Genomic DNA, 45,844 nt, shown 5'->3' on the forward strand with positions numbered 1-45,844 from the left:
TCCGACCACATCCTGTTCTCGGCGGACTGGCCCTTCGAGAACATCGACCACGCCGCGAACTGGTTCGACAGCTGCACCATCGCCGAGCTCGACCGGAAAAAGATCGGGCGCACCAATGCCTGGACGCTCTTCGGGCTGGACCGCCCGGCGGGCGCGCGGGCGGCGCGATAGACCGCTTCCGCCAGGGAACGGGCAAGTTGGGCGCCAAGCCCACGGCAAACAGGAAGGAAACGAAAACGATGCGTTCCATCACCTCCGTGACCGAGGGCGCCCTGCCCCGCCGAGCCGTGGTCGCGGCAGCGGCGGCGATCGCCGGGCTGGCGGCCCCGGCCCTGCGGGCGCAGGGCCTGGCGGGCGCGCGGCCGATCACGGTCATCGTCCCCTACACGCCCGGCGCCCCGCCCGACGTGATCGCGCGCGCGGTGGGCGAGGGCATGTCGCGCCGGCTCGGCCGGCCGGTGGTGATCGACAACCGGCCGGGCGCGTCGGGCAACATCGGCACGGAAACCGCCGCCCGCGCCGCGCCGGACGGCAACACGCTGCTGGTGCAGGCCACCACCATCGCCATGAACGTCAGCCTGTTCCGCAACATCCCCTACGATCCCGTCGCGAGCTTCGCACCCGTCGCGACGCTGATGGAAACGGAGGGCACCCTGGCGCTCAACGCCGCGGCCGGCGGCAGCAACCTGGCAGAGTTCCTGGCGCGCGCGCGGGCCCGGCCGGGGGCGCTGAACTACGCCTCGCCGGGCGTGGGCACGCCGCACCACCTGGCGATGGAGATGTTCAAGCGGCGCGCCGGGGTGGAGCTGACGCACGTGCCCTATCGCGGCCTGTCGGGCGCGGTGACGGACCTGCTGGCCGGCAACGTCGCCGCGATGTTCATCCACACGCCGCCGGCGGTGGAGCTGGGGCGCGACGAGCGCGTGCGGGTGGTGGCGGTGACCGCCGGGGCCCGCCTGCCCTACCTGCCGGATGTGCCGACCCTGGCGGAGGGCGGGGTGTCGGGCGTGATCATGCGCGACTGGTACGGGCTCTTCGCCCCCGCCGGGACGCCGCCCGAAACGGTGGCGCGGTTAAACGAGGCGGCGAACGCGGTGCTGTCGGGCCCCGATGCGTTCCGCAACCTCGTGGCCCAGGGCTACGAGCTGGTCGGGGGCACGCCCGAGGCGCTGAAGGAGCGCGTGGCGGTGGCGATCCCGCGCTGGGCGGCCGTGGTGCGCGAGGCCGGGATCACGGCGGAATAAGCGCCGGCCGGCGCCCCTGCCCCGGAGGCGGTTGCCCCCAATGCGGTTGCCGCGGGGGCCATGTCCGGCGCGGCAGGGGGCCAGGCGGCATCCAGGGCAGCAGGGGGGCCGGGGCGGGTGGCCCGCCTCAGCCCCGTTGCCGCCGCGGCGCGTCCGAGGCGGCCAGCGGCTCCGGCGCGCCGGGGCGCCTGACCATCGGCACCGCGGGCGGCTCCGGCGGCGGCGGCGCTTCCGCGTTGCGCTCGAACAGCAGGTAGCCGTCGATCTCGCCGGCCGGGTAGTAGCCGCGCCAGGTTTCGGCGAAGCGCGGGTGGCGGGAAAAGTAGGCCAGCATGTCGAAGGGCTGGTTGGCGCACCAGGGAATCCCGGCATCGCGCGACACCAGCACGGCGGCGGGCCGCGCCGCGGCGAAGTCCTGCGCCACCGCGTCGAACAGGAAGCGCTCGGCCGGCCCCATGTCGGCAGGCGCGCGGAAACGGCCGCCATCGGCGGGGCAGGTGCCGTACACGGCCTGCAGCAGCCAGGTGCTCATGAAGCGCAGCACCGGGCGGTTCTCGGCGTAGTTCAGCGCGGGATAGGCCGGGTAGATGTCGGGCGACAGCACCAGCAGCCGGCCGTCGGGGGCTTCCCGCTCCAGCCATTCCGCCAGGCGGCCGACGGGGGCGGTGCGGTAGTTGAACTCGCGCCAGGGCGCCTCGCCGCCGCGCATCACCAGCAGCGCCAGGGCGACGCAGGCGCCGGCGGCCAGCATCGGCGCCGCGCGGGCGGCGGCGCGGGCCGGCATCAGCGCGTCCGCGGCGCGCGCCAGGGCGAGGCCGCACAGCAGCCCGCCCCAGATCCACACGGGCAGCACGTGGTAGCTCCAGCCCTTGTGCTGCACCAGCGCCGCGGCGAGGCCGCCCAGCATCGCCGCCGCGGCCAGGCGCGGCAGCCAGCCGATCGCGCCGGTGCCGCCGCAGGCCGCGAAGAGCACGGCGGCAACGGTGGTCAGGGCGGCGGTGAACAGTTGCGGCGTCAGCGCCACCCGCCACCAGGACGCGCCGCCGAGGCCGACGTAGTGGTCCCAGACCAGCGGCACCACGCGCCCGAAATAGTCGGGAAAGCCGAACACGATCAGCGCCGCGTAGGCCACCCACAGCGCCAGCAGGCCCCAGGGCACCGGGTCGCGCAGGGCGGGGCCGAGGCGGCCGCGGCGCAGGGCGGCGGCCAGCACCACCGCTTCCACCAGCGCCGGCACCGCCAGGAAATGCGGCTTCAGCGCGAAGCCGACCGCCGCGAGGGTCGTGGCGGTTGCGACCAGCAGCCCGCCGGTGCGCGTGCCCTGCGCCCGCCGCTCCGCCAGGAACAGGTAGGGCAGCGCCGCGGCGGCCATGATCTGCTCGCGCTGGCCGAAGTCGAAGCCGGCCAGCACCAGCAGTAGCGGCGGCAGCGCGATCAGCATCGCCCGCTCGGCGGGGCCGCCGGGCGGGCGCAGCCGCAGGCAGAGCGCGAACACCAGCGCGCAGAAGCACAGCAGCAGCAGCAGCAGCGCCCAGACGCCGTCCAGCGGCGTGTGCGCCGCCAGCAGCGCCGCCGGCAGGTTGAGCAGGAAGATCAGCGGCGGGTTGACGTCGATCAGCTGCGAATAGAGCGGCTCCCCCGCCACCATGCGCTGCGCGAAGCTGAGCACGGCGGCGACGTCCTGGTTCAGCGGCGGCGACAGCACCAGCCCCAGGAAGAACAGCGCCGGCAGCAGGGCCGGCAGGGTGGCGAGCAGCGGCCTGAGCCGGGCCCGGGCTGGGGGAAGGGGTTCGGGGGCGGGATGGTCGGTCATCGGGGCGGCCCGACCCTGGCGCAGGGTCGTGGCAGCCTCGGGGCGACAAAGTGCCCGCACTGGACAGCGGGAGGCCACCCCGCCGGTCCGGCACCGTCAGAATGCGGCCGCGGTGTGGCGCGGCGCGGGGTGCGAAGCCCCGACCGGGGGATCGCCGGCCGGGTGGCCGGGCTAGGCCGGGTGCCGGCCCCGCGATGTCAGCGGCCGGCGGGCGCGCCCCGGCGACCTGCCCCAGGCCCGGTGGCGGTACCCCCCGGGGCGCGCCCGCGCTTCACCCGCGCAGCGTGTTCCACAGCTCCTGGTCGCGTTCGGCGGTCCAGATCGTGGGGTGCTCGGTGCCGCCGAGTTCCTCGTGCATGCGGGCCACGTCGAAGGGCAGGACGTGGCCGAAGAGGGGCCAGTCGCCGAACTCCGGGCGCATCGCCTCCTCGGCGGCCCGGAAGCAGCCGGCGAGGTCCAGCCCCTCGTCCCGCCCCGCGGCCACGGCGCGGCGCAGGGTGGACAGGAAGCCGGAGGTGCCGGCGATGGCGCCGGCGATCTCCGCACCCCGCACCACGGCGCCGCGGCCGGACACCATGGCTTCGGCGGGCAGCGGGGCGAGGCGGGTCAGGGTCTCGATCCAGTCGGTGATGTAGGCGTCGCCGGCGTAGACGCCGCAGCGGTTCTCCACGAGGTCGCCGGCGTAGAGCACGCTGCTGGACGCGACCCAGCAGGCGGCGTCGCCCTGGGTGTGGGCGCGGCCGAAGCCCATGAACTCCACCTCCAGCCCGCCGAGGTCCAGCGACAGCCGGCCCTCGAAGGCCACGTGCGGGTGGGTCAGGCCGGGGATCTCCTCGACCCCGGCGAAGAGGCGCGGGAAGCGCTCGCGCTCCGACTTGAAGTCGGCCTCGCCGCGGGTGCGGATCCAATCGCGGGTGCCGAGGGTGGAGAGCACCGTGGCACCGTCGAAGACGCTGGCGCCCAGGGCGCGCACGGCGTGGTAGTGCGTCAGGAAAACGTAGCGCACGGGCCGGTCGGTGACGGAGCGCACCGCCGTCAGCAGCTCGCGCCCCAGCTTGGGCGTGGCGCGGGTGTCCACCACCAGCACGGCGTCGCGGCCCACCACGAAGCCGCAATTCGGGTCGTGCGCGCTGATGAAGCCGTAGCAGCCGGGGCCGAGCTCCTCGACCTGCGGGATCTGCTCGCGCGTGTCGGTGGCGGAGGCGAAATGCGCGGTCACTGCGCGGCCCCCCGGCGCGGGCGGGCGGCGTGCACGGCGTCCAGCAGCACCGCCTGGTCGCCGATCTGGTTGGCCAGCAGCAGCGACAGGCGCAGCGCGAAGGCCAGGCCTTCGGCGTCCGACAGGTCCTCGCTGGCGGCCAGGATGGCGGCGTAGAAGCCGTCGGGGTCGGGGATGTTGGGGTCGGTGTTCATGCGGGGGCTCCCAGGGCGCGGCGCAGGGCGGCGGCGAGGTCTTCGGGGGTCGGCGCGCGCAGCCGCGCGGCGAGGTGTCCGTCCGGGCGGATCAGCAGGGCTTCCTCCGGCGCCAGCAGGGCGCCGAGGTCGGGGCCGAGCAGCACCGGCAGCTGGCCCGAGGCGCCGCCCGCGGCAAAGGCGGTGACGACTGGCACGGATGACGTCGCGACGACCGGCGCGGATGAAGCCGCCGCGTTTGGTACGGGTGAGGCTGCGGCGCACGATGACGGCGCCCCCACGGCGACCGATGCAGGGGCAGCCGTGACGCCGGAAGCGGCGCCGGCCAGGAGGAGGAAGCGCGCCCCTTCCCCGCGCAGCAGCGCGGCCAGGGAGGTTTCCGCGCCGTCGGCGAAGCGCAGCCGCAGGTTGGGCACCGCCTCGCCGCCATTCGTGGTCAGCGGCGAATCCGCGTAGCGGAAGGGGTCGGACATGCGGCCCATGTTCACCACGTGCCGGGCAAAGGCGTGCTCGCGCGCGAGGTCGAGCACGGCGTCGCGCAGGGCGCGCTCGAAGCGCGAGCGCGGGGCGAGGAAGCGGGCGCTGCGCTCGGTGGTGCGGATGTTGTGCTGCGCGGCGGGGCGGCGCTCGGCGCTGTAGGTGTCGAGCAGCGCCTCGCCGGCCTCGCCGCGGATCACGGCGGCCAGCTTCCAGGCGATGTTCTCGGCGTCCTGGATGCCGCTGTTGCCGCCGCGGGCGCCGAAGGGGCTGAAGACATGGGCGGCGTCGCCGGCAAAGAAGACGCGGCCGTTGCGGAAATCATCCAGCAAGTGGGTGCGGTAGCCCCAGGGGCCGACCCAGACCGTTTCGAATTCGGTGTCGGCGCCCAGATGCGCGGCCAGACGCTTCTGCACCACCTCCGGCAGGCTGGCCTCCGCCGGGTCGCTGTTGGGGTCGAGCTGGTAGTCGATGCGCCACACGCCGTCGGCCATCTGGTGCTGCCACACTGCGCGGCCCTCGTTGAAGGCGGCCTGCACCCAGGTCCAGCGTTCCGGCGGCAGCGGCTTGGAAAAACGCACGTCGGAGATGCACCAGCGGTCCACCCCCGGCGAGGAGCGCGCCTGCGCGCCCAGCGCGCCGCGCAGCGGGCTGGCCAGGCCGGAAGCATCGATCACCCAGGCGGCTTCCAGGGGGTAGGCGCCTTCGGGCGTTTCCACCTGCAGCAGGACGTGGTCGTCGAACTGCTCCGCGCCGACCACGCGGTTCTTCCAGCGGAGGTCGGCGAGCGGCAGCTCCGCCAAGCGGTCCACCAGGAACCATTCCACGTAGAACTGCTGCAGGTTGACGAAGGGCGGCTGGCGCGAGGCGGAGCCCAGGGCGAGGTCGAAGTTGTAGAGTTCCTCGTCCTCCAGCATCACGCGGCCCACGGACCAGGTGACGCCCTTGTCGCGCACGCGGTCGTAGAGGCCGAGGCGCTCGAAGATTTCCAGAGAGCGCTGGGCGTAGCAGATGCCGCGGGAGGACGCGCCGCGCACGCCCACCGTGTCGTCCTCGTCCAGCAGCACCACGGGGATGCCGCGCACCGCCAGGTCGCAGGCGGCGGTCAGGCCGGACAGGCCGCCGCCCACCACGGCCACGGGGCGGCGCGGCCGCGCGCCGTCCTGTTCGGGGGCGCGGCGATAGGGAAAGGTCGGCAGCGCGTAGGCCGGGGGCGGGATGGCGTTCATGCGGTTTCCTCCCTGCGGCCGGGCGGGCAAAGAACCGGCCCGGATGGGCGCGGGCCGTCACCGCCCTTGTTAGCCGCGGCGGCCGGGGGCGCTGTCCTCAGCGCGGGGGACGCCGGGGGGCGCGTTTGCGGGCGGCGCGGGACACCGCGGCCGAAGCGCGCGGGTGGCGCCTGCCGCTAGGCTCGGGGCCGACCAACCGGAGGCGCGAGCCCATGGCCACCCGCTGCGGCCGCCCTGCCCCGGCGCCCCGCCCGGGCCTGGCGCGAACGGCCCGGGCATTGCGCGACCCGGTCTCAGGAACGGCGGGCGGGTCGGCGGCGTGCTGCGCGACGACGGCCTGCAGGAGCGGGCCGAGGCGGCGGGCCCTGACTGGCCGCACCACCCGCTGGGTTTCCCCCATGCCCTGGACCGCGACCGCCGGCCGGACCCGGCCTTGCCGCTGGTGCACCGGGTGGCGAGCGGGTAATCGCCGGCCGCGGGAAGCGCGGGCGGGGATGCCGCGCCGGGGGCCCCGCATAGGCCGGAACGGGAGGGGCGTGCGATGGCCGGGCGATCTCCGGCGCGGGCAAGGGCCGTGCCGCCGAGCGAGGATCTGGAGGACGCGGCGCTGCGCCTCGCCGCCGCGGACGGGCGCAACGGCTGGGGGCTGCGGGCCTTCGCCTGGTTCGCCTGGGCCTATAACCGCTCGGTGCTGCACGAGGTGTGGAGCCTCGTGGACCTGCTGACGCTGACGCCCACCGTGTCGGGCGGGCCGCTGATGTCGCTGTGGCGGCGCCTGGCCTACCGTTTCCTGCCGACCGAGCGGAGCAACGCCTACCTGAATGCCGCCACGGGGGTGCCGGAACGCTATTCGGGACTGTCCGGCATCCTGCTGGTGCTGGTGATCTGGGTCGCGGTGCTGCTCGGCTTCTGCTGGCTGGTGGTGGCCTTCTTTCCGGCCTGAGGCAGCCCGGGCCTGGGCCAGGAGCAGCACCTGGCGGTGGCGTTCTGGCGCCGCGGTAGCGGCGCGGCTGCGGGGCATGGTCAAGGTGTGACCCCGTTGCGGCCGCGGCTCGCCGGGCCCGCAACGGGGCCGGGGGCACCCTCGCCGGATCGTGCTCGCGCCTGCCCTGTGCGGCCCGGCGGCCCCGGCCCAGAGTGCGCTTTCGCAAACCGGAGGACCCGCGTGATCCGCATCCTTGCCGCCACGGCAACCCTGGCGCTCGTCGCGCTGCCGGCGCTTGCCCAGCCCGCCAACATGCGGCCGACCCGCGACGTTTCCGTCACCTACCGCATGAGCGGCATGGCGGGCGTGCCGCCCCAGGACATGCGGATGGACTTCTCGGCCTCCACCGGCCGGCAGCGCGTCGATCCGCCGGGGGGCGTGGGCTGGATGCTGATCGACCGGCAGGCGAATTCCGCCGTGATGGTGATGGATGCCCAGCGCGCCACCATGGCCATGCCGCCCGCCACCGTGGCCGCCATGACGCAGGAAGTGCCGGCCGGCGCTACCTTTGCCCGCAAGGGCACCGCGACGGTGGCCGGAACTTCCTGCACGGAATGGGACATGACCGCCGGCGGCGGCAAGGGCACCTCCTGCATCACCGAGGACGGCGTGCTGTTGCGCACCGTCACCACGGCCCCCAACGGCGTCACCGTGACCATGGAGGCCACCCAGGTGAACTACGGCCCCATCGATCCCGCCCGGATGACCCTGCCCAGCGGCTATACCGCCATGCAGGCGCCGCCCATGCCGGGAGCCGCACCGGCCCGCTGAGGCCGGGCGGCGGGTGCGGGAATGGGGCTCGCCCCTGCCCGTCCCGCCTCCCCTTCCGGGCCCGCCCGCGCGGGTGGCGGGGTGCGCCGTGCCGTTCCAACCGAGCGCCGGCGACGCGTGGCGGCGGCAACCCGGATGGGTGGCGGGTCGGCCGCATGCCGCCCGGATGACGGGCCAGGCCGGACCGGCTAGGCTGCCGGCCATGCCCCGCCTGCGAACAGGCCTGACGCGCCTTCTCGCCTGCCTGCTGCTGTTGCAGTGGGCGGCGGCGCTGCTGCCGCATGCCAGGGCCGTGGCGCAACTCGCCTCGGCCCAGGCGGTGGAAATCTGCACCCATGACGGCCGGCGCATCGCCCTGCTGGGCGACGACGGCAGCCCGGTGCAGCCGGCCCAGGCCATGGATTGCTGCAGCCTGTGCCACAGCCCGCTGGGCATCGCCCCGCCCGAACCACCGCAGGTCGCGCAGCCCGTCGCCTACAACGCCGTGGCCGCGCCGTTCCGGGCCGCCGGCCTGCCGGTGCATCCGCCGCGCGCCCCGCCGCAGCAGCCCAGGGCGCCACCCCGCACCTGATCCGGCGATCGCGCCGCCGCCCGGGCCGAGCCCCCGGCGGCTCCTCGTGCTTTTCGCGCCCGGCCGGAGCTTGCCCTCCCCGAAACTACGCTTGTTCCGGCCTTCGCGGGGGAGGCGCCGTCGCCACCGCCGGGGTCCGCCCTTCGATGCCGGCCCGGCCGTGACCCAGGCGGTGCTGACCGCCCGCGCGCCCGTGCTGGCCGCCGCGCGGGAGGCTGCCGAGGCCGCCCGGCTGCACCCGCGACCTTACCCTTCCTGAGAAAGGACCTTTGCCATGACCACCTCCCGCCGGGCCCTGCTGGCCGCAGCCGCGCTGTGCCTTCCCGCCCTGGCCGCGCTGGCCCAGCAACCCCCTGCCGGCATCGCCGTGGAGCAGCCCTGGATGCGGGCGGCGGTGCAGGGCGGTACCGGCGGCGCCTTCGTGACGCTGCGCAGCACGGGCGCCCAGGCCGACCGCCTCGTGTCGGCCAGCAGCCCGGCGGCGCGTGCGGTGGAGCTGCACAACACGGTGCGCGATGGTGACGTGATGCGGATGCAGCCCGTGCCGTCCATCGAGATCCCGGCCGGCGGCAGCGTTACCCTCCAGCCGGGCGGGCTGCACATCATGCTGGTGGGCCTCGCCCAGGCGGCACGGCCCGGCAGCACCGTGCCGCTGACCCTGAACTTCGAGCGCAGCGGCGCGGTGACGGTGCAGCTGGCGGTGCAGGCCCCGGGCGCGCGCGGCGCCGCGGCGCCCATGCATCACTGATCGCGCGGCCGCTGGGCTGGGCAAGGCCGGGGGAGTGAACTCCCCCGGGCCCCCTCCTTTTTTCGGGAGTCCTAGGCGCGGCATCGGCCGGGGGCGCGCCCGAAAACTCCCGAAAATAGAAGGGGGTCCGGGGGGATACCTCCCCCCGGCTTGGGACCAACGCTCTGGGCGCGGGACACTGGCTAGTCGAGCGTGATGCCGAGCTCGCGGATCAACGGCAGCCAGATGGCGGCCTCGCGCTCCACGAGCTGCCGGAACTCCTCGGGCGTGCTGGCCATCGGCTCGGCGCCCAGCTCGCGCACGCGCTGGCTCACCAGGTCGGTGCGGACGGCGGCCGCGATCAGGTCGCGGAAGCGGCTGAGCACGGGGGCCGGGGTGCCGGCCGGCATCACCGCGCCGTGGTAGGAATACACCTCGCAATCCGGGAAGCCCTGCTCGGCCAGGGTGGGCACGTCCAGCAGCGGCGGGATGCGGCTGCCGGCGGCGGCGGCCACGGCGCGCAGGCGCCCGCCCTCCAGGGCCGCGGCGGAGGAAGCGTAGTCCAGGAAGCCCGCCTCCACCGTGCCCGCGGCCATGTCGTTCACGATGGCGGGGCCGCCGCGATAGGGCACATGCGTGACCTCGAAGCCCGCGCGCCGCTTGAAGCGCTCGATGCCCAGGTGGTGCGGCGAGCCGACGCCGACGGAGGTCATGGTGAAGGCCCCGTTGCGCGACTTCGCGTAGGCCACCAGCTCCGCGGCCGTGCGCACCGGCAGCTGCGGCGCCACCACCAGGAAGAAGGGGAAGCGCGCGTAGACGGAAACGGGCGCCAGGTCGCGCGCGGGATCGTAGGGCAGGCGCCGGTAGAGCGCCCGGTTGTACACCATCGTGGCCATGTCCACGGTCAGCGCCGTGCCGCCGTCGGGCTGCGACTTGGCCGCGGCCTCGGCCGCGATGATGCCGGCCGAGCCGGGCCGGTTCTCCACCACGATCGGATGGCCGAATTGCGGCCCCATGGCGTTGGCCAGCAGCCGCGCCACGATGTCGGTGGCGCCGCCGGGCGGATAGCCCACCAGCCAGCGCAGCGGCTTGCTGGGCCAGGTCTGCGCCCGGGCGGGCAGGGCGGCGGCGAGGGCGCCCAGCGCGCCCAGGCCCAGCACGCCCTTTCCCAGGGCGCGCCGCGTCGTGGCCGGAAGCAACATGATCTGCGATCCTCCCTCGTGGCGCCGGCTGCTTGCCCCGGGCACCCTGTTCTCAACCGGCCGTGGCCGGTCACGCGGCGGGCTCGTTCTCCTCCACCTCGTAGTGCAGCAGGGTCAGGCCGCCGGTGGCGTAGTTCGCCGTGTCGGCGGATACCTGCCGGCCGATGTCGGACTGCATCGCCAGCCCCATCGCCTCGGCATCGGCGAAGTCGCCTTCCCAGATGCAGAAATACGGCGACGGGCCGCCGACGCCTTCCACCGCGAAGGAGAAGCGGCTGCCCAGCAGGCCCGGCAGCCGGGCCGCCAGCGGCAGGTGGGTTTCACGGTAATGGCGCCGGAAATGCTCGGGGTCCGCCGGCGGGGCGTAGAGCACGACGACCTTGTGCATGCGGCGAGGCCTTTCTCAGCGTTCGAGCTGGATGTTGGCGGTGCGGGCGACCTCCGCCCAGCGCCCGATGTCGCGGTCGATCTCCTCGCGCACTGCGTCCGGCCCGGCCGGGGCGGCGCGGATGGACAGGGCGGGAAAGCGCGCCTGCAGGTCGGGTGCGGCGGTGACCTGCAGGGCCGCTTCCGTGAGGCGGTCCAGGACCGGCTGCGGCGTGCCGCGCGGCGCGAACAGCGCGCACCACATCTCCACTGTGATGGCGGGAAAGCCCAGCTCCGTCATGGTGGGCACGTCCGGCAGGCTGGGCAGCCGGGCGGGCGAGGTGATGGCCAGGGCGCGCAGCCTGCCGCCCTCAAGCCCCGCGATCAGCGGCGCGGCTTCCGACAGGGTGGCGGTGACTTCGTTGTTGGCCACCGCGTTGCCGGATTCCGCCGTGCTGCGGTAGGCGACATAGGTGAAGCGCGTGCCCGCCTGCTGGTTGAACATCTCCATCGCGAACTGGAAAGGCGCGGCGGAGACGCCGTAGGTCATGGCGTCGGGGTGCGCCTTGGCGCCCTCGATCAGCGCGGCCAGGGAACGGTAGGGGCTGTTGCCCGACACGGTCAGCAGCAGCGGCACGCCGATCAGCTTGGCAATCGGCAGCAGGTCGCGGCGCGGATCGTAGGGCAGGCGGCTGTAGGTCACGGCGTTGAAGATCAGCGGCCCCGGCGCGCCCATCAGCAGCGTGTAGCCGTCCGGGGCGGCGCGGGCGACGGCTTCCGTGCCGACGATGCCCTGGGCGCCACCGCGGTTCTCCACCACCACGGGCTGGCCCAGCACCTCCGTCAGCTTGGCGGCGTAGAGCCGGGCCACGATGTCGTTGGTGCCGCCGGGGGTATAGGGCACCACCACGCGGATCGGGCGGTCGGGATAGCGCCCCTGCGCCCGCGCGCCGCCGGATGCCACGATGCCTGCCGCGGCGCCCAGGGCGCCCGCGACGTGTCGCCGGGTGATCATGCCGTGCCTCCCTTCCGTCACAGCCGGAACAGCCGCTGGGCGTTGCGGCCGCGCACGGCGTGGCGCAGCTCGCCGCCCAGATTGTCCACGCGCGCCAGGCAGCCGGTCATGTCGCTGATGTTGTGCGGGAAGTCGGAGCCGTAGAGCACGTTGTCGGGGCCCACCACCTCCACGCACATGTCCAGCGCGCTTTGCCGGTACACCACGGAATCCACGTAGATCCGGCGCAGGGTGTTGGTGGGCCGTTCCGGCGCGCGGGCGGCGCAGGCGGGGATGCGCTCGTGGCAGATGTCCAGCCGGCCGGCGAGGTAGGGCAGCGCGCCGCCGCCATGGGGCGCGATGATGCTCAGGCGCGTGTAGCGGTCGAAGAAGCCGTCATAGATCATGCGCGACACCGCCAGGGTGGTGTCGAAGATGAAGCCCACCGGTGCCGCGAGGCTGTGCTTCGCCATGTCCAGCTCGCTCGCGCCCGGCGGCACGGAAGGGTGGACGAAGACGGGCATCGCCGCGTCGTCGATGGCCTGCCAGACTTCGGCGAAGCAGGGATCGGTCAGCGACTTGCCGGCGATGTTGGCCAGCGTCATGACGCCCACCGCGCCCAGGCTGCGGGCGCGCTCCAATTCGCCCCTGGCGGCTTCGGGGAACTGCCAGGGCAGGGTGGCCAGCCAGCGGATGCGGTCGGGATAGGCGGTCTGCGCCGCGGCGAAATCGTCGTTCATGGTGCGCGCCGCCTGCAGGCTGACGGCTTCGTCGCCGAAAAAGGCGCTGGGGGAGGTCAGCGACACCACCGACACGTCGATGCGCGCCTTGTCCATGGCACGGATGCGCGCGGCGAAGTCGAACATCTCCGGCATCAGGGTGAAGAAGGGGGCGCCGTACATGTCGATCACCTCGCCGCCCTCGGGCAGGCGGCGGAAGGTGTACTTGCCGCCGCCATTGGCCCGCAGCAGGTCGAGGTAGCGGTCGCTCAGCATGTGCGTGTGGACGTCGATCACCGGACTGCTCATGCGCGCTGCTGCTTTCCCCTGGGCCGGACTTTGCCGTGCGGCGATGGCCTTATCAGCGCCGCAACGGTTTCCCTGTCCCCCGGGCGGGGGACGCTTCCGCCGCACCCTGCCGCCCGGGAGCCGGCGATGCCGGCCGCGCGGTGTCGGCGAGGGCGGCAGGGGGATGCACGCGCGCCGCCCTTGCCCTCGCGGGCGCAACCGGACACCGTGCCGCGGGGAGAACCGAATGGCCGACCAAGAACCGACGCGACGCATCCTGGGGCTGGGCGCGCTGGCAGCGCTGGCCGCACCCGCCCTGCCCGCCCGGGCGCAGACCTGGCCCAGCAAGCCGCTGCGCTGGCTGGTGGGCTATCCGCCCGGCGGCGCCACCGACGTGGTGGTGCGGCTGCTGGCCAACGCCATGGGGCCGCAGTTCGGCCAGCCCATCGTGGTGGACAACCGGCCGGGTGCGGCCGGCATCATCGCGGCCGAGGCCGCGGCCAAGTCGCCCCCGGACGGCACCACCGTGCTCAGCGTCGACATGGCGACCATGGTGTATAACCGCGCCCTGTATAAGCGGCTGCCCTATGATCCCGTGCGCGACCTCGCGCCCGTCACGCTGTACACGCGCTTTCCCTTCTATCTCGCCGTCAGCGACAAGATGCCGGTGCGCACGGCACGGGAATTCGTGGACTACGCCCGCGCGAATCCCGGGCAGGTCACCATGGCCTCCGTCGGCATCGGCTCGCCGCACCACCTGGGCATCGAGCGCTTCAAGCGCCGCACCGGCACCGACCTGACGCATGTGCCCTATCGCGGCGGCGCGGCGGTGCTGAACGACATGATGGCCGGCACGGTGATGGCGGGCTTCGTGGACTATGCCTCGGGGGCGGCCGGCTACCAGTCCGGGGCGATCCGCCCGATCGCCGCGGCCACGCCCACGCGGGTGGAGCCCTTCCCCGAGGTGCCGACCCTGGCGGAAGCGGGCTTCCCAGATTGCGAGGTGTATTCCTGGCACGGCGCGGTGGTGCCGGCGGGCACCCCCGCCCCGGTGATCGCGCGGCTGCAGGAGCTGATCAGCGCCGCCCTGACCGCCCCCGACGTGCAGCGCCGGCTGCGCGACCTGGGCGCGGAAGCCACCACCGTCACGCCCGACGCCTTTCGCACGGTGGTGGAGCGCGAAGCCGCCACTTGGCTGCCGCTGATCCAGGAGCTCGGCATCTCGCTGGACAGCTGAACCGGGCGGGACCGCGCTGCAGCCACCGCCGCGGCGGCGCCGATGTCCGGTGGCGCGCTGCCGCCTCCGGTTCACCTGCCGGCAGTTGGCCGCGCCGGTTCCGGCCGGCGATTTCCTGCCCGGACCGGGCCGTGCCCGCGCAAACGGCCGCGCGTGCTGCGGCGTTGTTCAGATGCGGCCCGGACGGGGCCGCTGCTGGAACCTCGCCATGTTCTTCCGCGTCGCTGTTGATCGCGCCGCCACGGCGGCCCTGGCCGTTTCCGGCATCCCGGCATGAGGTCCGGAACCGCACGCGACGGCGCGGCCCGTGGCCGGCTGCGGGCCCGCCCCGGGGCCGCGCCGGAGGAGCCGGCCCCCGCGCCGGGGCTGCACCCGATCGGCTCCGGCCAGCGCCGGGACGGGCTGCTGCGGGTGCCGGACGGGGCGGGCGACGCGGCGGTGCCGCTGGTGGTGATGCTGCACGGTGCCGGCGGCGACGCGGCCGGGGCGTTGCGCCTGATCGAGGCCGCCGTGCCGCCGGGCGCGCTGCTGCTGGTGCCGGAAAGCCGCGGCCCGACCTGGGACGTCATCATGGGCTCCTATGGGCCGGATGTGGGGTTTCTCGACGCCGCGCTGGGTGCGGTGTTCCGGCGGCATCGCGTGGATGCGCGGCGCGTCGCGCTGGCGGGGTTTTCCGACGGCGCGTCCTATGCGCTGTCCCTGGCGCTGGGCAATGGCGACCTGTTCACCCACGCCTTCGGCTTCTCGCCGGGCTTCATCGCGCCGGCCGAGCAGGTGGGGAAGCCCGATTTCTTCGTGTCGCACGGCGTGGCCGACGAGGTGCTGCCGATCGACGCCTGCAGCCGCCGCCTGGTGCCGCGGCTGCGCGAGGCGGGATACGCGGTGCGCTACTGCGAATTCCCGGGCGGCCACTCCGTGCCGGGCGAGCTGGCCGCCGAGGCCATGGAGATGCTGGCGGAGGGCTGAGGAACCGCGCAGCACGGCCGCTGCGTCCTTCGGTCGGAAGGGGGCGCTGCCGTCCCGAACCGGTTCCCGCCGCGTCGCCCGCGACGGGGCTACGCGGCGGGGCTGTTCCACGGGCGCCTTGCCCTCCGTGGGCAGCGCGCCCCATGCCGGGCCGCGGCCTCAGGACCGGCGGCTGCGCCCGAAGCGGCTGGCCCCGGCGAGAACCAGCCCCGCCAGCACGGCCGCGGTCACGCCCGGATGGAGCCGGGCGCGCGTGTAGAGGCTGGGCCGGATCAGGCTGCCCCCGTGGTCGCCGCGCACCTTGGCCTCGGCCTGGCCGTGGAACAGGTTGTCGCCCGGGCTGGGCGGCCGGGGGCCGAGCTGCGCCTTGTAGAGCAGCGTTTCGCCGAACCAGTCCATCAGCCGCGGCGCCACCCGGCCGAACAGGCTGATGCTGCGGGACGAGGAGCCCACGTAAAGGTCGCGCACCGGGTGTTCCGCGGCATGCAGGATGGCGGCCGCCACCTCCTCCGGCGCGTAGACGGGGGGCGGGAACTTCGCCTCGTTGGGCGTGTAGTTCTTGATGTGCTGCGGCATCGGCGTGCCGATGGAACCGGGCTTGATCAGCGTGACGGAGATCGGTGCGCCGCGCGATTCCAGCTCCATCCGCAGCGCGTCGGTGAAGCCGCGCACGGCGTGCTTGCTGGCGGAATACACGCCCTGCAGGGGCACGGCTTGGTCCGAGGCCATGCTGCCGATGTTGATCAGCGCGCCCCCCTGTTCTTCCAGGTAGGGGATCGCGGCCAGGGCGCCGTGCACCTGGCCCCAGAAGTTGGTTTCGAAGAGCTGGCGCATATCCGCGTCGCTGATCTCCTCGACCCGGCCCCAGATGCCGACGCCGGCATTGTTGACCCAAGTGTCGATGCGGCCGAAGCGGCGGAAGGCACCCTCAGCCACGGCCCGCACCTCGTCCCGCTGGCCGACGTCGCAATGCACCGCCAGGGCCTCGCCGCCGGCCGCGGAAATCTCCGCCGCAACCGCTTCCAGCACCGCGTCGCTGCGCGCGGCGAGCACGAGCTTGGCGCCCCGCTTCGCGGCCGCCCTGGCGGTGGCTAGGCCGATCCCGCTGGAGGCGCCAGTGATCACCATCACCTGCTCGGACAGGGGCTTCAGTTGCACCGTCATGACACACTCTCCCGGCCGGCCCCGCAGGCGGCATCTGCAACAGAAGCCCCGCCTGCACCAAGCGGTTCCGGGCCTCGCACGATCTTGCAGGATCGCGGGACGCCGGTCGGGGTTCTGGGCGTGTTAGGTCGGTTGCTCTGCGGTGTTCGGGCCTGGGGTGTCCAGAGGGGCGCTGCCCCTCTGGACACCCCAGGGCGAAGGCGAAGCCTTTGCCCTGGGGTCCAGGGGCAGCGCCCCTGGCCAACGCTCAGGCCACCCAGAACACCCCAGCCCGGAAGACCCGGCAACCCGGCCGAGGACCGACCGGACCGGCGTCAGGCCGCGAGGTGCAGGCGGCCGCCGGGCATGGGGTGGGGGACGCCGGTGGTGCTGGGCAGGCTGAGGGGCAGGCCGCGGCGGGCGCGCACGGCGAGGTAGGCGAAGCACTGGGCTTCCAGGGCGTCGCCGTCCCAGCCTTCGGCCTCCACGGGGTCCACGGGCACGCCGAGGCGGATGCGCAGGCGGGCCATGAAGTGCCCGTTGCGGCGGCCGCCGCCGGTCACCAGCCAGCGGCGCGGCGTGGCGGGAAGGTGCGGCAGGGCGGCCACCAGGGATTCCACGGTGAAGGCGGCCAGGGTGGCGGCGCCGTCGGCGTCCGAGAGGGATTCCACCGCCGTGGCGGCGGCGTGGAAGTCGTTGCGGTCGAGCGACTTCGGCGCCGGCTGCACGAAGAAGGGGTGCTGCAGGAAGCGCTCCACCAGCACCGGGTCCGCCTGGCCGGAGGCGGCGAGGCGGCCGTCCTCGTCGAAGGGCAACCCGCGGCGGCGGCGCACGAAATCGTCGAGCAGGGCGCTGGCCGGACCGGTGTCGAAGGCGAGCACCGTGTCGCCGTCCAGAAAGGTCACGTTGCCGACGCCGCCGAGGTTGAGGACCATCAGCGGTCCCTGCAGCCGGGCGGCCAGGGCGCGGTGGTAGAGCGGCGCGAAGGGGGCGCCCTGCCCACCCGCGGACACGTCGTCGTCGCGGAAATGGTCCACCACCGGCAGGTTCAGGCGGCGCGCCGCGGCCGGACCGTCGATCAGCTGGCGGGTGAAGCGCTGCTCCGGCCGGTGGCACACGGTCTGCCCATGCAGGCCCACCACGGAAACAGTGCGGCGGTCGAGACCGGTGTCGCGCAGGAACTGTTCCACGGCACCGGCATGGGCCTCGGTCACCGCGGCTTCCAACTCGGTCAGTGGCTCGCGCAGCGCGCGGTCGGGATCGGCGGCGAGGTCCAGCAGGGACGCGCGCAGCGCCGGCGGGTAGGGAAAGGTCCGCCCGGGGCCGGGACGCAGGGCGAGGTCGCCATCGGCGTCCACAGCGGCCACGTCGATGCCGTCCATGGAGGTGCCGCTGATGACGCCCACCGCCGTGACCGAAGGATGTTCCAGCAAGACACCGGCTCCCTGCGCGCTGTTGTCCGGTATCGGCCGGGACGGCGGCCGCGCGGCGCACCGCCCCCCCGTGCCCGGACGTTCCGGGCCGGACCATAGCGCCGGGGAGGATTCCCACGATAGGCTGGGGCTTTCCCGAGAAGAGCAGCGGAGCCGTCCCGGAATGTCCAGAGCCCCTTGGCGCAGCGCGATCCCGGCGGGTGCCGCGGCCCTCAGCTCCGCGGGACGGGCCGCGGTGCTGGCAGCCGGGCTGCTGGGCGCAGGGCTGGCGGGGGCCGGCACCGCGCGGGCGCAGGTGTTAGAGGTGGCGGTGGACGCCTCGCCGGCCGGGCTGGACCCGCATATCGCCACCGCCTTTGCCACCTTCACGGTGGTGAACGGCACGGTCTACGAAGGCCTGACCGCCATCGGCGAGGACCTGCGCGTGGTGCCGGGGCTGGCGCAGTCCTGGACCACCGCCGAGGACGGCAGGACCTGGCGCTTCACCCTGCGCCCCGGCCTGCGCTTCCACGACGGCAGCGCGGTGACGGCGGAGGACGTGGCCGCCTCGGTCCGGCGGGTGCAGTCCCCCGCCATCGCCTCGCCCCTGGCCAGCCGGCTGGCCGCGGTGCAGGCCGTGCGCGCGGTGGATGCGGGCACGGTGGAGTTTTCCCTCAGCGAGGCTTCCGCGCCGCTGGCCGCCGCCCTGTCCGGCATCGCGATCGTGCCCCGTTCCGCCGAGGCGGACCGCGAAGGGCTGGGCCGCGCGCCGATGGGCACGGGGCCCTTCCGCTTCACGGAATGGCAGCCCAACGGCTACGTGCTGCTGTCGCGCAACGAGAACTATTGGCAGGCCGGGCTGCCGAAGCTGGCCGGCATCCGCTTCAACATCGTCCCCGAGGCGGCGACGCGGCTGGTGGGGCTGAACAGCGGGCAGTACGCGCTGCTACCGGGGGTGGACGCCGCCACGGCGCAGCAGCTGCGCGGCCGCCGGGCCGTCACGGTGCACGAGACGCTGGAGCTCGCCTACACGCTGGTGGGCATGAACACGTCCCGGCCGCCCTTCAACGACCCGAAGGTGCGCGAGGCGCTGAACTTCGCGCTGAACCGGCAGGAGATCGTGGACGCCGCGCTGTTCGGCGCGGGCGTCCCCGGCGGGCCGCTGTCGCCGGCGCTGCGCGAATGGGCGCTGCCGGTGAGCGAGTTTCCCTGCTACCGCCCCGACCCCGCCCGCGCCCGCGCCCTGCTGCGCGAGGCCGGGATCACCACGCCGATCCGCGTCACCATGTCCGTGCTGCCGCGGCAGGACATCCGCGACATCGCGCAGGTCGTGCAGCAGCAGCTCAACGCCGTGGGCTTCCAGGTGGAGCTGCGGAACCAGGAGCTGGGCCAGTTCATCCAGGACTGGCGCAACAGCAATTTCGACCTCTTCGCCTCCACGAATGCGGGCAGCGTCGATCCGGACGACTACTTCTTCCGCGCCTTCCGGACCGGCGGCTCCACCAACGTGTTCAAGTATTCCGACCCCGCCCTGGACGCGCTGCTGGACCGCGCCCGCACACTGGGCGATCAGGCGGCGCGCAAGGCGGCCTATGACGAGGTGCAGCGCCGCCTCGCCTGCACCGGCCCCGTGGCGCACCTGGCCTATCCGACGCTGTTCACCCCCGCCCGCGCCACGCTGGACGGCTTCGAGATCCTGGCCAACCGGTCGCTGGCCAGCCTGCGGAGCGCCTCGCTGCCGGCGCGCTGAGCGCCGGCAGCCCCGCCCGCGCGCTCCGCAGCCTGCGCCGATGTCCCGCTCCTCGCTTCCTTCGCGCCTGCTCGACCTCGCGGTGGTGCTGTTCGGCGTGTCGGTCGTGGTGTTCCTGCTGATCCGGCTGATCCCCGGCGACGCGGTGGCCATCATGCTCGGCGCCAATTCCGAGGTGACGCCGGAGCGGGTGGCGGCGCTGCGCGAACGGCTCGGCCTGGATCAGCCCTTGCCGGTGCAGTACGCACGCTGGGCCTGGGCGGCGCTGCGCGGGGATTTCGGCACCTCCATCTGGACGGGGCGGCCGGTGGCGGGGGAGATCCTGGCCAACCTGCCGCCCACGCTGGAACTGACCGCGCTGTCGCTGATCCTCGGCGCCGGGCTGGCCGTGCCGCTGGGCTGCTGGATGGCGCGCATCCGCGGCGGCGCCGGCGATGTGGCGCTGCGGGTGCTGAGCATCGCCGGGCTGACCATCCCCTCCTTCTGGCTGGGGATCGTGATGATCCTGCTCCTGGCCACCCTGGCGCCCGATGCCGCCGCCCTCGGCTACGTGCCCTTCACCGAGGACCCGCTGGGCAATCTGTCGCGCATGGCGCTGCCCGCCCTGGCGCTGGCGCTGCCCATCCTGGCCAACCTGTCGCGGCTGGTGCGCTCCTCCATGCTGGACGTGCTGGGGCAGGATTTCGTCCGCACCGCCCGCGCCAAGGGCGCCCCCGAACGGCGGGTCATCTTCGGCCACGCCCTGCGCAACGCGCTGATCCCCTTTACGACCGCCGTGGGCATCCAGGCCGGCTACCTGCTGGGCGGCGCCATCGTGGTGGAGCAGGTCTTCGCCATCCCCGGCCTCGGGCGCCTGATCCTGGGCGCCGTGGCGGAACGCAACTACCCGCTGGTGCAGGCCACCATCCTGGTGGTCACGGCCGGCTTCGTCTTGGTGAACCTCGCCGTGGACCTGCTCTACCGCGTCATCGACCCCCGCGTCCGTGGCTGACCGCGCCTCCTCCCTCCGGGGTGCGCTGCCGGGGGCCGTTGCCGGGGGACGGGTCGGGTCGGGGTGGTGGCGCTTCGGAGTTCGGGCCTGGGCCAGAAGGGCCCTGCCCCTCTGGACACCCCAGGGCGAAGGCGGAGCCTTCGTCCCGCGCGAGGAGCTTAGGCTCCTCGACCTCATGAGCGCTCCGCGAGGAGGGGCTGCGGAACAGGTGGTGCTTGTGGCGCGACGTGGGGCATGGCCCCTCCTCGCGGAGCGCTCCTGGCGGGGTCCGGGGGGATACGATCCCCCCGGCGGGGTCCAGGGGCAGCGCCCCTGGCCCAGGCCGAACCCCGAAGCACCACCGCTCCAATCGCTCCGTCCCCCGGCGACGACCTCCGGCAGCGTAACCCGGAGGGTGGGGGCGTGAGGTGGTGGCGGAGGCAGCGGCTGTTGGTGGTGTCGGCGGCGCTGGTGGCGGCCGTGATGGTGCTGGCCTTCGGGGCGGGGCTGGTGGCGCCCTATGACCCGTTGCAGCAGAGCGTGGTGGCGCGGCTGCGGGGGCCCAGCGCGGCGCATTGGCTGGGCACGGACCAGCTGGGGCGGGACGTGCTGTCGCGGGTGCTGTTCGGGACGCGGACCTCGCTGGTGACCTGCGTGGCGGCAGTAGCGCTGGCGCTGCTGGCGGGGGGCACGCTGGGGCTGCTGGCCGCCTTCTACCGCGGCTGGCTGGACCGGATCGTGATGCGGGTGATGGACGTGCTCTTCGCCTTTCCCGTGCTGCTGCTGGCCATCGGCATCATCGCCGCCCTGGGGCCGGACGGGCGGGGGGCGGCGATCGCCATCGCGGTGGTCTACACGCCGATCTTCGCGCGGCTGCTGCGCGGCCCGGCGCTGGTGGTCTGCGCCAGCCAGTACGTCACGGGGGCGCGGGCGATGGGGGCTTCGGATGCGCGCATCCTGTTCCGCCACGTGCTGCCCAACCTGGCTTCCGTGGTGCTGGTGCAGACCAGCCTGCTGCTGTCGGCGGCGGTGCTGGTGGAAGCCTCGCTGAGCTTCCTGGGGCTGGGCACGCAACCGCCGACGCCCTCGCTGGGGCTGATGCTGTCGGAAGGGCGGAACTTCCTGCTGCTCTCGCCCTGGAGCGCGATCTTTGCCGGCCTGGCGATCCTGGTCGTGAGCTTCGGCTTCAACCTGCTGGGCGACGCGCTGCGCGACACGCTGGACCCGCGGCTGCGGGGCGGTCGGTGAGGATAAGTGGCGCGATGGGCGGTTTCGCCGGGGAGGCGGCGCCGCGCGACGCGGCAGGCGGCGTGATGCCGGCGGGAGACGCCACCCTCGGGGAGGGCAGGACGGCGGCGCAGGCCGGCGCTGCGGTGGAGGGTGGCACCGCGATGGCGGACGGCGGCAGGATGCCGGGAGGCTCCTCGGTGACCCTGCGCGCGGCGACGGCGGCGGATGTTCCCGCCCTGGCGGCGGTGGCGGAACGCGGCTACCGCGCGGGCTTCGCCGGCATCCTGGATGCCGCCGTGCTGGACATGCAGGATCGTGCGGGTTTCGCCCACCGCTTCGCCGCAGCCTGGCCGCGCCTGGCGGTGGCCGAGATGGATGGCAGCCTCGCCGGCTTCTGCCTGGTGTCGCCGCCGCGGCTGGACATGCTGTTCGTGGACCCCGGCTTCACCCGGCGCGGCCTAGGCGCCGCGCTGCTGCGGCAGGCCGAGGCGATGGGCGCGCGGGAGCTGGAATGCTTCCGCGACAACGCCGCCGCCCTGGGATTCTACGCCCGCCAGGGCTGGCATCCCCTCTCCGCCCACCGCCGCGACTTCCTGGGGGCGGGGCGCGACTTCCTGATCCTGGCGCGGCAGGGGGCTCAGGACATCTCGGCGCCGAACAGCCGATGGCCCAGCGCTTCCCAGGCGTCGTTGTCCCAGTAGAGCCTTCGCCATTTCGGGTCGTGCAGCTTCCAGATGCTGCTGAAGCGCTGGAGCTCCTCGCCCTCCTCGTCGATCAGCCGGTTGACCATGGCCATGTTCACCCGCCGGTTGATGCGGGAAAAGCCGAAGCGGGCCCCGGGCGGCACGTGCGGACTGTGCTTGTCCCAGCGGATCTCGTTTCCCAATGCCTTGAGCAGCACCCAGAGCGCGCCGGCGATGGTGCGGTCCATCGGGCCGAACTGGTGCTGTTCCCGGCGGTGGCCCGTGCGCATATGGGCGTCCACGAAGCCGCGGGTGGCCATCTGGTCATGGATGCGCAGTGCGCCGAAATGCGACCGGTGCGGCGTGAGGTTGCCGGGTGGCGGCCAGATGCGGACGGTGTAGCCGACCTCGGCCGGCCGGACCTCCCCGGCCTGGTACCAGCGGGCGATCTCCACGGTGAATTCGGGGTCGTACAAGGCCGCCACGAATTCGTCCGTGGTCGTGGTGCAGTCCACCGTTTCAACTCCCGTGCGAATGGCCACCCGGCTTCAGGCAGACACCCGCAGCACGGCCGGGGTTTCCGGCACAGCACGGTTCCGCGACCCGGGGCAGTGGGGATCGATACGATGGCAGTTCCACCCCGCACAACGGAAGCCCCCTTTGTACGCCCTGTCGCCGCGACCGATCCCGCCCAACCGTGGCGCTCGACGTTTCGGGCATGGGGGTGGACATGCTGGACATCCGTCGCGCCCCGTCGGGGGATTGCGGGGCGCCGCCGGCCGAGGAGCCCGGCCGGGCCGCGGAGGCCTTCCGGAGCGATTTCCTGTCCGGCCTGCCCCCCTGGAATGCCACGGCTTCCAGGCCTGGTGCATCGCCCTGCGCGAGGATGCGCGGAGCCTGCACCGCTCCTCAGCCGTTGCAGGCGGCGCCGGCATGCCGGGCCGGTAAACAGTCGCGGCGGGAGGCTCGGCCCGGTGCCATGCCACCCTGTGCGGCCACTGCCTGCACAGGGGCCCAAGGAGCGCCTGCGCAGCTCCTCCGCTTCCTGCATGACACGGACTTCACGTTCCGCCCTTGCACCCTTAATTCAGGGGAAGAAGTCCGATCAGGCGCGGACAATGGAAGGCGACGATGGCGACGAGCTGGATGGACTCGCCTGAGGGCTATGGCCGCGTCAGCCGTGCCTTCCACTGGGGGATGGCCATCCTCTTCGCGTGGCAGTTCGCCGGGGCCATCCTCTTCGTCTCGATCGGCGACAGCGCTCTGACGCGCTTCGTCGGGGGCACCCATTTCGACATGGGTTTCACCCTCTTCGTCCTGGTGCTGCTTCGGGGCGGATGGGGATTGCTGAACATGGGCCACCGCCCGCCGCACCAGGGCACGGCCGGGAAAGCAGCCGTCGCCGGGCACTTGCTGCTGTACGGGATGATGATCTTCATCCCTGGCATCGCCTTGTTGCGTCAGTACGGCACCGGCGATGCCTTCTCCCCCTGGGGCATTCCCCTGATGCCGCACCGGGGCACGAAGATCGAGTGGATGATGGCGCCGGCCAATCTGCTGCACTACTGGCTCGGCTTCGCGCTCCTTGCGGTGGTGGTCGGCCACTCGGCCATGGTGCTCCTCCACCGCGTTCTGTGGAGGGAAGACGTGATCAGCCGCATGACGCGCGGGCGCGACGCGCCGGATGCCGTGCAGAGGCCTGCCGCGTTGCGATGACGGCCGGTCGAGCCGCAGCGCTCGTTTTCTCCTTGCCAGTTCCGAGTGGCGGTACAGCCGCCGCGGGTCGGCTCTGGTCAGGCTCGTGTCCCGCTGCACCGGCTGGTGAGACGCGGAACCCCTTGCGGTTCTTGCCGTCCTGGAACCAGACCCAAATCTCACATCCGAAGTCAGTCCATCCGCTCGCCCGTATCAGGCTCCTCGACCCCATGCGTGCTTCCGGCGGAGGCCGAGCTTCCCCGGCGAAGACACGAGGAGGCAGAGCCTCCGGGCTCAGGCCGGAACAACACGGATCAACCATCTCACCAGGACCCGGCACCACCCCCGGGGCACCGTCGTGAACCGGCGCAGGGCACCCGGGGGTGGTTGGGGCGCAGGGCGGCGGGGTAGTGTTGGCCGGGCGGCGGGCCTGGGGAGTTCAGGGCATGGACCAGCTCGTGGTGCGGGGCGGGCAGCGGCTGGAGGGGGCGGTGGCGATTGCCGGCGCCAAGAACGCCGCGCTGCCGGAGATCGCGGCCTGCCTGCTGAGCGCGGCGCCGCTGACCCTGCTCAACCTGCCGGCGCTGAGCGACGTGGACACCATGCTGGCGCTGGTGGCGCAGCACGGGGTGCGGGTGGAACGCGGCCCGGCGCGGGTGACGCTGGATGCGGGGGAGGCGAACGGCACCGGGGCGCCCTATGACGCCGTGCGGCGGATGCGCGCGACCGTGCTGGTGCTGGGGCCGCTGCTGGCGCGCTTCGGGCGGGCGCGGGTCAGCCTGCCCGGCGGTTGCGCCATCGGGGCGCGGCCGGTGGACCTGCACCTCAAGGCGCTGTCGGCCTTGGGGGCCGAGGTGTCGCTGGAAGGCGGGCTGGTGCTGGCCGAGGCGCCCGCGGCGGGGCTGCGCGGGGCGCGGGTCGTGCTGGCCTTGCCCTCCGTGGGGGCCACGGAAACGGCGATGCTGGCCGCCACCGCCGCACGCGGCGAGACCGAGATCGTCAACGCCGCGCGGGAGCCGGAGGTGGCCGACCTGGCCGCCTGCCTGCGCGCCATGGGCGCGCGGATCGAGGGCGCCGGCACGCCGCGCATCCTGGTGGAGGGCGGCCGGCCGCTGGGTGCGGCCCGGCACGAGATCCTGCCCGACCGGGTGGAAGCCGGCACCTATGCCGTGGCGGCCGCCATCACCGGCGGGCGGCTGGAGCTGACGGGGGCGCGGCTGGAACACCTCGCGTCCGTGGGGGCGGCGCTGGAAGCGGCGGGGGTGCAGCTCTGGCCGGGGGATCGCGGCTTGGTGGTGGAACGCGCCGGGCCGCTGCGGCCGGTGGACATCACCACCGAACCCTATCCCGGCTTTCCCACGGACCTGCAGGCGCAGTTCATGGCGCTGATGGCCACCGCGGAAGGCACCTCGCTGATCCGGGAAACCGTGTTCGAGAACCGCTTCATGCACGTCCCCGAGCTGGCGCGGCTGGGCGCCAACATCACCCTGCGCGGCACGGCGGCGGCGGTGCGCGGCGGGGCGGGGCTGCGCGGGGCGCCCGTGATGGCCACCGACCTGCGCGCTTCCGTCTGCCTGGTGCTGGCGGGACTGGCGGCGGAGGGGGAAACCACGGTGAACCGCGTCTACCACCTCGACCGCGGCTACGAGGCGCTGGATCGCAAGCTGGTGCGCTGCGGCGCGCGGATCGAGCGGCGGCCGGGCTGAGCGCGGTGGCGGCGCCGCTCTTCCTGGGGGTGGATGGCGGCGGCACCGGCTGCCGCGCGCGGATCGAGGACGCGGCGGGCAACCCGCTCGGCGCCGGCATGGGGGGGCCCGCCACCACCCGGCTGGGCGTGCCCGCGGCGATGGCGGCGGTGCTGGAGGCCTGCCGCGCCGCGGCGGCGGAAGCGGGGCTGCCGGAAGCGGCGCTGGAACGCTGCCATGCCGGGATCGGGCTGGCCGGCGTCGGGCGGCGCGGCGCGCTGGAGGAGCTGCGCGCCCTGCCCCTGCCCTTCCGCTCCGTGCGCTTCGTCAGCGACGGGCTGGCGGCCTGCCTGGGCGCGCATGGCGGCCGCGACGGCGGCATCGTGATCGCGGGAACGGGCAGCATCGGCCTGGCGCGGGTGGCGGGGGCGGAGCACCGCGTCGGCGGCTACGGCTTCCCCATCTCCGACGAGGGCAGCGGCGCCGATCTCGGTTTGCGGGCGATCCGGCTGGCGCTGCGCGCGGCGGATGGTCGCCACCCTGCCGGTGCCCTGCTGCGCGCGGTGCTGGAACGCTTCGGCGGCGAGCCCACCGTCGCCGTGGCCTGGATGGACCGCGCCAGCGCCACGGACTACGCCACCTTTGCGCCGCTGGTGCTGCGCCATGCCGACAATGGCGACCCCGATGCCCGCCGCACCGTGCAGGATGCGGCGGAGGCGATCGACGGGCTGGCCCGGGCGCTGCTGGAACGCGGGGCGCCGCGGATCGCCCTGCTGGGCGGGCTGGCCAGCGCGATCGAGGCCTGGCTGGCGCCCGACGTGCGGCGGCGCCTCACCCCGGCGGAGGGTGACGCGGTGGCGGGCGCGCTGCTGCTGGCACGGGAAGACGCGGCCGGGTCCTGAGAGCCTGTTTGAGCGGCCCTCTGCCGTCCGTCCCCATCTACTCCTGAGGTGAACACCGCGAACCGCCTGGCGGGGCGGAGGGGTGGGAGAGATGTGGACGGAGCGGCATCGGGCAGGCCACGCGGCGCGCCTGAAGCACATGGTTTCGAGTTGCGCGGTGCGCGAGGTGGCGGACTGGCTGGAGCGGGCTGATCCACCCAGCAGCGACGGTGCCACGCCGACCCTTGCCGTGGTGCGGGCGATCGCGTGGCACCTGCGGGTGGGCGGTGGATGGCGGGCACTACCGCCGGACATGCCGCCGTGGCGGACGGTGTACGGCTGGTTCCGGCGCTGGCAGGCTCTAGGCCTGTTCGGGCGCATGATGCGCGACTTGGCCCGGCTGCGCCGTCGCGCGGCAGGCCGCAGGGCCGAGCCAAGGCTGGCGATCATCGACACGCAAACGGTGAAGTGCATCCCGGTGCGCGGGCCACGTGGCTTCGACGCTGCCAAGCGGACGTTGGGGCGTAAGCGGGTGGCCATGGTGGATGCCGACGGCAACTGGCTGGCCATCGCCGTCGTCCCGGCCTCGGTCCAGGAGCGCGACACCTTGCCTGCACTCGACGATGGCAAGGTGGCCTGGCCGAGCCTGCGGGTTGCGATCCTCGACGGCGCCTTCACCGCCGAGCGCTGCCGCGAGTGGTCAAACCTGCACGGCATGCGCCACGAGGTCGTCGTGCGGCCCCCAGGTCAGCGGGGTTTCGCCGTACTGCCCCGGCGATGGGTGGTCGAGCACAGCTTCGGCTGGCTCGCCCACTGGGGTGGCCTGCTGCGGGATCGTGCCGGTCGCCTCGACGTCGCAGCCGCGCGTCTCGCCTGCGCCGCCGTACTCGCGGCCACCGAGGCCCTCATCAATCCGCTCTGATCTCGCTCAAACAGGCTCTGAGAGAAGCCTGTGCCGTCAGGCCGGGCCGATGCGGCACTGTCCCTATGATCCCGCGGGGGCGCGGCGCCTGCTGGCGGAGGCCGGCTTCCCGAACGGCTTCCGCATGACGCTGCACACCTCCAACGACCGCCACCTGAACGATGCGCGCACGGCACAGACGATGGCGCAGATGTGGTCGCGGGTGGGTGTGCAGACGGCGGTGGAGGCACTGCCCTGGAGCAGCTCTTCCGTGCGCGTCACCAAGCAGGAATTCGGCATGTCGCTGCTGGGCTGAGGCAGCACCACCGGCGAGGCATCCTATGCGCTGGTGAACCTGATGCGGACGGTGAACCCCGCCGCCCGCACCGGTGCTGCCAGTATCGGCCGCTCTTCCAACCCGCAGCTGGACAACAACGAGCGCCGCGCGGCGCAGGAGGCGGTGCGGCTGGCGGTGGAGGAGGTGGCGATCATGCCGCTGTTCCAGCGGAAGAGCATCTGGGCCACGCGCGCGGGATTGCGGATGGAGGCGCGCATGGATGACTGCGCCGTAGCCGTGGGTGTTTTCGCCGTGAAGCCCTGATGCGAGGCGCCGCCGGCCGGGATGTCCAATGCTTCCCGGCCAGCGGCATCAGCCACGTTGCGCTGCGGAACTTCGTCGCGGGCCGGAGCAGCTTCAACAAGAACGGAGTTCCGGCGCTGCCATCGCCGCAGCAGGGAGAGAATTCCGGACCGGAATCGGGCATTGCGTCCGTGCCTCGAAGCCCGACGATGCTGCAACGTCGTTGATGCCATCTTCACAGATAGTGGCGAGATTGCGGCGACGCCGCTGCTGCGGTCACCATCAACTCGGGCCGTGGTACCTCACCATGAAAGTGTTTGCATCCCGCGAAGATCACGCTAGACACTGCGCAGCACTCGACGGCCAGGCCCAGAACAGGGGCCGAAGCCGGAAGAGGTGATCATCTGGCAGCGTGTATCCGCACGGGCCGCATCGTTGCGGAAGCTGTTGGGCCGAGGCGGGCTCAGGGATTCATCGCTTCGGGACACAGGCTGGAGATTTTTGGATTTGAGGATGTTGCTTTCGCGCGCGGCATTGATTTGCGTCGTGCTCAGTTCTGCCTCGATGGTGGTGGGGTGTTCGGCCGTACCGGAGGCGCCCGCCGCGGCGGCGCAGCCGGCACCGGTCCTGGCGCCCCCGCCACCGGTCATCGCGGAGCGCGACCCGTCCACCAGCCGCGAGCAGGGCGACGCATCCTATTACGGCCGCAGCTTCACGGGCCGCAGGATGGCGAACGGGCGGCGCTTCGATCCCCGCGCCGCATCGGTCGCGCACCGGACGCTGCCGCTGGGCAGCACGGTGCTGGTGACCAACCTGTCGAACGGCCGCAGCGTGACGGCCACCGTGGAGGACCGCGGCCCCTTCGTGGAGGGCCGGATCGTCGATCTCAGCCCGAGGCTCGCCGACCACCTGCAGATGCGCCGGCAAGGCGTGGCACCGGTGGAAGTGGAACTCGTCGAGGTCGCCGAGGCGCCCTGACGGAACGGCGGACCGGCTGGCTCCTTCGTCTCCTTGCGCGTGACCACGATCACGCACGACGCGCCAGCGGCGTTTCTGCTCCGGACTGACGGTATCCCGACGTGACGCGGCTCCGTCGCGCGTCCCGCCGGCGCAGATAGGGATGCTTCCGCGCCCGCGGCCCTGCGCGCAGGCGCAGGCGCAGGCGCAGAATTCTGCGGGCCCGGCTTGCTCTTGCGCCCCCGTTTCGCGCTGCCTACCATTCCGCGCAAGTACCGAGACCGCTCCGGCCCAGGTCGCGACGAGGCCTGCTGCCGCACGATGCGTTTCGGGGCAGAACAGGAGGGGGGATACGGGATGGCCATGATCGGACGTCGCGGGCTGCTCGGCGCCGCGGGTGCCGTGTTCGTGGGCTGCTCCTGCGGGACCAGGCCGTTGCTCGCCGCGGATGCGCCCGCCGCGCCGCGCCCGGTCTCCATCGGCGGCCGCCGGGTGCCGGTCTGCGATGTTCACGCCCATTGCGCCTTTCCATCGGTCAACGCGGCCCTGCGCGGCACCCCTTTCGACAAGCCGATCGCGCCGCCTTCCCTGGTGGTGGCGCAGAACCGGATCGCCGCCATGGATGCGCGCGGCATCGACGTGGCGCTACTCTCGGTGAACATCTACTGGTGGTACGATGCGGATCGCGACGTCGCGGAGCGCGTCGTCCGCCTGCAGGACGAAGGGCTGGCGGAACTGTGCCGCGCCTATCCCGGCCGCTTCATGGCCGCGTCCTCGCCGGCGGTGCAGTTTCCCGACCTCGCGGCGCAGCAGCTCGAACATGCCGTGCGCAACCTCGGCGCCCGCGCTGCCTCCGTGGGTGGCCACGTCAAGGGCGAGATGCTGTCCTCGCCGCGCTTCGACCCCTTCTGGGCCAAGGTGGTGGAGCTGGGCGTGCCGGTGTTCATGCATCCCGACGGGGCGCAGAACCTGGTGCCGACGCGCGCCTGGGACGGGCGCGGCGAGCTCAACAACGTCATCGGCAATCCGCTCGAAACCACCATGTTCCTGAGCCGGATGATCTTTGACGGCACCCTCGACCGGTTCCCCGGCCTCAAGATCATCGCGGCCCATGGCGGCGGCTACCTGCCCTCCTATCTCGGCCGCGTCGAAGTGGCCTGCGAGGTGCGCCCCAATGCGGGCTGCACCAACAAGCGCAAGCCGTCCGAATACCTGCGCGACCAGATCATGGCCGACAGCATGGTGTTTTCCGAGCAGGGCATCCGCCACCTGGTGGCGGAGATGGGCCCCGGGCAGATCATCTACGGTTCCGACATGCCCTATGTCTGGCCCGACACGATCGACCACCTGGTGCGTGCCCAAGGGATGGGCGACGACGACAAGCGCGCCATTCTCGGCGGCAACTTCCAGCGCGTCCTCAAGATGGCCTGACGGGCGCGGCCCCCGGCGCCGGACTGCGGGCCGCCGGGGGCTGCTGCGGCCGGTCGGGCGGTGGTCGACATGGTGATCCGCGGCGGCATGTCCGGCGGGTCGCTGCCAATGCCGGCGGTCGGCGCGGCCGGGATCTCGACGAAGCGTCGTGCCATGGTCGCGTTTCCCTCGCCGCGGTGGACTGCGCGGCGGGAAAACGGAGCGCGTGCCAACCCTTTCCCCCGGCGCTGCCGGGGGATGTTGCGGGAAACCAGTCGCCTCAGGCGCGCAGGCGCGGGATGAGACGGCGCGGGTTCTCCATCTCCACCGCCCGCATCACCGCCGGATCCAGCTGGACGCCGAGCAGGTTGCCGACCTGGTCCACCGGCAGGCGGAACGGGTAGTCGCTGCCCAGCAGCAGCTGGGTCGGCGGCACGATGCGCAGCAGCGCCCCGAGAGAGCCGGCATTGCCCACCTGCGCCGTGTCGTAGTTCCAGTGCGCCAGCGCCGCCCGCACGCCGCCCGGCGGCAGCTTGGCCGCCATGCCCGGGCCAGCCGCCAGCGTGTCGAAGCGCTCGATCAGGAAGGGCATGGTGCCGCCGGCATGGGAGAAGATGAATTCGATGTTCGGCCAGCGCGTCGCCGCCCCGGCAAAGGTCAGGCTGGCAATGGTGCGGGTGGTGTCGGTGCCCCATTCAATGGCGCTGTCGGTGATCCCCGGCACGAGGTTCACGCAGCAGGCGGCGCTGACCGGATGGGTGTAGACCACCGCGCGGCGCCGGTTCAGCTCGTCGAACAGCGGCGCGAAGTACGGGTCGCCCAGCCACTTGCCGTCGTAGTTGGTGAAGAGCTGCACGCCGTCCGCCTTCAGTTCGTCGAAGGCATGCGCCAGCACGCGCAGCGAGGCGTCGATGTCGGGCAGCGGCAGCGAGGCGAAATTGCCGAACTTGCCGGGATGGTCGCGCACCAGCCCCGCCACGTACTCGTTGCAGGCGCGCCCGAGATCCTCGGCGCGGTTGCCGGCCACCGCCAGCCCGGGATTGGTCAGCGACAGCACCGCGGTGGTGATGCCCGAGCGCTCCATCTGTTCCAGCGAGCCTTCCAGCGTCCAGCTGTCACCCACCGGATTGCGCGGCGCATTGGAGGCCCGCGCCGCGGCCAAGTAGGCGGGCGGCGCGACGTGGTGGTGCACGTCGATCCGCGCCGCGTTGGTGCGCGCCAGGTTGCGCGCCGGCTGCCCCGTGCCCGGCGCCGCGGCGGGCGCCTGGGCCTGGGCCGGACGCCACGCCGCCAGGGCACCGCCGAGCATCGCCGCACCGAGCAGCCCGCGCCGCGTCGGGCGGCATCCGCAGCCGAGATGGGTGGGGCGGGCCGCGTTCTCGCAAGACAGCATCGGCGTTTCTCCCGTGGTCCTGATCAACGGCGTGCAGGGGCAACGCCGCGTCGGATTTGATGCCCATAGGATCGCGTCCGCCAGCGCAGATCAACCCGGCCGCGCCGCACGGGAGGAGTTCGGCGCAGCCGGGTCGCGCGACATCACGGGGCAGGCCGGGCCCTCACGGCGGCACGCCCAGCCTTCAGCGCAGCCGGCAGGGTGTTCGGCAGGGCGAACCGCCACATGCCGCCAGGCCGCCCGACGACGTCGGGAGGGTTACGCGACCCGCGCCTTCTGGTGGTCCCAGGCCTTCTGGAACAGGTTCCGTTTCCACAGGTTCTCCCGGCACGCCGCCTGCTCCTCCGGCGTGAAGACGTAGGGGCGGCCCAGCGCGCGCGCCATGTACTGGCGCTGCGCATTGTCTTCCAGGTAGAGGGCCAGCGCGAAGCTCTCGACGATGTCCGCGCCGACCACCACCGCCCCGTGGGAGCGCAGCAGCACCGCCCGGCCCGCGCCCAGGGTCTGCGCCAGGGCCGCCCCGGCCGCGCCCGTGTTGACCGAGAGCGGGTTCGGGAACAGCGGCACCTCGCCCAGCAGGGTTCCCTGGGCGTAGACGGGCGCGAAGGCTTCGCCGACCATGGACAGATAGGTCGACCATTTCGGATGGCCGTGCACGACGGCGCCGACATCCGGGCGCTGGCGGTAGATCGCGGCGTGGATATGGTATTCCAGCGGCGGCGCGTCCGTTCCCCGGATCCTCTCGCCGTCCAGGCCGATCTCGACGAGGTCGTCCGTGGTCAGGTGGCTGCGGACGGAACGGCCCGAATTGATGAGCAGCCGGTCCGGCGCCGTGCGGATGCTGCAATGGCCGTTGTAGTCGATGATCTCCGCCTGCGTGAGCATGCGCACGGCATCGACGAGTTGCTGTTCCCGCTCAGCCTCAGTCATCCTGCGTCTCCAGAGCCGGTGCGGCACGACGGCCGGTGCAGGTTGCGCCACCCGCGGGGGCCACACCCGTGGGCGGGCCGCTTCGCGACGGTTCCGTCCCTTTCGGCGGCTGCGCCGCGTCGGAACACCCGGACGGTCACTGGGCCTGCGCGCCCGACGCGCGCGCGATGGGAACCCAGCGCTCGGTTTCCTCCTGCACGAAGCGCGTGAACTCGGCGACGGTGAGGGGACGGCTCACCGCCCCCTCGTCGTTCAGGCGCTGCACCATCGCGGGAAGCGCCAGGATGCGGCGGACCTCCTCGTTGAGCTTCTCGGCAATGGCGGGCGCGAGGCCCGCGGGCCCCGACAGGCCGAACCAGGTCGTCGCGACGAGGTCGGGATAGCCGGACTCGCGAAAGGTCGGGACCTCCGGAAAGGCGGGAAGGCGCTCCTGGGAGGATACCGCCAGGGCACGCAGTTGGCCGCCGCGGATGCTGCCCGCGGCGGAGGGAAGCGCCATGAAGCCGCAGTCCAGGACGCCGCCGAGCAGGTCGGAGATGCTGTTGTTGCCGCCGCGATAGGGAACGTGTTCCAGGCCGGCATTCGCCGCCTGCCGGAACATCTCGCCGATGAGGTGGCCGTGGGTCCCGACGCCGGGCGAGGAGAAGGACTTGGACTGGCCGCGCCTGGACGCCTGGATGAAGTCCGGCAGGGTCCGGGCCGGGTCCGCCACCCGCACCACCAGCGCGATCGGCGGACCGCCGAGATAGGCGACATGGGTGAAACTGCGCACGCCGTCGTAATCGGCGCCGCTGCCGATCGCCGGCGCGATCACGTGCGAGGCGATGCCGGAGATGAGGAGGTTGTAGCCGTCCGGCGCAGCCCGCGCGACGGCGGAGGAGCCCAGGACGCCACCGCCGCCGGGCCGGTTCTCCACCACGAAGGGCTGCTTCAGGCTCTGGGAAAGTTCCTGGCCCACCAGCCGGCCGAGCGTGTCCGCGCTGCCACCCGGGGCAAAGGGGGCGATGATCCGCACGGGCCTGGACGGCCAGGCCTCGCCGCTCTGCGCCAGGGCAGGGCCGCCCAGGGCGGCGGCCAGCCCCGCCAGGGCGGTCCGGCGCGTCAGGCCGGTCCGGGTCCCCGAAGCGCCCTGCGCCCCGAGGGCCTCATCATTCGCTGACATCGCCGCTTCCTCCGTGTTTCGTTTCTTTCCTGCCCCGCGAGCGGGCGGGCATCCAGCAGGATGGTGCAGGGCCATTTACGACGTATTTCGCTGCGGTGGAGGGCCCCGCGCTCACCGGTTGCGCGCGCGGCGCGGCCACGGTTGTGTCACGTGCGCCCGCGCCGGGCACCACACGAAAGCCTGGGCGATGCCAGGGGTGCGCGCAGAGGGTCCCGGGCCGGGATTTTTCGTTCCGGCCCGATCCCCGCTGCCCGGCCTAGGCTGCCGACCCGGGCGCGTTCCGTTGCGGGGAAGCGCGGGAAACCGCAGGCCGGGCCTCAGGCGTCGCGAAAGCCCTGCGGCGTGGGGATGCCCCAGGCATTGGACAGGAAGGGGTCCATCTCCCAGCGGCGCGGTCGTAGGGGCGTTTCGTGGTGCCAGGGGCGCGGGTCCCAGTGGCCAGCGGCCTCGTCGCTCATCTGGTCCAGCTCCGTGTAGAGCTCCAAGATCTGTCCGTCCGGGTCGAGGTGGTAGGTGTAGATGTTGTGCCCCACCGTGTGCCGCCCCGGCCCCCAGATGAGCGGGACGCGCCGCTTTCCCAGCATATCGCAGGCCTCCTTCACATGCGCCCAGTCACGCAGCTCCATCGCCAGGTGATGGAGGCGCGGCGCCGGGCTGCGCAGAAGGTTCACGGTGTGGTGGTCCGGCCCGCAGCGCAGGAAGGCGAAGAAGTCGCCCATCCAGTCGGAGACGCGGAAGCCCAGCACCTCCGTGAAGAAGGCGACGCTGCGCGCGGGGTCCACCACGCGAAAGGCGGCGTGGCCGAGCTTCAGCGGGGCGATGGTGCCGCCCGCCGGCGAAGCGCCGGAAGCTTCGCGCTCCTCGTAAATCTCGATGCGCTGCCCGTCAGGAGAGTCGAAGGCCACGAGGGCGGGCAGGTCGGGCCCCGTGTCGGAGCGGTGCTCCGCGGCGAGGCCGTGGCCGGAAAGCTGGCGCGCGACATCCCGCAGTTCCGTCCCGCGCGGCACCTGCAGGCCAAGCGCCGCGCAGCCCGCCGCCTCGCCGCGCCGGAGCACGACGGAATGGTGGTCCCCCGGGCAGGCCAGGAAAACCGCGTCGCCGTCGCGCGCCACGGTGGCCAGGCCGACCAGCCCGGCATAGTGCTCGACCTGGCGCTCGAGCTCCGGGGTGAACAGCGCCACGTGGCCGATCTTGCTGACACGGATCATCGGAAACCCTCGGGTTGGGAGGAGAAGGGGGGAAAGCGCGCCGGGGTAGGCCAGCCGGGCGGGCTCCGCCTCGCGCGCCGGCACCGCCGGCCCGGGGCCGCGGGTGCCGCGGTCGGGCGCGTTGGCCCGCGATCCGGTGTTCCGGGCGTCGCGGGCCCGATGCGGGATGGCTGCTTCATCCGCCGCCCCGCTCAGCCCCCCGTGATGCCTTCGCGCGCGATCACCTCGCGCCAGAAGGCGAACTGCCCGGCGATGTGCGCCCGCGCCTCCTCCGGCGTGCCGCCGGTCGGGCGCATGGCGCCGAGGCGCAGCTTTTCCCGGGTGGCGTCCTCCCCCAGCCAGGTGTTCACCGCCTCGTTCAGCCACGCCACGAGGCCGGGCGCCATGCCGGGCGGGCCGAGCATGGCGTACCAGAGCTCGGGATTGGCCAGCGGGAAGCCCGCCTCGTCGAGCGTGGGCACGGCCGGCATCTCCTCCCAGCGCTGGCGCGCCGCCACGGCCAGGACTCGCAGCTGCCCGGCCTGGGCGAGCGGCAGCGCCATGGGCGAGGGCAGCATCCCCGCCGTCACCCGGCCGCCGACCAGATCCTGCACCGCGGGCGCGGAGCCGCTGTAGGGAATGTGGTTCAGCTCGATCCCGGCGCTGCGCATGAACAGCGTCATCACGAGGTGCTGCGCCGTGCCGTTGCCCGGGGATGGATAGTCCAGCGCCCCCGGCCGGGCGCGCGCCAGCGCCGCGAGTTCGCGCACATCGGCGGCCGGCAGGTCGGGGTGCGCGACGAGCACCAGGAAGCTCGACCCCAGCAGCGCCACCGGCGTGAAGCCGCGCACGGGGTCGTAGTCCATCCGGCCGGGATACAGGGACGGGTTGACCACCAGCGGCGAGGCCTGGACCAGGAGGGTGCGCCCGTCCGGCGCCACGCGGGCGACGTGCTGCGTGCCGATATTGCCGTTGGCGCCCGGCCTGTTCTCCACCACCGCCGCGGCGCCGGAGCGCTGCTGGAGGAACAGTGCGAAGAGACGCGCCAGGATGTCCTGCGGCGTGCCCGGGGTGGTGGGCACCACGATCGTCACGGGCCCCGCCGGCTGCGCCCCGGCATGGCCACGGGGCAGCAACAGCGCCGGGGCGGCCAGCGCCGTGGCGAGCAGGACGCGACGGCCCAGGGGATGCGAGGCGCCCGGCATCAGGCCGGCACGGCTTCCAGCGGGGCCGGAACCGCCCCGCCGTCGCGAAAGGCGAGTGCCGCTGCCTCGACGTCGTAATCGTAAAGTTGCCGGCGGAAGCGGCCGGCATCGGCGATCTCCCGGTCGCGCTGCTCCAGGCTGCCGGAGCGGGAATCGTAGCGCAAACCGTTGCGCCGCGCCTCGGCCTGGATCACGTCGGTGCGGACGCGCCGCAGCGCCTCGTAGCGCCGCAGCACCTCCGGCACCGCCGCCGCACCCTGCCCTTCCAGCAGCACGGCCAGGGCCACGCCGTCCTCGATCGCCTGGTTGGCGCCCTGGCCGAGATGCGGCAGCATCGGGTGCGCCGCATCGCCCAGCAGCACGAGGCGTCCCGCCGTCCAGGCCGGCAAGGGCCTGCGGTCATAGAGGCCCCACCAGAAGCAGCTTTCCACCTGGGCCAGCAGCTCCGTCACCGGCGCGTCCCAGCCGGCGAAGGAGGCGGCCAGCTCGTCCCGGTCGCCCACCGCGGACCAGGATTCCACCGTCTGGCTGCTGGTGGGCACGAAGCCGACATAGTTGAGCAGCTGGCCGCTGCGCACCGGAAACACCATGAAGTGCTTGCCGTCGCCCATCCAGACCTGGTGCGCCTCATCGCGCCAGTTTGGCAGGCGGTCGCGCGGCACCAGGCCGCGATAGGCCCGGGAGCCCGAATATTCCGGCGGCATGGGGCCGACCACGTATTTCTGCAGCACGGAGTGGATGCCGTCGGCGGCGATCACGAGGTCGGCCTCGGCGGTGCGGCCATTGGCGAATTCCAGCCGCGCGACGTCGGCGTCCTGCTGCAGCCCCACGCAGCGGTGCCCGGTGCGCACGACGCCGTCGGGCAGCGCCGCGGCCAGCGCGTCCAGCAGGTCGGCCCGGTGCATGCCGTAGAAGCCGTTCCAGCCGCTGGAATCCGTCGTCACGATGGGACCGACCACGCTGCCGTCCATGCGGCAATAGCGCGAGGCCGGGCCGACCCGGGCGCCGACCCGGGCCAGCGCGTCGCGCAGCCCCATGCGTTCCAGCTGCCGCAGGCTGTTCGGGTAGATGAAGACGCCGGCGCCGATCTCGCCCAGCGCGGGCGCCTGCTCGAACACCGAGACCTGGATGCCCCGGTGGCGCAGCGCGCAGGCCGCGGCGAGGCCACCGATGCCGCCACCCACGATCGCGGCGCGCAATGGCCTGTCTGACATGGCGTGTTTCCTTCCTGCTCGGCGCCGCCGGGATGCGGGGCGGAAAGGGCGGCGGGCAGGACCGGTGCGCGCGCGGCGCAACCGCCGGACATCCCCGTCACCACGCGCGCTCCCCGCGGAGCCTCCCTTCTCGCCCGTCCTTGCTTTCCGCGCAGGATGGCGGCGCCGGATACGGCCGGCAACCCTCGGATTGCGCGGGATCGCAGCGGTGTATCGGCCGCGGGGGGCGCTCTCGCCTCCCGCGGCGGCGATCGTGCAGTGGCTGCGGGTCCGTGCGGCCAGCCGGCAGGGCCCTTTCCGCACGTGATCCGCCGATGGCCTCGCCGGGCCATTCCTATTCCGCGGTGATGCCGGCCTGCCGGATGACGTCGCCCCAAAGGCGCGCCTCGGCCCTGGTGAAGGCGAGCGCCTCCTCGGGCGTATTGCCGACAGGGTCCGCCCCGGCTTCCGTCAGGGTCTTGCGGGCCTGCTCGTCGTGCAGGCTCGCGCGCACCACGGCGCCGATCTGCTCCACGATGGCGGGCGGCGTACGCGGCGGCGCCACCAGGCCGAACCAGGCGGTGGACACCAGCCCGTCCAGGCCCGCTTCCCGGGCGGTCGGCAGTTCCGGCAGCTGCGCCGAGCGCTGGGTATCGGCGATCGCCAGGGCCCGCAGCTTCCCGGCCCGCAGCAGGGACAGCACCGCCGCCACGTTGGCGAACATCATGTCGACCCGCCCGGCCATGACATCCGTCAGCGCCTGGGGCGCGGAGGAATACGGGATGTGGCTCAGCTTCGTCCCGGTCAGCGAACTGAACAGCTCCGCCGTCAGGTGCGGGGTCGAGCCGGCACCGTTGGAAGCGTAGGTGAAGCGCCCCGGCTCCTGCCGCATCGCCGCCACCAGGCCGAGGACATCCCCGGCCTGCACGCTGGGCCCGACGGCGATCAGGTTCGGCACCCGCAACAGGGTGGAGATCGGCACGAAACCGGCGGGGTCGTAGGGGAGGTTGCGGTACAATACCTGGTTGAAGGCGATGGGCCCGGGCGAGGCGATCATCAGCGTGTGACCGTCCGGCGCCGCGCGCGCCACGGCGGCCGCACCGATGTTGCCGCCAGCGCCGGCCTGGTTCTCCACCACCACCGGCTGCGGCCAGGCCGCGCGCATGCGCTCGGCCACGATGCGCGCCGAGATGTCGGCGAAGCCTCCCGGCCCGTAGGGAAGCACGATGCGGACCGGGCGATTGGGGAAGCTTTCCTGGGCCGCGAGCGGCCGGCCCAGGGCGGCCAGCCCGAGGGCGAGAGCGGAACGGCGAAGGATCACGGGAACTCCTCCCTGGGACGGTTGGTTCCGACGCCGTTCGGGCGAGAACCGGCGCCCGTTCGGTCAGGCCGCGTGGCGCACCCTCACCCGGATGCACCACCGGCCGCGGTGGCGCTGCGATGGCGGCACGGGTTCACGGTGCCGGGCGGCCGCCGGATGCCTCGTTGAGGTCCCGCTCCGCACCGGGCGGACACAGGAGGTCGATCAGGCAAGGGCGGCCGGCTTGCACCACCTGCAGCGCGCGGGCGATCGCCGCGGGCACGTCCTCCGGCCGGCTGACCGGGCCGATCGCCTCCACGCCCTGCGCCTCGGCCAGCTTGGCGAAGTCCAGGGCCGGGTCGTCCATGCGCTGCCCGATCCAGCGGCGCGACGGGTCGCGGCCGCGCCGCCGCGCCACCCCTTCCTGGTGCAGCTCATCGTTGAGGTAGGAACGGTTGTTGTTGACCAGGATGAGCAGCGGGATCCCGTCATGCGCGGCGGTCCAGAGCGCGTTGATGCCCATCGACACGTCGCCATCCCCCAGCACTGCCACCGGCAGGCGCCCCGTCCCACGCAGCGCCAGCGCCGCCCCGATGGAGATGCCGAGGCCGGAGCCCACGCCGCCGCCGCCATCCTTGCCCAGGTACGACAGCGGGTGGCGCAACGGCCAGGCCTGATCCGGCCAGCCGCGGCTGAGCGCGACGAAACTGACCAGGTCGGGATCCTCCACGGCGTCCCGCAGCGCTGCCGCCACGGCCGAGAGGGTGACGTGCCGCGCCGGCGCGGCCGGCGGGGGCGGCGAGGACGCGGCGTGCCATCCGGCGCGGGCCGGTGCGGGACCCAGCGCCGCGAGCAGCTCGGCCACCGTGGCATCGGGGTCGCCCGCCAGCGGATGGTCCACCGCCGCCAGCCCCTGGTGTTCCATGGAAGCGCCGTGGTGCAGCTGGTGGTCCAGCGTCACCTCGATCACCGGGACGGGCGGGGCCTCGGCCGGCCAGGCCTGCTTCAGCGTGCCCCCGAGGTCGATCCAGTCGAGCGCGAGCAGCAGGTCGGCCTGCTGCAGCACCGCCCTGGCGGGACCGGACAGGAAGTTGAACATCGGTGCCGCGTGCAGCGGGTGATCGGTGGGAAAGGCCGCGCCGGCCTTGAGGTCCGTCAGGACGGCCGCGCCCAGCCGCTCCGCCAGCCGGACGCGGTTGGTCCAGGCTTCGGTCGTGCGCGCACCCTTGCCGGCCAGGATCACGGGCCGCTCGGCCGCCTGCAGCTGCTGCAGGGCGGCCGCAAGGGCGGCGGCATCGGGCCGGGATGGCGCGGGGGCCGCGAAGCGCCGCGGCTGCGGCAGTGCCGGGGGACGCTGTAGGGGGTCCTCCTGCAAGGCCGCGTCGAGGCAGACGTAGACGGGCGCCGGGGGACCGGAGCGCGTCAGGCGGTCGGCGCGCAGCAGCGCTTCCACCATCGCCGGCACGGAGGCCGGCTGGTTGTCCCACTTGATAAAGGACCGCACCAGCGCGGCCTGGTCCGTCGCGGTGTGGATCCAGTCGATCCAGGGGCGGCGCCGCGCCGCGTCGACCGGCCCCGTGGCGCCGAGGATCAGCATCGGCACGCGGTCGCACCAGGCGTTGAAGATCGCCATGGAGCCGTGCATCAGCCCGACATTGCTGTGCAGCACCACCGCCATCGGCTCACCCGTGACCTTGGCCCAGCCATGCGCGATGCCGACCGCGTGCTCCTCGTGCAGGCAGAGGACCATCTTGGGATCGGCATCACCGAGATAGTTCACGAGGCTGTCGTGCAGCCCGCGGAAGCTGGCGCCGGGATTCAGCGCGACGTAGCGGAAGCCCAGGTCGCGCAGCAGCTGCGCCGCGACGTCGCTGCCCCAGCCCATCTCGTTTGAACCGGAAGCCGGCGTCGCAGGGTTCATGGCGTTTCTTGATCCTCCGGGCACGAGGCCGCTACGGGCGGACGTGCGCAATTCTTCTGCCGTCAACTTCCGGATCATCACGTTAGAGCCGGTGCGGCTTCGGTCAAGCCACTGGCGCCGGTCCCTCATATGCAGGGCCGCGCTTCAACGTGTGGAAGATTCACGCCTGCCGTCCAGGGCGGCATACCGCGACGACCGAGGATGTCTTTCGCGCAACGGCTTGTTCTTCGTCGTCAGCAGATCGCTGCCCGGGATGCGCAGCGCGCGGAGTGGCGCGCGCGTGTTTCCCTGCATCCTGCTGGCGACTATTTCCAATGCCGCGCTGTTGCTGCGCGCCTGCATCCTGCGCCTCGGAACGGCCGCGACATGCTTCCGCCCCCGCGATGCGGCCCGACACGACGGCGCCTCTTGTTGCTGCCGGCGGCCCATGTGGACGTGCTTCCACAACGGCACTCCTGGACCGGCACCGCGCCGCGCTTGCCCTCACCGGCACTTCCCCCGGAGGTGCGACGCCTGTGGCAGGGACGTCGGAAAAGGTGCACCACTACTCCCCGGAACTACACACCTAGTGTCCGAGGATAGCCTTGACCTCGAGGTACTCCTCGAAGCCGAAAACCCCGAACTCCCGCCCGTTGCCGGACTGCTTGTAGCCGCCGAAGGGAAGGCTGCGGTCGAAGACGGCGCCGTTGATGTAGACGCGCCCCGCCCGGATCCGGTCGGCGACGCGGCGCGCGCGGGCGGGATCCGCGGACTGCACGAAGCCGGCCAGGCCGAAAGGCGTGTCGTTGGCGACTCTGATCGCCTCCTCCTCCGTGTCGTAGCTCAGGATGCAGAGCACAGGGCCGAAGATCTCCTCCCGCGCGATCCGCATCCCCGGCTCCACGTCGCCGAACACCGTCGGCAGGGCGTAGTAGCCGCGGTTGAGCTGCGCCGGCCGCCCCAGGCCGCCGGCAACCAGCGTCGCGCCCTCCTCGATGCCGGAGCGAATAAGGTCCTGCACCTTCCCGGACTGCATCCGGCTCACGAGCGGGCCCATGGTGGTTGCGGGGTCCAGCGGGTCGCCGAGGCGGACGCTGCCCACCGCCTCGCGCGCCGCCTCGAAGGCCGCCTCGCGCGCTGCGCGGGGTACCAGCATCCGCGTGGGCGACTGGCAGTTCTGGCCGCCATTGGTGTAGCAGGCATGAACGCCCCCGATCACGGCCGCACGCAGGTCGGCATCGTCCAGGATGATATTGGCCGACTTGCCGCCCAGCTCCTGCGCCACGCGCTTCACCGTTTCCGCCGCCAGCTTCGCCACCCGCACGCCGGCGGTCGTGGAGCCGGTGAAGGACACCATGTCGATCCCGGGATGGGCGGCGATCGCCTCCCCCACCGTGGGGCCGTCACCGTTCACGAGGTTGAACACGCCGGGCGGCAGGCCGGCCTCGTGAACGACCTGGGCAAAGAGCATCGCGCTGAGCGGCGCGACCTCGCTGGGCTTCAGCACCACCGTGCAGCCCGTGGCCAGGGCGGGGGCGACCTTCGAGGCCACTTGGTTCAGCGGCCAGTTCCAGGGCGTGATGAGGCCGCAGACGCCGATGGGTTCGCGGCGGAGGATGCCGTTGCCCATCCGCTCCTCGAAGCGGTACTCCGCGAGCACCCGCACCGCCTCCTCGAAATGGAAGAGGGCGACGGTGGCCTGGCGCTCCGTCGCGAAGGTGATGGGGGCGCCCATCTCCAGCGTCATCGTTCGCGCCAGCTCCGGCAGCCGCGCGCGGAAGCCCGCGATGATGCGGTTGAGGTAGCCCAGGCGCTCCTCGACGCTCGTGAGGGAATAGGTCTCGAAGGCCCGGCGCGCGGCGGCAACGGCCCGGTCCACGTCCCCGGCGGAGCCGAGGCTGATCCTGGCGAAGACCTCTTCCGTCGCGGGGTTCTCGACGCCCAGCGCCGATGGCGCGGCCGGGTCCACCCAGGACCCGTCGATGTAGAATTTCAGCGTGTCCATGGCGGTCCTGGCCCTAGAGGTGCCTGCCCTCGTCCACGGGCAGCACGATGCCCGTGGAGCTGGTCAGGTTGACGATGCAGGCGATCACGGCCCGCGCGACGTCGTCGGGGGTGGTGACGTGGGCAAGGGGGAGGCGCTCGGCCGTCCTTTCCAGCTGCTCCCGCGTGCGGCCGGGCACGAAGCCCGTGTCCACCCCGGCCGGCGAAACGGAGAAGACCCGCACCTTCGGCGCCAGCACCTTCGCGAGCGCGAGGGTGAGCGCGTCCACGCCCGCCTTCGCCGCGAGATAGGCCAGGCTGCTGCCGAGGCCGGTGCGGGCCGCGATGGAGGAGATGTTGACGATCGCCGCGCCCTCGCCGCGTTCCAGCAGGGGGCGGAAGGCGCGGATCACGGCGAAGGGGCCGCGCAGGTTCACGGCGACAGTGCGGTCGAAGATCTCGTCCGTCAGCGCGTCCAGGTCGCCGGCGGGCACGGGCGTCGTCGCGCCGCCGGAGTTCACCAGTGCGTCGAGCCGCCCGTGGCGCCGTTCCACCGCCACCACGGCCTCCGCGATGGAGGAGGGCTCGTCGATCGCGACGCGCAGCGCCATGTGGCCGCTGCCGTCCAGCGCGGCAGCCACCTCCTCCGCCTCCGAACGTCGGCTGTTGTAGCCGACGACCACCGCGGTCCCCATCGCGGCGAGGCGCACCGCCGTCGCCCGGCCGATGCCGCCGCTGGCGCCCGTCACGAGCGCGACTTTCGGAACGGACAGCGTGGGGAGGCGCGTGCCGCGTACCGGCGCGGCTTCTCTTGCTTCCTCGCTCATCGCGGCTCTCCCTTCGCGTTCGGCGGCGAAGCTAGTGAAAGCGCGGGGCGCGTCGACTCGTGATTGCCGAAATTCCGCATCCCGGAAAGTGCGCAGATTGGCGGGGCGCCACCCGATGGCTCGTCTAGGGTGCCTCCATCAAGCGGCGCGGCTCTTGCGCGGCAGGGGAGGAAGGCATGGACACGCGCGTTACTCGCAGGGCCGCGCTCGGTATCGGCGCGGCCGGGCTCCTGGCCCCGCCGGTCGCGCGGGCCCAGTCCTGGCCCTCGCGGCCGGTCACGATGATCATGCCCTTCTCCGCCGGCGGCGGGACGGACCTGCTGGCGCGGGCGCTGGCGCAGTATCTCGGCGAAACGCTGGGGCAGCAGTTCGTGGTGGACAACCGCAGCGGCGCGGGCGGCAACATTGGCGGCGCCGCCGTCGCGCGCGCCGCGCCCGATGGCTACACGATCCTGTTCGGCACGCCCGGGCCGTTGGCGAACAACAAGCTGATCTACCGCAACCTGTCTTTCGACCCCGAGCAAGCCTTCGCGCCGGTCGTGCTGATCGCGAAGTCGCCGCTCGTCGTCGCGGCCAGCACCTCGCTTCCGGTGAGGGACATCCGGGAGATGGTGGCCCATGCGAAGGCGAATCCCGGGAAGCTCACCGTCGGCGTGCCAGGGAACGGGACGCTCGGCCACATCACCGCGCTGCTGCTGGAAAAGGAGCTGGGAATCAGCCTGACGAGCGTGCCCTATCGCGGCACGGCCGACGTGGTGAAGGACATCCTGGGCGGTCAGATCGACCTCGCGATGGACTTCCTGCCCTCCTACGTGCCGCTGGCACAGGAGGGGAAGATCCGCGCCCTCGCCGTGACCACCGCCCAGCGGTCGAGCGACCTGGCGGATGTCCAGACCGTGCAGGAGGCCGGGTTCCAGGGCTTCGAGGCCTCGGCCTGGTACGCACTGGCCGCGCCGGCGGGAACGCCGGCCGAGATCGTGGGCCGGCTGAACGCTGCGACCAACGCCTTTCTCGGGAGCGAGAAGGGCAAGGATGCACTGGCCAGGCTGAGCATGCAGGGCGTCGGCGGCAGCCCGGCGGAGCTGAAGGACTTCATCACGGCTGAGCTGCGCAAGTGGGGCCCGGTGATACGGGAGGCGAACATCGTCATGTGACGGGGCGAAGCGGGGAAAAGGCACCCTGCGGGCGGTCAGACCAGGCGCGAGGGCGGGCCGGAGGTGCTGGCGCCGGTGGACAGGCCGGTGCCGCGCGGCCTTTCCTTCGCCCAGGCGGGACTATGGCGTCGGGGACAGGGCGGACTACCGCGAGGCGGACTGGCCGGAGCGGGTGCGCGCCCGGGAACCGGTAGAGTAGGTCTGGCCGCTGATCGAGAACGGCCGGACTCGCCGCCACATCTGCGGCATCCACCCGCTGGAGAAGGGAGGGGACGGCGCAATCCGTGCTCGACGCGAAGGCCCGGATCGGCAATCTGGTGCTGACGGTATCCGGCATGGCGGAGGCCGTGCCGGAGCCGCTGACCTGAGCGACCCACACGTCCAATCCGTCCTGCGCGCCGTTTCGGTGCTGAAGGAGCTGAACCGGCAGCGCACCACCACGGTGGAGAAACTGTATCGCGCTACTGGGTTGCCAAAGCCGACCATCATGCGGCTGCTGGGCACGCTGATCGCCGCGGGGCTGGTCACGAAGGCAAGCCGAGGGCTCGGCTACCACGTCACCTCCGACGTGCTCTCGCTGAGCGCCGGCTACCATGGCGGGCCGCTCGTGGCAGAGGCCGGGCGGCCCTGGGCGGCAGACCTGACCCGCCGCCTGCGCTGGCCCGCCGCCATCGCGGTGCTGGACGGGGCGCGGATGGTCATCAGCGTCAGCACCATCGCGGACAGCGCGGTCTCGCCCTTCCACAGCTCGGTCGGATCGCATCTCAGTCTCGTCACGCGCGCGCTCGGCCGCGCCTACCTCGCCTGGTGCCCGGACACGGAGCGGCGGATCCTGTTGCGGATGCTCCTCGCCTCCTCCGACCAGGAGGATAGCCCGCCGCACCTCGCGTGCATGATCCGCGGCATCGTCGCTTCCGTACGACAGCAAGGCTATGCGCTGCGCGACCCGAAGGTGGAGCCGCGCTCCTCCGACACGGTGGCGGTGCCGATCGCCTTCGGGGACGCGGTGGCCGGCACGCTCGGCCTCAGCTACTTCCGTTCCGCCGTGAACCACCGCGTCCTGACGGAGGAACTGGTGCCAGCCCTGAAGGAGGCGAGCCGGGAGATCACCGCCTCTATGGAGCGCCTCCAGCGCGGCGCCTGAGCTCGACTTCGGCTGTTGGTTTGCACCGAGAGCTGACCCGGGATTGGAGTGCGCCCCTCCTGGTGGACGGCTTGGGCGAAATGGATTGACCTCTCTGGCTGGGCTTCCGGAGGATGGAAGTCATGGCACGGCACCGTTCCCACAGTGTCGCATTCAAGCGGCAGGTG

The 45,844-nt window shown here is 72.9% G+C and carries 43 protein-coding genes; 22 read left to right on the forward strand and 21 right to left on the reverse strand.

Features of this window, described 5'->3' with window-relative positions:
* Positions 1–239: 239 nt before the first annotated feature.
* Positions 240–1,244 carry a tripartite tricarboxylate transporter substrate binding protein gene (locus ACLIBK_RS20850; RefSeq protein WP_415389232.1) on the forward strand — a complete coding sequence of 335 codons (1,005 nt, stop codon included), beginning with the start codon at positions 240–242 and terminating at the stop codon, positions 1,242–1,244.
* 127 nt (positions 1,245–1,371) lie between these two features.
* Here the strand turns inward: ACLIBK_RS20850 and ACLIBK_RS20855 are convergent, their stop codons facing one another.
* The 4 genes from ACLIBK_RS20855 to ACLIBK_RS20870 form a co-directional block, all read right to left on the reverse strand.
* Complete coding sequence (locus ACLIBK_RS20855) at positions 1,372–3,057, reverse strand: hypothetical protein (RefSeq protein ID WP_415389233.1); 1,686 nt, start codon at positions 3,055–3,057, stop codon at positions 1,372–1,374.
* Between the two features lie 271 nt (positions 3,058–3,328).
* Positions 3,329–4,276, reverse strand: a complete 948-nt coding sequence (locus tag ACLIBK_RS20860) for an MBL fold metallo-hydrolase (protein ID WP_415389234.1) — start codon at positions 4,274–4,276, stop codon at positions 3,329–3,331.
* A complete protein-coding gene (locus tag ACLIBK_RS20865; protein ID WP_415389235.1) occupies positions 4,273–4,470 on the reverse strand; it encodes a DUF2783 domain-containing protein in 198 nt (65 codons plus the stop codon). Before ACLIBK_RS20865 ends, ACLIBK_RS20860 begins: the two co-directional genes overlap by 4 nt.
* Positions 4,467–6,176, reverse strand: coding sequence for an FAD-dependent oxidoreductase (locus tag ACLIBK_RS20870; protein ID WP_415389236.1), 1,710 nt, complete (start codon positions 6,174–6,176; stop codon positions 4,467–4,469). Before ACLIBK_RS20870 ends, ACLIBK_RS20865 begins: the two co-directional genes overlap by 4 nt.
* A gap of 319 nt (positions 6,177–6,495) precedes the next feature.
* On the opposite strand from ACLIBK_RS20870, the gene ACLIBK_RS20875 reads away from it, so the two are divergent.
* From ACLIBK_RS20875 to ACLIBK_RS20895, 5 genes are all read left to right on the forward strand, one after another.
* Complete coding sequence (locus tag ACLIBK_RS20875; RefSeq protein ID WP_415389237.1) at positions 6,496–6,642, forward strand: hypothetical protein; 147 nt, start codon at positions 6,496–6,498, stop codon at positions 6,640–6,642.
* Positions 6,643–6,717: 75 nt separating this feature from the next.
* The gene (locus ACLIBK_RS20880) at positions 6,718–7,119 is read left to right on the forward strand and encodes a hypothetical protein (protein WP_415389238.1); all 402 of its coding nucleotides are present in this window, start codon (positions 6,718–6,720) and stop codon (positions 7,117–7,119) included.
* Positions 7,120–7,341: 222 nt separating this feature from the next.
* The gene (locus tag ACLIBK_RS20885) at positions 7,342–7,932 is read left to right on the forward strand and encodes a DUF4412 domain-containing protein (RefSeq protein ID WP_415389239.1); all 591 of its coding nucleotides are present in this window, start codon (positions 7,342–7,344) and stop codon (positions 7,930–7,932) included.
* A 202-nt stretch (positions 7,933–8,134) separates the two neighbouring features.
* Entirely contained in the window at positions 8,135–8,503 is a 369-nt protein-coding gene (locus ACLIBK_RS20890) for a DUF2946 family protein (RefSeq protein WP_415389240.1), read from the forward strand.
* Between the two features lie 274 nt (positions 8,504–8,777).
* Positions 8,778–9,251 (forward strand): copper chaperone PCu(A)C, encoded by a 474-nt coding sequence (locus tag ACLIBK_RS20895; protein ID WP_415389241.1) that lies wholly within the window; start codon positions 8,778–8,780, stop codon positions 9,249–9,251.
* 182 nt (positions 9,252–9,433) lie between these two features.
* On the opposite strand, the gene ACLIBK_RS20900 is transcribed toward ACLIBK_RS20895, so the two are convergent.
* The 4 genes from ACLIBK_RS20900 to ACLIBK_RS20915 all read right to left on the reverse strand — a co-directional run bounded on the left by ACLIBK_RS20900 (position 9,434) and on the right by ACLIBK_RS20915 (position 12,820).
* A complete protein-coding gene (locus ACLIBK_RS20900; RefSeq protein ID WP_415389242.1) occupies positions 9,434–10,432 on the reverse strand; it encodes a Bug family tripartite tricarboxylate transporter substrate binding protein in 999 nt (332 codons plus the stop codon).
* 70 nt (positions 10,433–10,502) lie between these two features.
* Positions 10,503–10,820 carry an EthD family reductase gene (locus tag ACLIBK_RS20905; RefSeq protein WP_415389243.1) on the reverse strand — a complete coding sequence of 106 codons (318 nt, stop codon included), beginning with the start codon at positions 10,818–10,820 and terminating at the stop codon, positions 10,503–10,505.
* Positions 10,821–10,835: 15 nt separating this feature from the next.
* A complete protein-coding gene (locus tag ACLIBK_RS20910) occupies positions 10,836–11,813 on the reverse strand; it encodes a Bug family tripartite tricarboxylate transporter substrate binding protein (protein WP_415389244.1) in 978 nt (325 codons plus the stop codon).
* Positions 11,814–11,830: 17 nt separating this feature from the next.
* Complete coding sequence (locus tag ACLIBK_RS20915; protein ID WP_415389245.1) at positions 11,831–12,820, reverse strand: amidohydrolase family protein; 990 nt, start codon at positions 12,818–12,820, stop codon at positions 11,831–11,833.
* Positions 12,821–13,046: 226 nt separating this feature from the next.
* Here ACLIBK_RS20915 and ACLIBK_RS20920 point away from each other — a divergent pair, with 226 nt between their 5' ends.
* Positions 13,047–14,036 carry a Bug family tripartite tricarboxylate transporter substrate binding protein gene (locus tag ACLIBK_RS20920; protein WP_415389246.1) on the forward strand — a complete coding sequence of 330 codons (990 nt, stop codon included), beginning with the start codon at positions 13,047–13,049 and terminating at the stop codon, positions 14,034–14,036.
* Between the two features lie 273 nt (positions 14,037–14,309).
* The gene (locus ACLIBK_RS20925; RefSeq protein WP_415389247.1) at positions 14,310–15,002 is read left to right on the forward strand and encodes an alpha/beta hydrolase; all 693 of its coding nucleotides are present in this window, start codon (positions 14,310–14,312) and stop codon (positions 15,000–15,002) included.
* Between the two features lie 159 nt (positions 15,003–15,161).
* Here ACLIBK_RS20925 and ACLIBK_RS20930 read toward each other — a convergent pair whose 3' ends face one another.
* Positions 15,162–16,166, reverse strand: a complete 1,005-nt coding sequence (locus tag ACLIBK_RS20930; protein WP_415389248.1) for an SDR family oxidoreductase — start codon at positions 16,164–16,166, stop codon at positions 15,162–15,164.
* Positions 16,167–16,480: 314 nt separating this feature from the next.
* Positions 16,481–17,578, reverse strand: coding sequence for an anhydro-N-acetylmuramic acid kinase (locus ACLIBK_RS20935; protein ID WP_415389249.1), 1,098 nt, complete (start codon positions 17,576–17,578; stop codon positions 16,481–16,483).
* Positions 17,579–17,741: 163 nt separating this feature from the next.
* Here ACLIBK_RS20935 and ACLIBK_RS20940 point away from each other — a divergent pair, with 163 nt between their 5' ends.
* From ACLIBK_RS20940 to ACLIBK_RS20955, 4 genes are all read left to right on the forward strand, one after another.
* Positions 17,742–19,307: an ABC transporter substrate-binding protein gene (locus ACLIBK_RS20940; RefSeq protein WP_415389250.1), complete on the forward strand. Its 1,566-nt coding sequence runs from the start codon at positions 17,742–17,744 to the stop codon at positions 19,305–19,307.
* A gap of 40 nt (positions 19,308–19,347) precedes the next feature.
* On the forward strand, positions 19,348–20,298 hold the full coding sequence (locus ACLIBK_RS20945; RefSeq protein ID WP_415389251.1) for an ABC transporter permease: 951 nt from the start codon (positions 19,348–19,350) through the stop codon (positions 20,296–20,298).
* Between the two features lie 402 nt (positions 20,299–20,700).
* Complete coding sequence (locus ACLIBK_RS20950; RefSeq protein WP_415389252.1) at positions 20,701–21,525, forward strand: ABC transporter permease; 825 nt, start codon at positions 20,701–20,703, stop codon at positions 21,523–21,525.
* Positions 21,526–21,539: 14 nt separating this feature from the next.
* Positions 21,540–22,208 (forward strand): GNAT family N-acetyltransferase, encoded by a 669-nt coding sequence (locus tag ACLIBK_RS20955; protein WP_415389253.1) that lies wholly within the window; start codon positions 21,540–21,542, stop codon positions 22,206–22,208.
* Here ACLIBK_RS20955 and ACLIBK_RS20960 read toward each other — a convergent pair.
* Entirely contained in the window at positions 22,145–22,705 is a 561-nt protein-coding gene (locus ACLIBK_RS20960; protein WP_415389254.1) for a hypothetical protein, read from the reverse strand. The two genes, ACLIBK_RS20955 and ACLIBK_RS20960, sit on opposite strands and share 64 nt — an antisense overlap.
* Positions 22,706–23,321: 616 nt before the next feature.
* On the opposite strand from ACLIBK_RS20960, the gene ACLIBK_RS20965 reads away from it, so the two are divergent.
* The 8 genes from ACLIBK_RS20965 (at position 23,322) to ACLIBK_RS21000 (ending at position 30,320) form a co-directional block, all read left to right on the forward strand.
* Complete coding sequence (locus ACLIBK_RS20965; protein ID WP_415389255.1) at positions 23,322–23,906, forward strand: cytochrome b; 585 nt, start codon at positions 23,322–23,324, stop codon at positions 23,904–23,906.
* A 425-nt stretch (positions 23,907–24,331) separates the two neighbouring features.
* Entirely contained in the window at positions 24,332–25,591 is a 1,260-nt protein-coding gene (gene murA / locus ACLIBK_RS20970; protein ID WP_415389256.1) for a UDP-N-acetylglucosamine 1-carboxyvinyltransferase, read from the forward strand.
* A 5-nt stretch (positions 25,592–25,596) separates the two neighbouring features.
* Entirely contained in the window at positions 25,597–26,472 is an 876-nt protein-coding gene (locus tag ACLIBK_RS20975) for a BadF/BadG/BcrA/BcrD ATPase family protein (protein ID WP_415389257.1), read from the forward strand.
* 91 nt (positions 26,473–26,563) lie between these two features.
* Positions 26,564–27,373: an IS5 family transposase gene (locus ACLIBK_RS20980; RefSeq protein WP_415389258.1), complete on the forward strand. Its 810-nt coding sequence runs from the start codon at positions 26,564–26,566 to the stop codon at positions 27,371–27,373.
* Entirely contained in the window at positions 27,288–27,668 is a 381-nt protein-coding gene (locus tag ACLIBK_RS20985; protein WP_415389259.1) for an ABC transporter substrate-binding protein, read from the forward strand. Before ACLIBK_RS20980 ends, ACLIBK_RS20985 begins: the two co-directional genes overlap by 86 nt.
* Before the next feature lie 33 nt (positions 27,669–27,701).
* The gene (locus tag ACLIBK_RS20990) at positions 27,702–27,953 is read left to right on the forward strand and encodes a hypothetical protein (protein WP_415389260.1); all 252 of its coding nucleotides are present in this window, start codon (positions 27,702–27,704) and stop codon (positions 27,951–27,953) included.
* A 525-nt stretch (positions 27,954–28,478) separates the two neighbouring features.
* Positions 28,479–28,910 carry a septal ring lytic transglycosylase RlpA family protein gene (locus tag ACLIBK_RS20995; RefSeq protein WP_415389261.1) on the forward strand — a complete coding sequence of 144 codons (432 nt, stop codon included), beginning with the start codon at positions 28,479–28,481 and terminating at the stop codon, positions 28,908–28,910.
* Between the two features lie 342 nt (positions 28,911–29,252).
* The gene (locus ACLIBK_RS21000; RefSeq protein ID WP_415389262.1) at positions 29,253–30,320 is read left to right on the forward strand and encodes an amidohydrolase family protein; all 1,068 of its coding nucleotides are present in this window, start codon (positions 29,253–29,255) and stop codon (positions 30,318–30,320) included.
* Between the two features lie 259 nt (positions 30,321–30,579).
* Here the strand turns inward: ACLIBK_RS21000 and ACLIBK_RS21005 are convergent, their stop codons facing one another.
* From ACLIBK_RS21005 to ACLIBK_RS21050, 10 genes are all read right to left on the reverse strand, one after another.
* Positions 30,580–31,692: an amidohydrolase family protein gene (locus tag ACLIBK_RS21005; protein WP_415389263.1), complete on the reverse strand. Its 1,113-nt coding sequence runs from the start codon at positions 31,690–31,692 to the stop codon at positions 30,580–30,582.
* Positions 31,693–31,950: 258 nt separating this feature from the next.
* Positions 31,951–32,622, reverse strand: coding sequence for a class II aldolase/adducin family protein (locus ACLIBK_RS21010; RefSeq protein WP_415389264.1), 672 nt, complete (start codon positions 32,620–32,622; stop codon positions 31,951–31,953).
* A gap of 136 nt (positions 32,623–32,758) precedes the next feature.
* Positions 32,759–33,784 (reverse strand): Bug family tripartite tricarboxylate transporter substrate binding protein, encoded by a 1,026-nt coding sequence (locus tag ACLIBK_RS21015; RefSeq protein ID WP_415389265.1) that lies wholly within the window; start codon positions 33,782–33,784, stop codon positions 32,759–32,761.
* A gap of 317 nt (positions 33,785–34,101) precedes the next feature.
* Positions 34,102–34,992, reverse strand: coding sequence for a VOC family protein (locus ACLIBK_RS21020; protein WP_415389266.1), 891 nt, complete (start codon positions 34,990–34,992; stop codon positions 34,102–34,104).
* A 191-nt stretch (positions 34,993–35,183) separates the two neighbouring features.
* Positions 35,184–36,176 (reverse strand): Bug family tripartite tricarboxylate transporter substrate binding protein, encoded by a 993-nt coding sequence (locus tag ACLIBK_RS21025; protein ID WP_415389267.1) that lies wholly within the window; start codon positions 36,174–36,176, stop codon positions 35,184–35,186.
* On the reverse strand, positions 36,176–37,390 hold the full coding sequence (locus ACLIBK_RS21030) for an FAD-dependent monooxygenase (RefSeq protein ID WP_415389268.1): 1,215 nt from the start codon (positions 37,388–37,390) through the stop codon (positions 36,176–36,178). Before ACLIBK_RS21030 ends, ACLIBK_RS21025 begins: the two co-directional genes overlap by 1 nt.
* A 334-nt stretch (positions 37,391–37,724) precedes the next feature.
* On the reverse strand, positions 37,725–38,690 hold the full coding sequence (locus ACLIBK_RS21035; protein ID WP_415389269.1) for a Bug family tripartite tricarboxylate transporter substrate binding protein: 966 nt from the start codon (positions 38,688–38,690) through the stop codon (positions 37,725–37,727).
* 133 nt (positions 38,691–38,823) lie between these two features.
* Positions 38,824–40,590: a thiamine pyrophosphate-binding protein gene (locus ACLIBK_RS21040; protein ID WP_415389270.1), complete on the reverse strand. Its 1,767-nt coding sequence runs from the start codon at positions 40,588–40,590 to the stop codon at positions 38,824–38,826.
* A 565-nt stretch (positions 40,591–41,155) separates the two neighbouring features.
* Positions 41,156–42,574 (reverse strand): aldehyde dehydrogenase family protein, encoded by a 1,419-nt coding sequence (locus tag ACLIBK_RS21045; protein ID WP_415389271.1) that lies wholly within the window; start codon positions 42,572–42,574, stop codon positions 41,156–41,158.
* Between the two features lie 13 nt (positions 42,575–42,587).
* Positions 42,588–43,379 carry an SDR family NAD(P)-dependent oxidoreductase gene (locus ACLIBK_RS21050; RefSeq protein ID WP_415389272.1) on the reverse strand — a complete coding sequence of 264 codons (792 nt, stop codon included), beginning with the start codon at positions 43,377–43,379 and terminating at the stop codon, positions 42,588–42,590.
* A gap of 176 nt (positions 43,380–43,555) precedes the next feature.
* Between ACLIBK_RS21050 and ACLIBK_RS21055 the strand changes: the two genes are divergently transcribed.
* Both ACLIBK_RS21055 and ACLIBK_RS21060 read left to right on the forward strand, forming a co-directional pair.
* Complete coding sequence (locus ACLIBK_RS21055) at positions 43,556–44,533, forward strand: Bug family tripartite tricarboxylate transporter substrate binding protein (RefSeq protein ID WP_415389273.1); 978 nt, start codon at positions 43,556–43,558, stop codon at positions 44,531–44,533.
* A gap of 391 nt (positions 44,534–44,924) precedes the next feature.
* Complete coding sequence (locus ACLIBK_RS21060) at positions 44,925–45,677, forward strand: helix-turn-helix domain-containing protein (RefSeq protein WP_415389274.1); 753 nt, start codon at positions 44,925–44,927, stop codon at positions 45,675–45,677.
* Positions 45,678–45,844 lie beyond the last annotated feature (167 nt).

This window comes from Roseomonas sp. BN140053 (assembly GCF_047690175.1).
GTDB lineage: Bacteria > Pseudomonadota > Alphaproteobacteria > Acetobacterales > Acetobacteraceae > Roseomonas.

Excerpts from the sequence above, each read along its gene's own strand:
- murA (WP_415389256.1), top strand. The coding sequence starts at position 24,332 with ATGGACCAGCTCGTGGTGCGGGGCGGGCAGCGGCTGGAGGGGGCGGTG.
- ACLIBK_RS21050 (WP_415389272.1), bottom strand. The coding sequence starts at position 43,379 with ATGAGCGAGGAAGCAAGAGAAGCCGCGCCGGTACGCGGCACGCGCCTC.
- ACLIBK_RS20915 (WP_415389245.1), bottom strand. The coding sequence starts at position 12,820 with ATGAGCAGTCCGGTGATCGACGTCCACACGCACATGCTGAGCGACCGC.
- ACLIBK_RS20880 (WP_415389238.1), top strand. The coding sequence starts at position 6,718 with ATGGCCGGGCGATCTCCGGCGCGGGCAAGGGCCGTGCCGCCGAGCGAG.
- ACLIBK_RS20945 (WP_415389251.1), top strand. The coding sequence starts at position 19,348 with ATGTCCCGCTCCTCGCTTCCTTCGCGCCTGCTCGACCTCGCGGTGGTG.
- ACLIBK_RS21030 (WP_415389268.1), bottom strand. The coding sequence starts at position 37,390 with ATGTCAGACAGGCCATTGCGCGCCGCGATCGTGGGTGGCGGCATCGGT.
- ACLIBK_RS21040 (WP_415389270.1), bottom strand. The coding sequence starts at position 40,590 with ATGAACCCTGCGACGCCGGCTTCCGGTTCAAACGAGATGGGCTGGGGC.
- ACLIBK_RS21045 (WP_415389271.1), bottom strand. The coding sequence starts at position 42,574 with ATGGACACGCTGAAATTCTACATCGACGGGTCCTGGGTGGACCCGGCC.
- ACLIBK_RS20965 (WP_415389255.1), top strand. The coding sequence starts at position 23,322 with ATGGCGACGAGCTGGATGGACTCGCCTGAGGGCTATGGCCGCGTCAGC.
- ACLIBK_RS20870 (WP_415389236.1), bottom strand. The coding sequence starts at position 6,176 with ATGAACGCCATCCCGCCCCCGGCCTACGCGCTGCCGACCTTTCCCTAT.
- ACLIBK_RS21010 (WP_415389264.1), bottom strand. The coding sequence starts at position 32,622 with ATGACTGAGGCTGAGCGGGAACAGCAACTCGTCGATGCCGTGCGCATG.
- ACLIBK_RS20925 (WP_415389247.1), top strand. The coding sequence starts at position 14,310 with ATGAGGTCCGGAACCGCACGCGACGGCGCGGCCCGTGGCCGGCTGCGG.
- ACLIBK_RS20955 (WP_415389253.1), top strand. The coding sequence starts at position 21,540 with ATGGGCGGTTTCGCCGGGGAGGCGGCGCCGCGCGACGCGGCAGGCGGC.
- ACLIBK_RS20890 (WP_415389240.1), top strand. The coding sequence starts at position 8,135 with ATGCCCCGCCTGCGAACAGGCCTGACGCGCCTTCTCGCCTGCCTGCTG.
- ACLIBK_RS21025 (WP_415389267.1), bottom strand. The coding sequence starts at position 36,176 with ATGCCGGGCGCCTCGCATCCCCTGGGCCGTCGCGTCCTGCTCGCCACG.
- ACLIBK_RS20980 (WP_415389258.1), top strand. The coding sequence starts at position 26,564 with ATGTGGACGGAGCGGCATCGGGCAGGCCACGCGGCGCGCCTGAAGCAC.
- ACLIBK_RS20930 (WP_415389248.1), bottom strand. The coding sequence starts at position 16,166 with ATGACGGTGCAACTGAAGCCCCTGTCCGAGCAGGTGATGGTGATCACT.
- ACLIBK_RS20855 (WP_415389233.1), bottom strand. The coding sequence starts at position 3,057 with ATGACCGACCATCCCGCCCCCGAACCCCTTCCCCCAGCCCGGGCCCGG.
- ACLIBK_RS21020 (WP_415389266.1), bottom strand. The coding sequence starts at position 34,992 with ATGATCCGTGTCAGCAAGATCGGCCACGTGGCGCTGTTCACCCCGGAG.
- ACLIBK_RS21000 (WP_415389262.1), top strand. The coding sequence starts at position 29,253 with ATGATCGGACGTCGCGGGCTGCTCGGCGCCGCGGGTGCCGTGTTCGTG.
- ACLIBK_RS20905 (WP_415389243.1), bottom strand. The coding sequence starts at position 10,820 with ATGCACAAGGTCGTCGTGCTCTACGCCCCGCCGGCGGACCCCGAGCAT.
- ACLIBK_RS20850 (WP_415389232.1), top strand. The coding sequence starts at position 240 with ATGCGTTCCATCACCTCCGTGACCGAGGGCGCCCTGCCCCGCCGAGCC.
- ACLIBK_RS20900 (WP_415389242.1), bottom strand. The coding sequence starts at position 10,432 with ATGTTGCTTCCGGCCACGACGCGGCGCGCCCTGGGAAAGGGCGTGCTG.
- ACLIBK_RS21055 (WP_415389273.1), top strand. The coding sequence starts at position 43,556 with ATGGACACGCGCGTTACTCGCAGGGCCGCGCTCGGTATCGGCGCGGCC.
- ACLIBK_RS20920 (WP_415389246.1), top strand. The coding sequence starts at position 13,047 with ATGGCCGACCAAGAACCGACGCGACGCATCCTGGGGCTGGGCGCGCTG.
- ACLIBK_RS21015 (WP_415389265.1), bottom strand. The coding sequence starts at position 33,784 with ATGTCAGCGAATGATGAGGCCCTCGGGGCGCAGGGCGCTTCGGGGACC.
- ACLIBK_RS20910 (WP_415389244.1), bottom strand. The coding sequence starts at position 11,813 with ATGATCACCCGGCGACACGTCGCGGGCGCCCTGGGCGCCGCGGCAGGC.
- ACLIBK_RS20895 (WP_415389241.1), top strand. The coding sequence starts at position 8,778 with ATGACCACCTCCCGCCGGGCCCTGCTGGCCGCAGCCGCGCTGTGCCTT.
- ACLIBK_RS20865 (WP_415389235.1), bottom strand. The coding sequence starts at position 4,470 with ATGAACACCGACCCCAACATCCCCGACCCCGACGGCTTCTACGCCGCC.
- ACLIBK_RS20940 (WP_415389250.1), top strand. The coding sequence starts at position 17,742 with ATGTCCAGAGCCCCTTGGCGCAGCGCGATCCCGGCGGGTGCCGCGGCC.
- ACLIBK_RS21005 (WP_415389263.1), bottom strand. The coding sequence starts at position 31,692 with ATGCTGTCTTGCGAGAACGCGGCCCGCCCCACCCATCTCGGCTGCGGA.